60 protein-coding genes (1 of these 60 cut by a window edge) are annotated in these 56071 nt (G+C 71.9%); 59 read left to right on the top strand and 1 reads right to left on the bottom strand.

The window, feature by feature from the left end:
- The 46 genes from mnmA to FWJ67_RS04245 all read left to right on the top strand — a co-directional run.
- Nucleotides 1-177, top strand: the final stretch of a protein-coding gene (gene mnmA, locus FWJ67_RS04470) for a tRNA 2-thiouridine(34) synthase MnmA (RefSeq protein WP_304175146.1). 948 nt of this gene lie to the left of the window's left edge; the window shows 177 of its 1125 coding nt (coding positions 949-1125); the start codon falls outside the window, past its left edge; its stop codon occupies nt 175-177.
- 89 nt (nt 178-266) lie between these two features.
- Nucleotides 267-503, top strand: coding sequence for a hypothetical protein (locus tag FWJ67_RS04465; RefSeq protein ID WP_304175148.1), 237 nt, complete (start codon nt 267-269; stop codon nt 501-503).
- A gap of 6 nt (nt 504-509) precedes the next feature.
- Nucleotides 510-1535, top strand: coding sequence for an AI-2E family transporter (locus tag FWJ67_RS04460; RefSeq protein ID WP_304175150.1), 1026 nt, complete (start codon nt 510-512; stop codon nt 1533-1535).
- 134 nt (nt 1536-1669) lie between these two features.
- Nucleotides 1670-4360: an alanine--tRNA ligase gene (gene alaS / locus FWJ67_RS04455; protein ID WP_414482076.1), complete on the top strand. Its 2691-nt coding sequence runs from the start codon at nt 1670-1672 to the stop codon at nt 4358-4360.
- 18 nt (nt 4361-4378) lie between these two features.
- Complete coding sequence (locus tag FWJ67_RS04450) at nt 4379-4672, top strand: IreB family regulatory phosphoprotein (RefSeq protein WP_304175154.1); 294 nt, start codon at nt 4379-4381, stop codon at nt 4670-4672.
- A 2-nt stretch (nt 4673-4674) separates the two neighbouring features.
- Complete coding sequence (gene ruvX, locus FWJ67_RS04445) at nt 4675-5190, top strand: Holliday junction resolvase RuvX (protein WP_304175156.1); 516 nt, start codon at nt 4675-4677, stop codon at nt 5188-5190.
- A 41-nt stretch (nt 5191-5231) separates the two neighbouring features.
- On the top strand, nt 5232-6350 hold the full coding sequence (gene mltG, locus FWJ67_RS04440) for an endolytic transglycosylase MltG (protein ID WP_304175159.1): 1119 nt from the start codon (nt 5232-5234) through the stop codon (nt 6348-6350).
- Nucleotides 6351-6464: 114 nt separating this feature from the next.
- Nucleotides 6465-7163: an RNA polymerase sporulation sigma factor SigK gene (sigK, locus tag FWJ67_RS04435; RefSeq protein WP_304175161.1), complete on the top strand. Its 699-nt coding sequence runs from the start codon at nt 6465-6467 to the stop codon at nt 7161-7163.
- A 110-nt stretch (nt 7164-7273) separates the two neighbouring features.
- Complete coding sequence (locus tag FWJ67_RS04430; protein WP_414482075.1) at nt 7274-7807, top strand: YqeG family HAD IIIA-type phosphatase; 534 nt, start codon at nt 7274-7276, stop codon at nt 7805-7807.
- A 72-nt stretch (nt 7808-7879) separates the two neighbouring features.
- The gene (aroC, locus tag FWJ67_RS04425; RefSeq protein WP_304175165.1) at nt 7880-9103 is read left to right on the top strand and encodes a chorismate synthase; all 1224 of its coding nucleotides are present in this window, start codon (nt 7880-7882) and stop codon (nt 9101-9103) included.
- Complete coding sequence (aroB, locus tag FWJ67_RS04420; RefSeq protein WP_414482073.1) at nt 9103-10752, top strand: 3-dehydroquinate synthase; 1650 nt, start codon at nt 9103-9105, stop codon at nt 10750-10752. The genes aroC and aroB overlap by 1 nt, the downstream gene beginning before the upstream one ends.
- A gap of 87 nt (nt 10753-10839) precedes the next feature.
- Entirely contained in the window at nt 10840-11916 is a 1077-nt protein-coding gene (locus tag FWJ67_RS04415) for a M24 family metallopeptidase (RefSeq protein WP_304175171.1), read from the top strand.
- Nucleotides 11917-11943: 27 nt separating this feature from the next.
- The gene (gene efp / locus FWJ67_RS04410; RefSeq protein ID WP_414482072.1) at nt 11944-12501 is read left to right on the top strand and encodes an elongation factor P; all 558 of its coding nucleotides are present in this window, start codon (nt 11944-11946) and stop codon (nt 12499-12501) included.
- 67 nt (nt 12502-12568) lie between these two features.
- Nucleotides 12569-12982 carry a CD1247 N-terminal domain-containing protein gene (locus FWJ67_RS04405; RefSeq protein WP_414482071.1) on the top strand — a complete coding sequence of 138 codons (414 nt, stop codon included), beginning with the start codon at nt 12569-12571 and terminating at the stop codon, nt 12980-12982.
- Between the two features lie 203 nt (nt 12983-13185).
- Nucleotides 13186-14157 (top strand): AAA family ATPase, encoded by a 972-nt coding sequence (locus FWJ67_RS04400; RefSeq protein WP_304174405.1) that lies wholly within the window; start codon nt 13186-13188, stop codon nt 14155-14157.
- Nucleotides 14158-14198: 41 nt separating this feature from the next.
- Entirely contained in the window at nt 14199-14717 is a 519-nt protein-coding gene (locus FWJ67_RS04395; RefSeq protein ID WP_304174407.1) for a stage III sporulation protein AB, read from the top strand.
- 16 nt (nt 14718-14733) lie between these two features.
- On the top strand, nt 14734-14931 hold the full coding sequence (spoIIIAC, locus tag FWJ67_RS04390) for a stage III sporulation protein AC (protein ID WP_304174409.1): 198 nt from the start codon (nt 14734-14736) through the stop codon (nt 14929-14931).
- A 2-nt stretch (nt 14932-14933) separates the two neighbouring features.
- Nucleotides 14934-15326 carry a stage III sporulation protein AD gene (gene spoIIIAD, locus FWJ67_RS04385; RefSeq protein ID WP_304174411.1) on the top strand — a complete coding sequence of 131 codons (393 nt, stop codon included), beginning with the start codon at nt 14934-14936 and terminating at the stop codon, nt 15324-15326.
- A 97-nt stretch (nt 15327-15423) separates the two neighbouring features.
- A complete protein-coding gene (gene spoIIIAE, locus FWJ67_RS04380) occupies nt 15424-16479 on the top strand; it encodes a stage III sporulation protein AE (protein WP_304174413.1) in 1056 nt (351 codons plus the stop codon).
- 12 nt (nt 16480-16491) lie between these two features.
- Nucleotides 16492-17139 (top strand): stage III sporulation protein AF, encoded by a 648-nt coding sequence (locus FWJ67_RS04375; protein WP_304174415.1) that lies wholly within the window; start codon nt 16492-16494, stop codon nt 17137-17139.
- Between the two features lie 13 nt (nt 17140-17152).
- Nucleotides 17153-17767: a hypothetical protein gene (locus FWJ67_RS04370; protein ID WP_414482597.1), complete on the top strand. Its 615-nt coding sequence runs from the start codon at nt 17153-17155 to the stop codon at nt 17765-17767.
- Nucleotides 17768-17793: 26 nt separating this feature from the next.
- Nucleotides 17794-18543 carry a SpoIIIAH-like family protein gene (locus FWJ67_RS04365; protein ID WP_304174419.1) on the top strand — a complete coding sequence of 250 codons (750 nt, stop codon included), beginning with the start codon at nt 17794-17796 and terminating at the stop codon, nt 18541-18543.
- Nucleotides 18544-18711: 168 nt separating this feature from the next.
- A complete protein-coding gene (gene accB / locus FWJ67_RS04360) occupies nt 18712-19173 on the top strand; it encodes an acetyl-CoA carboxylase biotin carboxyl carrier protein (RefSeq protein ID WP_304174421.1) in 462 nt (153 codons plus the stop codon).
- 29 nt (nt 19174-19202) lie between these two features.
- Complete coding sequence (gene accC, locus FWJ67_RS04355; protein ID WP_414482248.1) at nt 19203-20582, top strand: acetyl-CoA carboxylase biotin carboxylase subunit; 1380 nt, start codon at nt 19203-19205, stop codon at nt 20580-20582.
- The gene (locus tag FWJ67_RS04350) at nt 20575-21027 is read left to right on the top strand and encodes an Asp23/Gls24 family envelope stress response protein (RefSeq protein WP_304172231.1); all 453 of its coding nucleotides are present in this window, start codon (nt 20575-20577) and stop codon (nt 21025-21027) included. Before accC ends, FWJ67_RS04350 begins: the two co-directional genes overlap by 8 nt.
- Nucleotides 21024-21569: an alkaline shock response membrane anchor protein AmaP gene (amaP, locus tag FWJ67_RS04345; RefSeq protein WP_414482247.1), complete on the top strand. Its 546-nt coding sequence runs from the start codon at nt 21024-21026 to the stop codon at nt 21567-21569. Before FWJ67_RS04350 ends, amaP begins: the two co-directional genes overlap by 4 nt.
- Before the next feature lie 12 nt (nt 21570-21581).
- On the top strand, nt 21582-21812 hold the full coding sequence (locus tag FWJ67_RS04340; protein WP_304172235.1) for a DUF2273 domain-containing protein: 231 nt from the start codon (nt 21582-21584) through the stop codon (nt 21810-21812).
- Between the two features lie 83 nt (nt 21813-21895).
- Nucleotides 21896-22327, top strand: coding sequence for a transcription antitermination factor NusB (gene nusB, locus FWJ67_RS04335; protein ID WP_304172237.1), 432 nt, complete (start codon nt 21896-21898; stop codon nt 22325-22327).
- A gap of 22 nt (nt 22328-22349) precedes the next feature.
- Complete coding sequence (gene xseA / locus FWJ67_RS04330; RefSeq protein ID WP_304172239.1) at nt 22350-23642, top strand: exodeoxyribonuclease VII large subunit; 1293 nt, start codon at nt 22350-22352, stop codon at nt 23640-23642.
- 12 nt (nt 23643-23654) lie between these two features.
- On the top strand, nt 23655-23957 hold the full coding sequence (gene xseB / locus FWJ67_RS04325; RefSeq protein ID WP_304172241.1) for an exodeoxyribonuclease VII small subunit: 303 nt from the start codon (nt 23655-23657) through the stop codon (nt 23955-23957).
- Nucleotides 23954-24850, top strand: coding sequence for a polyprenyl synthetase family protein (locus FWJ67_RS04320; protein WP_304172244.1), 897 nt, complete (start codon nt 23954-23956; stop codon nt 24848-24850). Before xseB ends, FWJ67_RS04320 begins: the two co-directional genes overlap by 4 nt.
- An 811-nt stretch (nt 24851-25661) precedes the next feature.
- Nucleotides 25662-26225, top strand: a complete 564-nt coding sequence (locus FWJ67_RS04315; protein WP_414482246.1) for a hypothetical protein — start codon at nt 25662-25664, stop codon at nt 26223-26225.
- A 9-nt stretch (nt 26226-26234) separates the two neighbouring features.
- Nucleotides 26235-28187, top strand: coding sequence for a 1-deoxy-D-xylulose-5-phosphate synthase (dxs, locus tag FWJ67_RS04310; RefSeq protein ID WP_304172248.1), 1953 nt, complete (start codon nt 26235-26237; stop codon nt 28185-28187).
- Nucleotides 28184-29014, top strand: a complete 831-nt coding sequence (locus tag FWJ67_RS04305; protein WP_304172251.1) for a TlyA family RNA methyltransferase — start codon at nt 28184-28186, stop codon at nt 29012-29014. Before dxs ends, FWJ67_RS04305 begins: the two co-directional genes overlap by 4 nt.
- Nucleotides 29015-29040: 26 nt before the next feature.
- Nucleotides 29041-29547, top strand: coding sequence for an arginine repressor (gene argR / locus FWJ67_RS04300; protein ID WP_304172254.1), 507 nt, complete (start codon nt 29041-29043; stop codon nt 29545-29547).
- A gap of 53 nt (nt 29548-29600) precedes the next feature.
- Entirely contained in the window at nt 29601-31343 is a 1743-nt protein-coding gene (recN, locus tag FWJ67_RS04295) for a DNA repair protein RecN (protein WP_304172256.1), read from the top strand.
- A gap of 75 nt (nt 31344-31418) precedes the next feature.
- Complete coding sequence (gene spoIVB / locus FWJ67_RS04290) at nt 31419-32744, top strand: SpoIVB peptidase (protein ID WP_304172258.1); 1326 nt, start codon at nt 31419-31421, stop codon at nt 32742-32744.
- Between the two features lie 69 nt (nt 32745-32813).
- Nucleotides 32814-33584: a sporulation transcription factor Spo0A gene (gene spo0A / locus FWJ67_RS04285; protein WP_414482596.1), complete on the top strand. Its 771-nt coding sequence runs from the start codon at nt 32814-32816 to the stop codon at nt 33582-33584.
- On the top strand, nt 33584-34729 hold the full coding sequence (steA, locus tag FWJ67_RS04280; RefSeq protein ID WP_414482244.1) for a putative cytokinetic ring protein SteA: 1146 nt from the start codon (nt 33584-33586) through the stop codon (nt 34727-34729). The genes spo0A and steA overlap by 1 nt, the downstream gene beginning before the upstream one ends.
- Before the next feature lie 18 nt (nt 34730-34747).
- A complete protein-coding gene (locus FWJ67_RS04275) occupies nt 34748-35404 on the top strand; it encodes a copper transporter (RefSeq protein WP_304172266.1) in 657 nt (218 codons plus the stop codon).
- A complete protein-coding gene (locus FWJ67_RS04270) occupies nt 35401-36096 on the top strand; it encodes a glycosyltransferase family 2 protein (protein ID WP_304172268.1) in 696 nt (231 codons plus the stop codon). Before FWJ67_RS04275 ends, FWJ67_RS04270 begins: the two co-directional genes overlap by 4 nt.
- A 59-nt stretch (nt 36097-36155) precedes the next feature.
- On the top strand, nt 36156-37022 hold the full coding sequence (locus tag FWJ67_RS04265) for a hypothetical protein (RefSeq protein WP_304172270.1): 867 nt from the start codon (nt 36156-36158) through the stop codon (nt 37020-37022).
- A 30-nt stretch (nt 37023-37052) separates the two neighbouring features.
- Nucleotides 37053-39185 carry an ATP-dependent DNA helicase gene (locus tag FWJ67_RS04260; RefSeq protein ID WP_304172272.1) on the top strand — a complete coding sequence of 711 codons (2133 nt, stop codon included), beginning with the start codon at nt 37053-37055 and terminating at the stop codon, nt 39183-39185.
- Between the two features lie 16 nt (nt 39186-39201).
- Nucleotides 39202-39690, top strand: a complete 489-nt coding sequence (locus FWJ67_RS04255; protein ID WP_304172275.1) for a cell wall hydrolase — start codon at nt 39202-39204, stop codon at nt 39688-39690.
- Nucleotides 39691-39759: 69 nt separating this feature from the next.
- Nucleotides 39760-40581, top strand: coding sequence for a polysaccharide deacetylase family protein (locus FWJ67_RS04250; RefSeq protein ID WP_304172276.1), 822 nt, complete (start codon nt 39760-39762; stop codon nt 40579-40581).
- A complete protein-coding gene (locus tag FWJ67_RS04245) occupies nt 40578-41360 on the top strand; it encodes a polysaccharide deacetylase family protein (RefSeq protein ID WP_304172279.1) in 783 nt (260 codons plus the stop codon). The genes FWJ67_RS04250 and FWJ67_RS04245 overlap by 4 nt, the downstream gene beginning before the upstream one ends.
- Nucleotides 41361-41454: 94 nt before the next feature.
- Here FWJ67_RS04245 and FWJ67_RS04240 read toward each other — a convergent pair whose 3' ends face one another.
- Entirely contained in the window at nt 41455-42765 is a 1311-nt protein-coding gene (locus FWJ67_RS04240; RefSeq protein WP_304172281.1) for a glycosyl hydrolase family 18 protein, read from the bottom strand.
- Between the two features lie 242 nt (nt 42766-43007).
- On the opposite strand from FWJ67_RS04240, the gene FWJ67_RS04235 reads away from it, so the two are divergent.
- The 13 genes from FWJ67_RS04235 to FWJ67_RS04175 all read left to right on the top strand — a co-directional run bounded on the left by FWJ67_RS04235 (nt 43008) and on the right by FWJ67_RS04175 (nt 55918).
- A complete protein-coding gene (locus tag FWJ67_RS04235) occupies nt 43008-44300 on the top strand; it encodes a M16 family metallopeptidase (RefSeq protein WP_304172283.1) in 1293 nt (430 codons plus the stop codon).
- A 36-nt stretch (nt 44301-44336) separates the two neighbouring features.
- The gene (locus tag FWJ67_RS04230; RefSeq protein ID WP_304172285.1) at nt 44337-44699 is read left to right on the top strand and encodes a dUTPase; all 363 of its coding nucleotides are present in this window, start codon (nt 44337-44339) and stop codon (nt 44697-44699) included.
- A 109-nt stretch (nt 44700-44808) separates the two neighbouring features.
- Nucleotides 44809-46248, top strand: a complete 1440-nt coding sequence (locus FWJ67_RS04225) for a hypothetical protein (RefSeq protein WP_414482361.1) — start codon at nt 44809-44811, stop codon at nt 46246-46248.
- Nucleotides 46249-46291: 43 nt separating this feature from the next.
- A complete protein-coding gene (locus FWJ67_RS04220; protein WP_304172290.1) occupies nt 46292-46558 on the top strand; it encodes a YlmC/YmxH family sporulation protein in 267 nt (88 codons plus the stop codon).
- 62 nt (nt 46559-46620) lie between these two features.
- Nucleotides 46621-47100 carry a general stress protein gene (locus FWJ67_RS04215; protein ID WP_304172292.1) on the top strand — a complete coding sequence of 160 codons (480 nt, stop codon included), beginning with the start codon at nt 46621-46623 and terminating at the stop codon, nt 47098-47100.
- A gap of 148 nt (nt 47101-47248) precedes the next feature.
- Entirely contained in the window at nt 47249-48088 is an 840-nt protein-coding gene (gene dapB, locus FWJ67_RS04210) for a 4-hydroxy-tetrahydrodipicolinate reductase (RefSeq protein WP_414482595.1), read from the top strand.
- Nucleotides 48089-48166: 78 nt separating this feature from the next.
- Complete coding sequence (gene dpsA / locus FWJ67_RS04205) at nt 48167-49093, top strand: dipicolinate synthase subunit DpsA (protein WP_304172296.1); 927 nt, start codon at nt 48167-48169, stop codon at nt 49091-49093.
- Nucleotides 49090-49692, top strand: a complete 603-nt coding sequence (locus FWJ67_RS04200; protein ID WP_414482359.1) for a dipicolinate synthase subunit B — start codon at nt 49090-49092, stop codon at nt 49690-49692. Before dpsA ends, FWJ67_RS04200 begins: the two co-directional genes overlap by 4 nt.
- A gap of 39 nt (nt 49693-49731) precedes the next feature.
- On the top strand, nt 49732-50772 hold the full coding sequence (locus FWJ67_RS04195) for an aspartate-semialdehyde dehydrogenase (protein WP_304172300.1): 1041 nt from the start codon (nt 49732-49734) through the stop codon (nt 50770-50772).
- A complete protein-coding gene (dapG, locus tag FWJ67_RS04190) occupies nt 50773-52041 on the top strand; it encodes an aspartate kinase (protein WP_304172302.1) in 1269 nt (422 codons plus the stop codon).
- Between the two features lie 23 nt (nt 52042-52064).
- On the top strand, nt 52065-52958 hold the full coding sequence (gene dapA / locus FWJ67_RS04185; protein WP_304172304.1) for a 4-hydroxy-tetrahydrodipicolinate synthase: 894 nt from the start codon (nt 52065-52067) through the stop codon (nt 52956-52958).
- 81 nt (nt 52959-53039) lie between these two features.
- The gene (locus FWJ67_RS04180) at nt 53040-54137 is read left to right on the top strand and encodes a GerAB/ArcD/ProY family transporter (protein ID WP_414482358.1); all 1098 of its coding nucleotides are present in this window, start codon (nt 53040-53042) and stop codon (nt 54135-54137) included.
- A 119-nt stretch (nt 54138-54256) separates the two neighbouring features.
- On the top strand, nt 54257-55918 hold the full coding sequence (locus FWJ67_RS04175) for a ribonuclease J (RefSeq protein ID WP_304172308.1): 1662 nt from the start codon (nt 54257-54259) through the stop codon (nt 55916-55918).
- The last annotated feature ends 153 nt before the right edge of the window (nt 55919-56071 follow it).

Here is a 56071-nt window from a genome sequence, read left to right as displayed (position 1 = left end):
GAGCCCCTGACGGCCGACCGGGCGAGGGTCCGCTTCCGGGAACCCCAGCGGGCCATCACCCCGGGCCAGGCCATCGTCTTCTACCAGGAGGATCGGGTCTTGGGCGGCGGGGTGATCGCCCGGCCCCTGCCCGCCAGCCACGAGACCCCTCCGGTGCCAGCAACCTCCGAGGTCTAGGCGGCCGGCGGGGGCGTGGCGGGTCCGTCCTTGCTCCATACTAGGGAGGCAGCCCCGGTGCCGACGGTGGCTGGCAAGGGGGGACCGACGTGTTCTCGCGTGCGATGCGGGGGATGATGGCGGGCATGCTCCTGGGCGTGGCCGCCACCCTCTACCTGACCCGGCCTCAAGAACCGCCCCGGTCCCGGCGGGCCGGGCGGCTCTGGGCCCGGGTCCGCCGGCGGTCGGGGGTGGGCCGGGCCACGGCGAGCGCGGCCTCGGGCTGGGCCAAAGCGGTGGACGCGGGGCGGGCGGGGCTCGCCCAGCTTCGGCAGCTGGTCGGCTGAAGCTCGGTGGGAGGGCGCCCGCGCTGGGGCCTGCTGGGCGGCATCCTCCTGGCAGGCCTGCTTTTTGTTTGGGCCTTCCGGGGGCTCTTCCTCGCCTTCGGCGTCGCGGTCCTCTTGGCCGCCTTGCTCCAGCCCCTCGTGGCGTACCTGGAGGGCCGGGCGGTCCCCCGGCAGGTGGCCATCCTCCTGGGCTTCGCCGCCGCGGGCGCGGTCGGCTTGGCCCTCTTCGCCACCGTCTTGCCCACGGTGATGGACGAGGTGGACCGGTTTCTGGGGCGGATCTCGCCTTTGGGCCAGGCGGCCACCGAGCAGATCGACTGGTTTCTCGCCCGGCTGGAGCGCTTCGGGCCGCCCTGGCCGGCGGTCGCGGCCAGCGTCGGTGAGGCTCTCCGGGCCTGGGTGGTCCGGATCGCCACCCGCTTGGACGAGTGGCTCCTGGGGCTGGTGAGCCACGCGCTCCAGCTGGCCCTGAGCCCCATCATTGCCTACTACCTGCTCCGAGACGGGCCCCGGTTCCGGGCGGCCGTCCTGGACCCCTTGCCGCCCGGGCCCCACCGGGAGGTGAGCCGCCTGTTGGACCGGCTGGGGCACCTCCTGGGCTCCTTCGTGCGGGGGCAGCTCTTGGTGGCGGTGGTGGTGGGGAGCCTCACCGGCCTCCTCCTCCGCCTCCTCCACGTGCCCTTCGCCCTCTTCGCCGGCCTGGTGGCCGGCATCTTCGAGGTGATCCCCTACTTCGGGCCCCTCCTCGGGGGGATCCCCGGGGTGCTCCTGGCCTTGGAGGAAGGGCCGGCCACGGCCGGGTGGGCCCTGGTGGGGATGCTGGCCATCCACCAGCTGGAGGCGAGCCTCATCTCCCCCTGGCTCCTGGGCCGGACCATGGGCCTCCACCCCCTGGCCGTCATGCTCTTGGTCTTGGGCGGGGGTCAGGTGGCCGGGGTGGCCGGGCTTTTCCTGGCGGTGCCGGTGGGGGCCGTCGTCTGGGAGATCGGCCGCTCTCTGAGCGGTCTCCGGCTGGCGGTTGACAGCCTTTGAAGTCAGAAGGTACCATAGGGATGATCTTTGACCCTCAGTCGACCGCCATCCGGCGCCTGCCCGGACGCCACGACGGGAGGAGGCCACGGCGGTTTCATTGTCTGTACCCGGAGCGGCTGCAAGGAGGTTGCCCCATGGTCCGGTGGACCGCGGACGAGCTACGGCAAGCGTTCATCGACTTCTTCGTGTCCAAAGGCCATGCCCACAAGCCGGGGAGCTCCCTGGTGCCCAAGAACGACCCCACCATCCTCCTCACGTCGGCGGGCATGGTCCAGTTCAAGCCCTACTTCATGGGGACGGAGACGCCCGACGTCCGCCGGGTGACCACCTACCAGCGGTGCCTCCGGACCGGCGACATCGAGAACGTGGGCTCCACCGACCGGCACGCCACCTTCTTTGAGATGCTGGGGAACTTCTCCTTCGGCGACTACTTTAAGGAGGAGGCCATCCGCTGGGCGTGGGAGTTCGTCACCGAGCGGATGGAGCTGCCCCGGGAGCGGCTGTGGGCCACCATCTACCTGGACGACGACGAGGCCTTCCAGATTTGGCATGAGCAGATCGGCCTGCCCCGGGAACGGATCGTCCGCCTGGGCAAGGAGGACAACTTTTGGGAGATTGGGGTGGGGCCCTGCGGGCCCTGCTCGGAGATCCACTACGACCGGGGGCCCCAGTTCGGCTGCGGGCGGGATGACTGCCGCCCGGGCTGCGACTGCGAGCGCTTCATGGAGATCTGGAACCTGGTCTTCATCCAGTTCTACCAGGATGAAGCGGGCCAGCTGACGCCTTTGGAGCAGAAGGGGATCGACACAGGCATGGGCCTGGAGCGGGCGGCCAGCATTCTCCAGGGTGTGGGCTCCATCTTTGAGGTGGATCTGGTCCGGCCCATCCTGGACGAGGTGGCCCGGCTGGCCGGCACCCGGTACGGTGCGGATCCGGAAAAGGATGTCTCCTTGCGGGTGATCACCGATCACCTGCGGGGGATTGTCTTCCTGGTCTACGACGGGGTCTTGCCCAGCAACGAGGGAAGGGGCTACGTTCTCCGGCGGCTCCTCCGGCGGGCCGCCCTCCACGGCCGGCTCTTGGGGCTGGAGGAGCCCTTCCTCGGCGCCTTGGTCGGCCGGGTGGTGGAGCAGATGAAGGCGGGCTACCCCGAGCTGCTTGCCCAGCAGGAGCACATCCGGCAGGTGATCGATTGGGAGGAGCGCCGCTTCGGGGAGACCCTGGACCAAGGGGTCCAGCTCCTGGAGGAGGCCCTCAACCGGGTGGAGGCGCAGGGGACCAAGGTTTTGGACGGCGAGCAGGTCTTCCGGCTCTATGACACCTACGGCTTCCCGGTGGAGCTGACCAAGGAGCTGGCCGCCGCCCGGGGGGTGGAGGTGGACGAGGCCGGCTTCCAGCAGCAGATGGAGCTCCAGCGGAGCCGGGCCCGGGCCGCCCGGGAGGCCACCGGCTACATGGGCAAGCCGGGGGTGGAGCGGTACGCGGAGCTGGCCCGGGAGGTGCCCCCCACCCGCTTCACCGGCTATGAACGCCTGGAGGAGGAGGCCCAGGTCCTCGCGCTCTTGGTCGACGGCCAGCCCGTGGTCGAGGCCCGGGCGGGCGATCAGGTGGAGATCGTCCTGGACCGGACGCCCTTCTATGCGGAAAGCGGCGGCCAGGTACCGGACCGGGGGACCCTTACGGGCCCTGGGGGCCAGGTGGAGGTGGAGGATGTCCAGCGGCCCGTCGCCGGCGTGGTGGTCCACCGGGGCCGGGTCCGCTCGGGGCGGATCCGGCGGGACGAGGTGGTTCTGGCCACCGTCGATGCCCACCACCGCTGGGACACGGCCCGGAACCACACGGCCACCCACCTGCTCCACCAAGCCCTGCGGGACGCCTTGGGCCAGCACGCGCACCAGGCGGGCTCCCTGGTCCACCCCGAGTACCTCCGCTTTGACTTCACCCACTTCCAGGGCCTGGATCGGGGCCAGCTGCGGGAGCTGGAGGAAGAGGTGAACCATCGGATCCTCCAGGCGCTGCCCGTCACCACGACGGAGATGGCCTACGAGGAGGCCATCGCCGCGGGGGCCATCGCCCTCTTCGATGAGAAGTACGGCGAGCGGGTGCGGGTGGTCGCCATCGGCGAGTACTCCAAGGAGCTCTGCGGCGGCACCCACGTCCACTCCTCGGCCCAGGTGGGCCCCTTCAAGATCATCCAGGAGGGGAGCGTGGCCGCGGGCGTCCGCCGAATCACGGCCCTCACCGGGCACGGGACCCTCAAGCTGGTGACCGAGTTGGACGAGGGGTGGGACCGCCTGGCCCGCCTCCTGGGGACCACCCGCGATCAGGTCCCCCAGCAGGTGGAGCGGCTGGCCGCGCAGGTGGAAGAGCTCCAAGGGAAACTCCAGAAGATGCTGGACCAGCAGGCCACCTCCCTGGCCGACCAGCTCCTGGAGCGGGCGGAGCGGGTCAACGGGGCGGCGGTGGTGGTCGCGTCCCTGCCCGGCCTGGGGAAGGAGCAGCTCCGGGCCATGGGCGACCGGGTGCGGGAACGGCTCCGCTCCGCGGCGGTCCTCCTGGGCACCGAGCGGGACGGCCGGGTGCAGCTGGTGGCCATGGCCACCCCCGACCTGGTGGCCAAGGGCTTCCACGCCGGGCGGGTGGTCCAGGCAGCCGCCAAGGAGGTGGGCGGCGGCGGGGGCGGCCGGCCTGACATGGCCGAGGCGGGTGGCCGGCAGCCCGAGCGCCTGGAGCAGGCCCTGGCCGTCGGCAAGGAGACACTGAAGGCTCAGCTGGGGGCCGCGGCCGGCCTGGCAGGGGATGGTCCGACCCCCGGGGAGCCGTAGGCGGCAGGGGGGGTGTCCATGGCCCGGCGGGAGCACGAGGAGATGAGCGGGGAGACCATGCGGTTCCGGGTGGACCTGGAGGGCCAGCCCCGGACCGAAGATGTCCTCCGCCTGGTCTACACCGCGCTCAAGGAGAAGGGCTACGACCCCACCGGACAGCTGGTGGGCTACCTGCTCTCGGGGGACCCGGCCTACATCACCACCTACCGGGAAGCGCGCAAGCAGATCCGCGCCCTGGAGCGGGATGAACTCCTGGAGGAGATCGTGGAGCAGTACCTGAAGCGCTTCGAGTCGTCGGATCAGGAGGCCTGAAGGTGACCGTTCCGGCCGAGGGCCCCCTCTTGGGGCTGGACGTGGGGCGCCGCTGGGTGGGCCTGGCCGTGAGTGACCCCCTGCAGGTGGTCGCCTCGGGCGCGGGGGTGATCGACCGGCAGGCGGGAGGGTGGCTGGCTCGGGTGGGGGAGGTGGCCCGCCGCCACCGGGTGGTGGGGGTGGTGGTCGGCCTGCCCCGCCGGACCGACGGGAGCCTGGGCCCCGAGGCCTCCCGGGTCCAGAAGCTGGCCGCCCGCCTGGAGGCGAGCCTCGGCCTGCCCTTGGTCTTCTGGGATGAGCGCTTGACCACCCGGCAAGCGGAACAGGCCCTCCTGGAGGGGGGCTTGCGCCGGGAGCGGCGCCGGGAGCTGGTGGACCAAGCGGCGGCCGTCTTGATCCTGCAGGGGTTTCTTGAGGCCCAGCGGGCCCGGCGCAGGGCCGGGGCGGCCCCTCCGGCGGGCATGGACGGGGGGCGTCAAGAGGATTTGGCGCCGGGAGACCCGAATAGCATCCTCTAATGTTCGGCGAGGGGCAACGCACCGACAGGGGGATCGTGCTCATGCCGATGCGGTGGGCTGGAACAGCGGTGGGGCGCCACGACCAAGGGGGGGCGTGGCCGCTGGCAGGCGTGCGGGGAACCGACCTGGGGAGCGTCGCTGCCCGCGTGGGCCGGGCGGTGGTCTTTCTCTTTTGGGGGGCCTGCCTCCTGGGCGCCCTGGCCCTCTTCATCGTGCACAGCCTCACCATGCCCATGGCCAGCCAGAGCTCGGCCGTCTTGGTCCAGATTCCGGAAGGGGCCTCCTCCCGGGAGATCAGCCGCCTCCTGGAAGAGCAGGGCATCATCCGGAGCAGCCGGCTCTTCGAGCTCTTGAGCCGGGTGGAGGGGATCGACGACTCCCTCAAGGCCGGCTACTACCTCCTCGATCCGGCCATGCCCCTCCCCGCGGTGCTGGATCAGCTGGCCGCCGGGCGGGTGGCCACCCGCCGGGCCTTCATTCCAGAAGGGTTCAACCTCCGGGAGATCGGGGCCCGGCTGGAGGTGGAGGGCATCGGCAGCGCCCAGCGCTTCATCGAGCTGGCCTCCGATGAGCGGCTGGTCTACGGCGCCAACTCGCCCTTGACTGCCTTGGTGGGCAGCCGGCCCACCCCGTCCCTGGAAGGGTACCTCTTCCCCGACACCTACCAGCTGGCCGTGGGCGACGAGGCCCTGGCCATCCGGACCATGGTGGACCGCTTCCTCCAGGTGGCCGAGGAGATGCAGCTGGCCCAGCGGGCCCAGGCCATGGGGATGACCGTCCACCAGGTGGTCACCTTGGCCTCCATCGTGGAGAAGGAGGCGGTTCTGGACGAGGAGCGCCCGCTCATCGCCGCGGTCTTCCTCAACCGCCTGGCCCGGAACATGCCCCTCCAGGCCGACCCCACCGTCAAGTACGTGATGGAGCAGCCCCGGGTCCGCCTCACCTACGCGGACCTCCGGATCGACTCCCCCTACAACACCTACCGGTACCGGGGGCTGCCGCCGGGGCCCATTGCCAGCCCGGGCCGGGCCTCCCTGGAGGCGGTCCTCCAGCCGGCCAACGTGGACTACCTCTACTTTGTGGCCGACGGGCGGGGGGGCCACGTCTTCAGCCGGACCTTCAACCAGCACGTCCGGGCCCGCCAGCGGCTGGGGTACTGACGGGCCCGGCGGCCAGGCACCCCCCTTTCCTCCACCTCATAGGGTAGAGTCAGACGCTCAGCGGTCCGGCCTGCCAGGGATGGGCCGGCGCGCCAAGGTGGAGGGAACCTGCGGATGGAACCGGTCAGCACCATCCTCTCCTTGTTCTTTGGCGGTCTGGGGACCCTGACAGGGTACGTGACGGGCCACCACACCTTCCCCTTGCCGCTGTCGCCCGAGGAGGAGCAGCGGCTGCTCCAGGAGATGCGTGCCGGCAGCGAGGAAGCCCGCAACCGGCTGATCGAGCACAACCTGCGGCTGGTGGCCCACCTGGTGAAGAAGTTTGAGAACACCGGGGAAGAGAGCGAGGACCTGATCTCCATCGGGACCATCGGGCTGATCAAGGCCGTCCAGACCTACGATCCCTCCAAGAACACCCGCCTGGCCACCTACGCCGCCCGGTGCATCGAGAACGAGATCCTCATGCACCTGCGGGCCACCCGGAAGCTCCGGGGCGAAGTGATGCTCTTCGACCCCATCGGCACCGACAAGGAAGGGAACGAGATCAGCCTCATGGACGTTTTGGGGAGCGACGGTTCGGAGGTGGCCGAACGGGTGGAGACCCAGGTGGAGAGCCAGCAGCTCCGCCAGAAGCTGGGGATCCTGTCCAGCCGGGAACGGCGGGTGCTGGAGCTCCGCTACGGGCTGAGGGACGGCCTGCGCCATACCCAACGGGAGATCTCCCGCCGTTTGGGCATCTCCCGCTCCTACGTCTCCCGCATCGAGAAGCGGGCCCTGGGCAAGCTCCAGCGCCAGCTGGCCCAAGGGACCTAACGCCCTGGGCCCGCGCCCCGCCGGTCGCCGCCAGGGCGGCGACCGCCCCCTCGGGGGATCCGCCCGCTGGACAGGCCATGCTATACTGGGGCACGGGAAGGAGGGCCTCCGTGCTCCATCTGCTCACACCCGACGAGATCTACCCCAGCCTGACGGCCGTCGACCTGGAGCGGCTCCGGCGCCGGGGCGTGCGCGGGCTGGTCTTGGACTTGGACAACACCCTGGTGGCCTACGGCCGCACCGACCCGGCCGAGGCGGTCCTGGACTGGCTCCGCCGGGCCCAAGAGGCGGGGATGAGGCTCTGCATCCTCTCCAACGGCCGGCCCCGCCGGGTCCGGCTGACGGCCCAACGCCTGGGCATTCCCTGGATCGAAAGCTACAGCAAGCCTCGCCGGCGGGGCTTCCGGGAGGCGGCCCGCCTCCTGGGCACCCAGCCCCACGAGACGGCCATCCTGGGCGACCAGCTCTTCACCGATGTCTTGGGTGGCCGCCGGTCAGGGTTCGTCACCGTCTTGGTCAACCCGGTGAGCCGCCGGGAGCTCCCCCACACCCGTTTGGTGCGGCTGTTGGAGCGGCTGGTGATGCGGCTCCTCCTCTGGCAGGGCCGGATCGACCGGGACGCGTGGCAGCTCCGCACCTCCTGAACCGCCCGTCCCGAAGGAAGGGGGCGGGCGGTCGTGGAATGGGGCTACCACCCTTTGGAAGGGGGCGAGGCTGTGCCGCTCCGTTACCTGACGGCCGGTGAGTCCCACGGGCCCAGCCTGGTGGTGGTGGTGGACGGGATGCCTGCCGGCCTCCGGGTGGACCGGGAGGCCATTGACCGCCAGCTCTTCCGCCGCCAGCAGGGCTACGGCCGGGGGCGCCGCCAGAAGATCGAGCAGGATCGGGTGCGGATCCTCTCGGGGATCCGCCACGGGGTCACCTTGGGGACCCCCATTGCGCTGGAGATCCCCAATCGCGACTTTGCCAACTGGGCCGAGGTGATGGGTCCCGATCCCCTGCCTGAAGGCCGGGAGGTGCCCCGCCGGGTCACCCGGCCCCGCCCCGGCCACGCGGACCTGGCCGGGGGGATGAAGTACGGCCACCGGGACCTGCGGAACGTGCTGGAGCGGGCCAGCGCCCGGGAGACGGCCGCGCGGGTGGCCGCCGGAGCCTTGGCCCGGCTGCTGGTGGAGGCCTTTGGCCTGCGCCTGGTGGGCCATGTGATCATGCTGGGGGGTGTGGAGGCCGACCGGAACCTGCTGGCCCAGCGGTCGGTGGCGGAGCTGGCGGAGGCGGCCGAGAGCTCCCCCGTCCGCTGCGCCGATCCCGAGGCGAGCCAGCGGATGGTGGCCCGGATCGACGAGCTGAAGGCGGCGGGGGAGACGGCCGGGGGGCTCTTTGAGGTGCGGGTGGAGGGGGTCCCCCCGGGTCTGGGAAGCTATGCCCAGTGGGACCGGCGCCTGGACAGCCGGCTGGCCGGGGCCCTGATGAGCATCCCCGCCATCAAGGGGGTGGAGGTGGGCGATGGTTGGGCGTCCGCGGCCCTGCCTGGCTCCCGGGTCCACGACCCCATCTACTACAGGGATGGGGCCGAAGGGCCCCAGCCTCCGCCCGTGCCGGGACACTTCCCCGCCGGGGGGTACTACCGGGCGACCAACCGGGCGGGGGGGATGGAAGGCGGCGTGACCAACGGCGCGCCCCTGGTGGTCCGGGCGGCCATGAAGCCGCTCCCCACCCTCTACCGGCCCCTTCCGTCGGTGGATGTGGAGGAGAAGGGACCGGTGGAGGCGGCCATCGAGCGGAGCGATACCTGCGCGCTCCCCGCGGCCGCGGTGGTGGGGGAGGCGGTGGTCGCCTGGGAGCTGGCCGTCGCCTGGGTGGAGAAGTTCGGCGGCGACACGGTCCAGGAGATGGAGGCGGCCTTCGCCGCCTACCGGTCCCGTTTGGAGGGGTACTGATGAGCGCCCTGGATCCGGCCCAGCTGGCCGCCCCGGGCCAGCTGGCCCTCCGGCCGGCCAACCTGCTTCTGGTGGGTTTCAGTGGGGCGGGGAAGAGCTCGGTGGGACGGGCGGTCGCCCGGGAGCTGGGCCTGCCCTTCGTCGACCTGGACGAGGCCATCGTCCAGCGGAGCGGGCGCTCCATCCCCGAGCTCTTCCGCCAGGAAGGGGAGGCCGCCTTCCGCCGCTGGGAGATGGAGACCCTGGCGGAGGTGCTGGCCCGGGGGGGCCAGGTGATCGCCCTGGGGGGCGGCGCCTGGACCCAGCCCCAGGCCCGCCAGCTTCTGGGACCGGCCGACGTGGCCGTCTGGCTCGACCTCCCCTTCGGGCAGGCCTGGCAGCGGATCGCCGGCCACCCGGGGCGGCCCCTGGTGGAGGGGTTGGGTGAGGCGGGGCTGGCCCGGCTCTACGAAGAGCGCCGGCCCGCCTACGCCCTGGCCGACCACCGGATTGCGGTGGACCAGCGCTCCGTGGAGGCCATCGCCCGGGAGCTGGCCGCCTGGTGGTCCCGCCGGCCCCAGGCGGTGGTCCGGCCCGACCCCCATGGGCCGGGATACGGCGTCCACCTCCGGCCCACCTTACTGGACGAGGCGGGGGAGTGCTTGGTGGAGGCGGGCTTGGAGGGCCCCGCCCTGGTGGTGAGCCAGGCCCCCCTCCGGGCCTACCAATCCCGGCTCGATCAGGCCCTGGCCGCCACAGGGTGGACCATTCGCTGGCACTGGATGGGTGACGGGGAGGCGGCCAAGGAGCCGGCGGCGGTGGCCGCCATCTGGGAGGCGGCCCTGGAGGCGGGGCTGGACCGCCGGGGGACGGTGATCGCCTTCGGCGGGGGCGTCGTGGGCGACACCGCCGGCTTCGGAGCGGCCACCTTCTTGCGGGGCGTCCGCTGGGTGGCCATGCCCACCACCCTGCTGGCCCAGGTGGATGCGGCGGTCGGGGGAAAGGTGGGGGTCAACCTGCCCCAGGGGAAGAACCTGGTGGGCGCCTTCCACCACCCGAGCCTGGTCCTGGCCGATCCGGCCCTCCTGCCGACCCTCCCCCGCCGGGAGCTGGCCGCCGGCATGGCCGAGGTGGTGAAGGCCCTCCTCCTGGCCGGCCCCGAGCCCGTGGGGGAGCTGGAGGAACAGGTGGAGGGGGGCTTGAGCGCCTGGGAGCCCTTCATCGCCACCGCCATCCGGCTGAAGGCGGCCACCGTCAGCCGGGATCCCCGGGAGGCGGGCCTCCGGGCCATCCTTAACCTGGGCCACACCGTGGGACACGCCCTGGAGCAGGTGACCGGGTACGGGCGGTACCTCCACGGGGAGGCGGTGGCCATCGGCTTGGTGACCGCGCTCCTCCTCTCGGAGCGGGTGATGGGCCTGGATCCCCAGTGGACCCGGCGGGTGGTCCGCCTCCTGCGGCGGTTGGACCTCCCCGTGGACGCCCCCGAGCTCCACGACCTCAGCCTCCGCCCGGCCCTCCTCCAGGCCCTGGGGCGGGACAAGAAGGCCCGGCGGGGTCAGGCCCGGTTCGTCCTCCTGGAGGCGCCCGGCGCGCCCCGGGTGGGGGTGGAGGTGGCACCGCCGCTGCTGGCCGAGGCCCTGGACCGCCAGGCCCAGTTGGGGGCGTGAGCCTGCCAGAAGGTGCCAGGCGGGCCGGCAGCGAACGGTTACGGGCGGCGAGGCCCGTGGGGCCTCGGATCGGAGGAGGCTAGGGTTATGACAGAAGGAAGGCTCCAACGGCTCCGGGCGATCCTGGCCCAGGAAGGGGTCCCCGCCTTGCTGGTCGGCTCGCCCTACAACCGCCGGTACCTAACCGGCTTCTGGGGCACGGCCGGGTACGTGCTCATCACCGCCGACCGGCAGCTCCTGCTGGTGGACTTCCGCTACGTGGAGCAGGCCAAGGAGCAGGCGCCCGCCTTCGAGGTGCGCCGCTTCGACCGGTTCGGCGAGACCTTGAAGCAGGTCTTGGCCGAGCTCAACCTGCGGGAGGTGGGCTTTGAGAAGGCCCACGTCACCTACCAGCAGCTGGAGGCCTTGCAGGCGGCCGCTGAAGGGGTGGCTTGGAAGCCCGTCGGGCCCGTGGTGGAGCGCCTGCGGGCGGTGAAGGAGCCCGAGGAGCTGGCCCGGATCCAGGAAGCGTGCCGGCTGGCCGATGCCGCCTTCGAGCGGATCCTCCAGGTGCTCCGGCCGGGCATCACCGAGCGGGAGGTGGCCCTGGAGCTGGAGTTCTTCATGCGCCGGCAGGGAGCGGACGGGGTGAGTTTCGACCCGATTGTGGCCGCCGGTCCCCGGGGGGCCCTTCCCCATGCCCGGCCCACCGATGCGGTCCTGCAGGCGGGCCAGCTGGTCGTCCTCGACTTCGGGTGCATCGTGGACGGGTACTGCTCGGACATCACCCGGACCGTCGTCATCGGCAAGGCCGACGGCCGGGCCCGGGAGATCTACGAGCTGGTCCTCCGGGCGCAAGAGGCGGCCCTGCAGGCGGTGAAGGCCGGGGCCGATCAGGTGGCCGTCGACCAGGCGGCCCGGGCGGTCATCGAGGCGGCCGGCTACGGCGACCAGTTCGGCCACGGGTTGGGGCACGGCGTGGGGCTGGAGGTCCATGAGGATCCGCCCCGCCTCAACCGGACCGCTCCCTCCCAGCCCCTGGAGGCGGGCATGGTCCATTCGGTGGAGCCGGGGGTCTACCTGCCGGGATGGGGCGGCGTCCGCATCGAGGACCTGGTCCAGGTGACTGAGGACGGGTGCCGCATCCTCACCCAGTCGTCGAAAGAGCTCCTGGAAATCGGGTAAGTTCAGGGGCGGGAAAGGAGAATCGGCTTGATCTCCGTCAACGATCTGCGCACAGGGCTGACCATTGAAGTGGACGGCGAGGTTTACAGCGTCGTCGAGTTCCTCCACGTCAAGCCGGGCAAGGGTGCCGCCTTCGTGCGGACCAAGCTGAAGAACGTGAAGACGGGCCAGGTCTTCGAGCGGACCTTCCGGGCTGGGGAGAAGGTGAACCGGGCCATCGTCGAGACCCGGGAGATGCAGTACCTCTACAGCACCGGGAACGAATACGTCTTCATGGATACCGAAAGCTACGACCAGATCACCCTTACCAGCGAGCAGTTGGGGACGGCGACGGGCTTCCTCAAGGAGAACATGAACATCCTCGTTCAGTTCTACCAGGGCCAGCCCATCGGGGTGGAGCTGCCCACGGTCGTGGAGCTGACGGTGACCCACACCGAGCCGGGCTTCAAGGGCGACACGGCCACGGGCGGGACCAAGCCGGCCACCACCGAGACGGGCTTGGAGCTGCAGGTGCCCCTCTTCGTCGAGATCGGCGACGTGATCCGGGTGGACACCCGGACGGGCGAGTACCTCTCCCGGGCGTGAGCTCCCTGGTATGACCCGGCCCCCTCCGGCAGAGATTAACCCCGACGCCACGGGGGGAGGGCGATCCATGTCGGAGGCCGGGCAGAGAATCGCGTACGCCAAAGGGATGCTCCAGGGCCGGCAGGTCGGGGACCAGGAGGGCCTGCAGGCGGTGCTCACCTCGGTGCTGGAGGCGCTGGAGGCGCTCCACACCGAGGTGGACGGGGTCCGCCGGGAGCTGGAGGAGCTCTCGGGCTACCTCCAGGCGGTGGACGACGACCTCTTTGAGGTGGAGGCGGACCTCTACGGGTACGATGAGGCGGAGATGGCTGAGCTCGAGTGCCCCCACTGCCAGACGCCCCTGGTGGTGGAAGCCGAGTTCCTGGACGATGACGCCGCCGAGGTCACCTGCCCCGAGTGCGGCTACGTGCTCCACCGGGGGCCCGCCTACGGCGAGCCGGTGACCCTCTCAACCGGCGGGGAGAACGGCCAGCCCTCTTAGGCGCCGGTGGGGCGGGCGGCCTCGCCTGGCGCCGGGAGCCCCGTCAGGCTCAGGTCGTCCCCGGGCCGCCAGACCGGGCAGGGGCTGTTCGCGTGCGGGCCGGCGCGCGAAGAGGCCCGGCCGGGGCATAGATTGGAGCGGGTTGTCCGCGGGCGCCCCTTCGAGGTGCGCCTTCTTCAGGCCTCACCGTAAGGAGGATGGCCGTGGCTCCGCTCCTGCCCCCGTCCCTCCGGGCCCTCCTGCCGCCCGATCTGGAACGGCGCCTGCCCCAGGATGAGATCCCTGAGCTGGGCCCCCTCCTCCAGATCCGTCTGGGGGCGGGCCGGCCCGTGGAACTCTGCTTTCCGGGGGTGAGCCGCTTCCTCGCCCCGTCAGGCCGGCTGGTCCCGGAGGCCAGCCAGGCCTGGGTTCCCGACGGGAACCTGGCCCACCAGCTCCTCCAGCGGGCGGCCCAGGGCTCCCTCTACGCTCTGGAACAGGAGCTGCAGCACGGTTTCCTCACCTTGCCCGGCGGCCACCGGCTGGGGCTGGCCGGCCAGGTGATCGCCCACGACGGCGGGTACCGCCTGGTCCACGTGGGCTCCGTCAACGTGCGCCTGGCCCGGGCCCAGCCCGGCGCCGGGCTTTTCCTCTTGGAGGCGCTGGCCGCCCGGCGCCTCCTCCCGCCCTTTCCCTCCCTCCTCCTCGCCGGGCCGCCCGGCTCCGGCAAGACCACCCTCTTGCGGGACCTGATTCGTCTGGCCAGCGAAGGGGTGGCCGCCCACGGCCTGGAAGGCCTGCGGGTGGGGGTGGTGGACGAGCGCTCGGAGCTGGCCGCCTGCCACCACGGGGTGCCCCGGCACTGGCTCGGCCCCCGCACCGACGTCCTGGACGGCGCGCCCAAGGTGGCAGGGCTGATGCAGCTCATCCGCACCATGGACCCCCAGGTGGTGGCCACCGATGAGATCGGCTCGTCCGAGGATGCCAGGGCCGTCCTGGAGGCCCGGAAGGCGGGCGTGATCGTCCTCGCCACCGCCCATGCCGGCAGCCTGGAGGAGCTGGCCGCCCGGCCCGGCTTGGGGCCCCTCCTGGCCCAGCAGGCCTTTGACGCGGTCTGTCTGCTGGCCCGCCGGCCCCGCCCGGGGCAAATCGCCGCCGTCCTCCCTTGTCCGCATAACCCCCGTCGGGGCGAATAGGTATAGTCCCGAAGGTGGACAGACAGGAGGCCAGATCAACGGTGTTGGCCGAGCTGGGCGCGGGTCTCGCCGTCCTCGCCGCCACCTGGGCCGGTCAAACCCTGGCCTGGGCCCTGGCCCGCCGGGTCCGGCTCCTGGAGAGCCTGGAGCACGGCCTGCTCCTCCTGGAGGGGGAGATCGGGTCGGGGCGGACGCCCCTGCCCGAGGCGTGCCGGCAGGTGGCCGCCCTGGTGGGCGCCCCCTGGGACCACTTCTGGCTCCGGGTGGCCCAGGAGGTGGAGCCTCCCGCCTGCCGCCCTCCCGACCAGGCGTGGCGGCTGGGGGTGGAGGAGCTGGGCCGCCGGATGGGCCTGACCCCCGAGGATCGGGCGGCCCTCACCCGCCTGGGCGACCGCTTGGGGAGCTGGGATGGGGCGGAGCAGGCCCGCCTCCTGGAGCGGACCCGCCACCAGCTGGGCGTGCATCGGGCCAAGGCCCAAGAGCGCTGGGAGAGGGAGGCCCGTCTCTGGCGGTTCGCGGGCTTCAGCGCCGGCGCGCTGGTGGTCCTCATCCTCTACTGAGCCGGGGGAGCGCCCTATGGATATCAGCATCATCTACCAGATCGCGGGGCTGGGCATCCTCATCACTATCCTCAATATCTTCCTCTCCCAGGCGGGCCGCCAGGAGCAGGCGCACATGCTCAGCCTGGCCGGGGTGGTCATTGTGCTGCTCTGGCTCATCCGGCTCATCGCCCAGCTCTTCCAGGATGTGGAGAGCGTCTTCCGCTGGTGGTAGCCATGGGGGAGATCGCACGCATCGTGGGCCTGGGCCTGGCCCTGACGGTGGTCATGCTCTTCCTCCGGCGGCAGTACCCCGAGATCGCCTTCGAGCTCTCCATGGCCTATGTGCTGGTGGTCTTTCTGCTCCTGCTGGGGCCTTTGGGGCAGCTGGTGGACCTCTTCCGCGAGCTGGGGCGGCGGGCGGAGCTTTCGGGGTACTACCTGGACGTGGTGCTGCGGGCGGTGGCGGTGGCCTACCTGGCCACCTTCGGCGCCCAGCTGAGCAAGGACGCGGGGGAAGGGTCCATTGCGGCCCTGATCGAGCTGGCGGGGAAGGTGTTGATCCTTGTTCTGGCCATTCCCCTCTTCACCGCGCTGCTGGAGACGCTCCTCCGGCTCTTGCCCCGTTAGGGCCGCCTGGCTGGGGCTGGCCCTCATCCTCCTGGCGGTGGCCGGGGCGCCCCACGCCTGGGGGCAGGGGGCGGCGGAGCTGGACGGGTTCTGGCCCATGGAGGAGCTGGATCTGGCCCAGCTGGAGCGGGCGGTTCAGGGGCTGGACGCGGACGTGCGGCGGCTCCTGCCCAGCCTCGACCTCCGGGAGGTGGTCGCGGCCGGGGGGCCCGCCCTGGATGGGGGCCGCCTGGTCCGGGAGCTGGCCGCCTACCTGATGCGGGAGGTGGTCTTTCACGCCCGCCTCTTGGGCCAGCTCCTCATCCTGGTGGTGGTCGGGTCGGTCCTGCAGCAGCTGGGCCCCGCCGGGGCGAGCCGGGTGGATGAGATGGCCTTCCTCATGGTCTTCCTGGCCCTGACCTACCTGGGCCTCCAGAGCTTCCGGGAGGTGATCGCCCTGGTCAACGCCAGCGTGGAGCAGATGACCGGCCTCATGTACGCCCTGCTGCCCCTCCTGGCCACCCTGGTGGCGGCCGCAGGGGGCGTCACCTCCGCGGGCCTCTTCCACCCCCTGCTGATGACCACCGTCGCCGGCGTGGCGGTCGCCGTGGAGCGTTGGATCGTGCCCCTCTTGATCATCTCGGCGGTGCTGGGGCTGGTCGCCCAGTTCTCCCAAGGCTTCCCGCTCTCCCGGTTGGCGGGTCTGGCCCGCCAGCTGGTGACCGTCGGGCTGGGGCTGGCCTTCACCGTCTTCATCGGGGTGGTGGCGGTCCGGGGGGCGATCGGGCCCGCGGTGGACGGGGTGGCCCTGCGGACGGCCAAGTTCTTCACGGGCAACTTTGTCCCGGTGGTGGGGCGGATGATGGCCGATGCGGTGGAGGTGGTGGTGAGCGGGTCGGTGCTGGTCAAGAGCGCGGTGGGCGCCTTCGGGTTGCTGGCCCTCTTGCTGGCGGTGGTGGTGCCGGTGCTGAAGATCGTCGCCATCCTGGCCATCTACAAGGTGGTGACGGCTCTGATGCAGCCCCTCTGCGACGACCGGCTGGTGGGGGCCCTGGAGGGGATCGGCGCCAGTGTGGCCCTGGCCATGGTCTCCCTGGCGACGGTGGGGATCATGTTCTTCCTCTCGGTGACGGCCCTGGTGGGCGCGGGCAACGTGGCGGTGATGCTCCGGTAGGGAGGGTGGCCCGTGGCCGCTCTGGTCAGCTGGCTCCACGTCTTCATCAGCCTGGTGCTCCTCCTCGTCCTGGGCGAGCTCCTCCTGCCGGAGGGGGCCATGCGGCCCTACGTCCGGGTGATCCTGGGGCTGGTCTTGGTGATCGCTGTCCTCCGCCCCCTGGTGGAGCTGGGAAGCGCCCAGTGGCGCCTTCCGGCCCTCACTCTGCCGGCGGCGGTGGAGGAAGGTCCTCTCGCCGCGGGGCGCCGGCTGGCGGGGGCGCTGGAGGCCCGGGCCCACCAGGTGGCGGAGGAGCAGGTGGCCCTTCAGGCCCGCCGCCTGGTGGAGCTCCGGGTGGGGGTCCGGCCCCGGCAGGTGGCGGTCCGTCTCTCGCCCGAGGGGTGGGTGGAGGCCATCGAGGTGGTCCTGGGGTCGGGGGTGGAGGGCGAAGGGGTGTCGGAGACCGGGTGGAGCGTCCCCCCGGCGGCTTCCCGGGGCGGGGCGGGCCGCCGGGAAGAGGGGCCGGTGGCCCCCGTCACCGTGCCCGCCGTCCAGGTGGGACCGGCCGACGCCCCCGAGCCCGGGCCGGAGGCGGCCTCGGCTCCCGCCGCCCCCGCGGTCCAGGCGGTGCTGGCCGCCTTCTACCAGATCCCCTTGGAGCGGATCCAGGTGAGGCCCTGAGGAGGCGACGACGATGACCCTCTGGGAGTCGTGGCGGCAGTGGATCGGACCCCTCACCGGCGGGGAGGGCGGCGGCGACCGGTTCGGCTTGGGGCCCGAAGGGCGCCGGCGCCTGCTGATCCTGGGCCTGGTGGCTGTGGCGGGGGCCGCCCTCCTGGCGGGGGGCCGGGGGGTGGTTCCCCCGGCCTCGGAGCCGCCCCGGGCGGCGGTGGCGGGTTCGGCCCTCGATCCCGACCTCCGCTTCGTCCGGGAGCTGACGGCGGAGCTGGAGGGGATCCTGGGCCAGATCCAGGGCGCCGGCCGGGTCCGGGTGATGCTCACCCTGGAACGGGGCTTCCGGGACCAGCTGGCCATGGACGTGACCCGGGATGAAAGCCAGACCGAGGAGCGAGATGCCCAGGGCGGCACCCGGCTCCGCCAGGAGCGGCGGGTGACCGAGTCGGTGCGGGATCGGGTGACGGCCGACGGGGCCCCCCGCACCATCGCCCGGGAGTGGCCCCGCATCGCGGGGGTGGTGGTGGCCGCCGAAGGGGGCGGCGATCCGTGGGTCCGGCGGGTCCTGGCGGAGGCGGCGGCCACCGTGCTCCACCTGCCCCAGTACCGGGTGCAGGTGGTGCCCGCTCGGTAGACCTTGGGAGCAGGAGGCGAGAGAGGATGGTGAGGTTCATCGTGGTGGGACGGCGGACCTGGCGGTTGACCTTGACCGTGGCCATCCTGTTGGGCTTGGGGAGCTGGGCGTTCCTGGGCGATCTCACCCGGCCTCCCTGGACGGGCGAGGAGATCCGGGCCGCCTGGGAGGGGGTGCGGGCCTGGGTGGCGGAGCGCTGGCCCGGCGGGCCGGAGCCCGCCCCCGCGTTGCCGGCGACGGTGCCGGCGGCGGCCCCGGTGACGGAGGCACGGCCCTCGGGGGCTGGGCCCGGGGAGGTGGGACCCGGGGAGGCGGGATCCGGGGGCGTCACCCGCTCGGTGGCCGAGGAGGCGGTGCCCGTGACCGCCCCGGGACCAGGCGGGCGGGTCGAGCCGGTTTCAGCCTCCCCCCTTCCCGCAGGGAACGGGTACGACCTCTTCCGGCTGGATCGGGCCCGGGTCCGCTCGGAGCGGATGGAGCTCCTCCGGCAGGTGCTGGACGACACGACGGCCAGCGAGGACCGGCGGGCCGAGGCCCAGCTGGTACTCCTCCAGGAGCTGAACCAGCTGGAGCAGGAGCTGGCCATCGAGAACCTCCTCCGGCTCCAGGGGTACGAGGGCGCGGTGGCCATCCTGGGCCCGGACCGGGTGGAGGTGGTCCTCTCCCAGGTCCTGACCGCCGAACAGGCCAGCCGGCTGGGAGGGCTGGTGGCCCAAGTGGCCGGGGTGGGCCTCCAGGCCGTGACCCTCATGGACGGCCTCAGCTCGGTCCAATAGAGCGGGGCCCTCCCTTCGGGGAGGGCCCCCTCGCGCGGTGCGGGAAAGGGGCCGCCGGGAGAGGAGATCGTCCATGGGGAGCGAACTCCTGTGAGCGGACAGGCCTGGGTGGAGAGCCGTTTCCTGGGGAAGCTACCAAGGGGACCCGGGCTGGGAAGGAGCACGCCGTTGGATCTGGAGACGATCAAGGCCCTGGTCGAAGTGTTGGGCCAGAGCGATGTGGAGGAGCTGGAACTGCAGACCGCCGGCACCCACCTGCGGATCCGGCGCGCGGTGGGGCCCCGGCCCGCTCCGGTTAACGGGCTGGTGGCCGAGCCGTCCGTCGAGACCGGCGGAACGCCCGCCGCGGGGGCCCAGCCGGCGGCGGAGGAAAGCCTCGCGCAGCCGGGCGAGATCGTGGTGACCGCGCCCATGGTGGGCACCTTCTACCGGGCCCCGGCGCCCGACGCCCCGCCCTACGTGGAGGTGGGCGATACGGTGGAGCCTGGCCAGCCTCTCTGCATCATCGAGGCCATGAAGCTGATGAACGAGATCGAGGCCGAGCAACGCGGGCGGGTCCGGAAGATCCTCGTGGCCAACGCGCAGCCCGTCGAGTACGGGCAGCCCCTCTTCGTTTTGGAGCCGCTCTGAGCCTTCCCTGAAGAGAAGGAGAGACGCCCTTGGAGTTCCGCAAGGTCTTGGTGGCCAACCGCGGCGAGATCGCGGTCCGGATCATCCGAGCCCTTCACCAGATGAACATCGAGGCGGTGGCCATCTACTCAGAGGCTGACCGGGACGCGCTTCACGTCCGCCTGGCCGACCAGGCGGTCTGCGTGGGGCCGGGCCCCTCCGCCCAGAGCTACCTCAACATCCCCAACATCATCAGCGCCGCGCTCTTGACGGGCGTGGACGCCATCCACCCGGGGTACGGCTACTTGTCGGAGCGGGCCGACTTCGCGGAGATCTGCGAGAGCCACGGCATCGTCTTCATTGGCCCGCCCCCGGCCGCCATCCAGCAGATGGGGGACAAGGCCCAGGCCCGGGAGTTCATGCGCCAGGCGGGTGTGCCCGTCTTGCCCGGCAGCGACGGGCCCGTCACCTCCGAGGCCCAGGCCCTGGCCGTCGCCAAGGAGATCGGCTACCCTGTGTTGATCAAGGCGTCGGCCGGCGGGGGCGGGCGGGGGATGCGGGCGGCCCGCACCCCCGACGAGCTGCAGCGCCTCTACCACCAGGCCCGCCGGGAGGCGGAGGCCGCCTTCGGCTCAGGGGAGGTCTACCTGGAGCGGCTCATCGAGCGGCCCCGGCACGTGGAGATCCAGGTGCTGGCCGACCAGCACGGGACGGCCATCCACCTGGGGGAGCGGGAGTGCTCCCTGCAGCGCCGCCACCAGAAGGTGGTGGAGGAGGCGCCCTCGCCCGCGGTCAGCCCGGAGCTGCGGGCCCGGATGGGGGAGGCGGCCCTGCGGGGGGTTCGGGCCTGCGGGTATGTGAACGCGGGCACCGTCGAGTTCCTCCTGGATGAAGAGGGTAACTTCTACTTCTTGGAGATGAACACCCGGATCCAGGTGGAGCACCCGGTGACGGAAGAGGTGACGGGCATCGACCTGGTCCGGGAGCAGATCCGCATTGCCCAGGGGGAACCCCTGGGGTATGATCAGGCTGACGTGGTCATCCGGGGCCACGCGATCGAGGTCCGCCTGAATGCGGAGGATCCCGCCCGCAACTTCATGCCCTCGCCGGGGGTGATCACCCGGTTCCATCTCCCCGGCGGTCCGGGGGTGCGGGTGGATACGGCTGTCCAGCAGGGCAGCGTCATCTCACCCTTCTACGATTCGATGTTCGCGAAGCTGATCGTGCGCGATGCCGACCGGGCAGGAGCGGTGGCCCGCATGCGCGCCGCGTTGGACGAGCTGGAGATCGAGGGTGTGGCCACCAACGTGGAGCTGCTCCGGCTCATCATGAGCGATCCTCACTTCGAGGCGGGGCGGCTCTCCACCCGGTTCATCGAAGAGCGCATCCTCGACCGCTTGGCGGGCGAAGGAGGTCGTGGCCATGGGTAAGAGTGAGGAGCGGCTGCCCCGCGGGGCTGAGGAGGGCTGGGAGGACCGGCCCGAGACCACCCGCCGGAAGAGCGAGCTGGGCGAGACCCGGATCGCCAACGAGGTGGTGAGCATCATCGCCGGGCTGGCGGCTACCGAGGTGAAGGGGGTGGCCGGCATGAGCGGCGGTGTGGTGGGGGGCATCGCCGAGATGCTCGGCCGCCGCAACCTCACCAAGGGCGTCAAGGTGGAGGTCGGGGAGGAGCAAGCGGCGGTCGACCTGTACGTGATCATGGAGTACGGGGTGCGGATCCCCGACGTGGCCTGGCAGATCCAGGAGAATGTGAAGCGGACCATCGAGACCATGACGGGCCTTGAGGTCCTCGAGGTGAATGTGCACGTTCAGGGCGTCCACTTCCAGGCCCCGGATGAGGAGCCGGAGGAGGAGCCGCCCCGGGTGAGGTGAGCGCGGTGTCGGCCGCGGTACGAGGGATCGTTCTTCTCTTCACGCTCCTCTGCTTGGCTTTGGCGGCTGCCCTCTTCGCCGTGGCGGGCGGCTGGGATCCGTCGGTCACCCTGGCCCGCTGGGTGGCCCTGGGCGCGGGGCATCCCTGGCTGGCGGGAGGGCTGGGCGGCTTGCTGGTCTTCCTGGGAGGCCTGGTCGCGTGGCTGGTCCTGCCCCGGCCGGGCGGGCCCCGGGCCACGGCGGTGACGGAGACCGAGTGGGGTGAGGTGGCCGTCTCCCTGGACGCGGTGCAGGACCTGGTGGTCCGGACCGCCCGGGGGGTGCCGGGGGTGAAGGACGTGGGCGCCCGGATCACGCCCAAGGAGTCGGGGGTGGAGGTCCGCCTGGCCCTGACGGTCCTGCCCGACCAGCCGATCCCCGAGCTGGGCGAGGCGGTGCAGCGCCAGGTGGAGAGCCAGGTGAAGGGCCTGCTCGGCGTCCATGTGACCGCGGTCCGGGTCGCCATCCAGCAGGTGGTCCGGGACGGGCCCCGGACCGAGTAGGGAGGGCGGCTCATGGAGGGACCGCTCATCCGGCTGCTCGAGCTTCTGCTCCCTTACCGGGGGCGGGTGGTGGGAACCCTGGCCGGCCTGGCTCTGGCCTGGCTCTTGGTAACCTATGGGTTCTGGAGGACCCTCGTCATCCTGGCCTTCGGCGTGTTAGGCTACCTGGTGGGCGCTGAGCGGGACCGCCGGGGCAGCGTGCGGCGGGTGATCCGCCGGTTCTGGTGGGGCGACCACCCCTAGGGACCTGAGCCGGAGAACGACGGGAGGAGCACCGCCCCGAGCGCGGGGCGGCCCGATGAGAGGGAGAAACGGGGGAGCAGGGGTTGGAGCGTCGGCGAGCACGGGAGGCGGCCCTGAAGGCCCTTTTCGGCATCGATTTGGGCCACACGCGGCCCGATCTGGCCGTCCAGCACGCCGTGGAGTTGGTGGGCTTGGAGGAGGCCGGGGCCCGCTTCGTGCGGGAGCTGGTTGGGGGCGTCTTGAAGCATCGCCAGGAGATCGATGAGCTCATCCAGAGCTTCTCGCCCGAGTGGCGGCTGGAGCGGATGGCCACCGTCGACCGGAACATCCTCAGGCTCTCGGTCTTTGAGCTCCTCCACCGGCCCGACATCCCCCGCAGCGTCTCCATCAACGAGGCGGTGGAGCTGGCGAAGAAGTACGGCGACAAGGACTCCTCCCGCTTCGTCAACGGCATTCTGGGCCAGATCGCCCGGCACCTGGAGGGCCAGGGCTCCTTCACCTCCCAGCCTTCATAAGCACGGGGAAGGAGGCGGTTCCGTGGAGGGCGCGGGCCCAGGCCGGCTCGCGGCCTGGACAGGCCAGTACTGGACGGTCACCCAGCTGACCCGGACGGTGAAGATCCTCCTGGAGAGTGAGCCGGCCTTGCGCCGGGTGACCGTGCGGGGCGAGCTCTCCAACGTGACGCTCCACACCTCGGGCCACCTCTACTTTACCCTGAAAGACAGCGAAGCCGCCCTCCGCGGCGTCATGTTCCGCAGCCAGGCCCGGCGGCTCACCTTCCAGCCCCGGGATGGGCAGGATGTGCTGGCCCTGGGGTCCATCGGCGTCTACGAGCGGGGGGGCCAGTACCAGCTCTACGCGGAGGCGCTGGTGCCCGCGGGAGAGGGCCAGCTCTACGCCGAGTACCAGCGGCTCAAAGAGCAGCTGGAGCGGGAGGGGCTCTTCGACCCGGCCCGGAAACGGCCGCTGCCCGCCCTGCCCCGCACGGTGGGCTTGGTCACCTCGCCGGTGGGGGCCGCCCTGCGGGATATGGTGACGGTCCTCCGGCGGCGCCTGCCGGGCGTCCGCATCCTCCTCAGCCCCGCCCTGGTCCAGGGGGAGCAGGCGCCCGAGAGCCTGGTGGCCGCCCTCGACCGGCTCATCGCCTTCGGTGGGGTGGATGTGGTGATCATCGGCCGGGGAGGCGGCTCCCTGGAGGACTTGTGGGCCTTCAACGATGAGCGGGTGGTCCGGGCCGTCGCCCGCTGCCCCGTGCCCATCGTCTCCGCGGTCGGCCACGAGACCGACGTCACCCTTTGTGATTTCGCCGCGGACGTGCGGGCCGCCACCCCTTCCGCGGCCGCGGAGCTGGTGGCGCCTGAGGCGGTGGAGCTCCTCCACCGGGTGGAGCTCCTCCGGGCGCGCTTGGTCCGGCGGGCGGTGGAGCAGCTCCGCAGCCGGCGGGAGCGGGTGGAACGGCTGGCCCGCTCCTGGGCCCTCAGCCAGCCCTTGCGGCCGCTGGCGGAGGCCAGCCAACGGGTGGATGAGGCGACGGAGCGGCTGGAGGCGGCCTTCCGGCGGGCCCTCCGGGAACGGGCCATGGCTCTGGCCCACCTGGCGGCCCGGCTGGAGAGCCTGTCGCCCTTGGCCATTCTGGCCCGGGGGTACGCCATCGCCACCCAGCCCGACGGCACGGTGATCCGCCAGGTGGCCCAGGCCCCCGTGGGGAGCCTGATCCAGGTCCGGGTGAGGGATGGGGATTTGGCCTGCCGGGTGGTGGGCCAGCAGGCACGGCCCGACGGGGCTGGAGACCGGGGGCGGGCAGCACAGAGCCCGCCTGCCCAGGGGTGAGGAGGCGAGAGGATGGCGGCTCAGGCGACAGGGGAGGAGCCCGATCGGCAGACCACCGAGGCCACTCCCGAGGAGGAGCTCTCCTTCGAGGAAGCCTACCGGCGCCTGGAGGCGGCGGTGGCCGCCCTGGAAGGCGGTGAGGCCACTTTGGAGGAATCCCTGCGGCTGTTGGAAGAAGGGATCCGGATGAGCCGAATCTGCCAAGCCCGGCTCGATCGAGCCCAGGCCCGGCTGGAGCAGTTGGTGGAGCAGGACGGGGTGGTGACGGCCGAGCCCTTCGATCTGGGGCCGGGCGGAACGGAGGCGGGCATGTGACGGCGGTGGAAGCGTTCGCGCAGTTTGAGGCGACCTGGCGGCCCCAGGTAGAGGCGACCCTGGAGGCGCTCCTGCCCCAGGGCCAGGGGCAGGTGGGCCAGGTGGAGGAGGGCATGCGCTACGCGGTCCTGGGCGGCGGCAAGCGGCTGCGGGCCCTGGCGGTCTTGGCCGCCGCGGCCGCGGTGGGGGGCGAGCCTGCCCAGGCCCTGCCGGCCGCGGCCGCGGTGGAGGTGCTCCACGCCTACTCCCTGGTCCACGACGACCTGCCGGCCATGGACAACGCCGACCAGCGGCGGGGGCAGCCCAGCGTCCACAAGGCTTTCGGTGAGGCGACGGCCATCCTGGTGGGGGATGCCCTCCTCACCTTCGCTTTTGAGCTCCTGGGCCGCCTCCCGGCCCTGGCGGGGGTCTCGGAGGCGGTGAGTCTGGCGTGCGTGCGGGACCTGGCCGTCGCCGCGGGCAGCCAGGGGTTGGTGGGCGGCCAGGAGGCGGACATCCGCGCCGAGGAGCTGGAGCCCAGCGAGAGCCTGCTCCAGGCCATCCACGACGGCAAGACGGGCGCCCTCTTCGGGGCGTGCTTCCGCTTGGGCGCCCGGATCGGGGGCGGCACCGAAGAGCAGGTGGAGGCCTTGGGCCGGTTCGGCCAGGAGCTGGGCCATGTCTTCCAGATCGTCGACGACCTGCTGGACGTGGTGGGGGACCCCGCGCTCCTGGGCAAGGCGGTCCAGGCCGATGCGGCCCAGCAGAAGCTGACCTATCCGCGCCTCTACGGGGTGGAGGCGGCCCGGCAGATGGCCCGGGACCGGCTGGACCAGGCCCTCACCCTTCTGGAAGGGCTGGACGCGGCGGTCTTGCGGGGGCTGGCCGAGCGGGTGATCCACCGGGTCCGCTGACGGGGGCTCGGGCTCCTGGCAGAACCGCCCTCGGGGGCGCCATTGACCCGCCCGTCGGCAAGATGCTAGAATACTCTAGGATTGAAATGTGCATCGACGGGTGGCGCAGTATCCTAGTCGGGCACGGAGCATCTGAAGACGGGCCTAAAAATCCGTCAAAGGGCACATCGATGAAGTCCCTGGTGGTGGCCTTGGACGCCCAGTCCGGGGTTGCGGCTGGGGGTTAAGGAGGCGGGGCAGCCTGCAAGGGCATGCAGGTCCTGACCCTGGCTCCGCGGAGACCCAAGATCGTGGGGAACCGGAAGCCTGTGCGGATGGGGAACTACGGCTTGGGAGATGAACCTGCATCGTCGGTACGAGGGGCCGGGAGGCACCGAGTGCTGGGTGCAGTGTAGCCTGCCTTGAGCGGGTGGAGAGGGAGAGCGGGTTCAGGCGGGTCTCCGAAGGCCAAGGAGGCCCGACCGGTGCCGCTTGAAACTCCACTTGCAAGAGAGGCTAGGATGTTCCGGAACCGTCGGGGAAAACCTCTAGGCTGTTCCGTTCGGAGGCACGCCGAGGATTGCGGTGTGGACTAAGTGGTAATCCAGCCCTGCTGGTGGCGACACGGCAGAGCGGTCGCAAAGGGGAAACCGCCGTGGCGGCGACGCTGCGGAGGACCGTTGGGAAAACCTGCTGGACCTAAGCCACAATGTTTACTCGGCGTGCTGCCACCCGTCGAGCTTTTTTTATGACGTCTGTTCGGGTCGGTGATCACTTGCCTCCTGCCTTACGCCGCTTCTTAACCGTTGGAGCGGGTGCCTTCTTCCTCTCTTTGGTTCTCAGCTCGGTCAGCGATGAGGTTCTGCAGCGGGTCGACCTGACCTTGGCTGTGGTCCTCCTCCTGGTGGTGATCGCCCTGGGCGTGCTCTTCGACATGCTCGGGGTGGCCGCGTCCGCCTCCCGGGAGGCGCCCCTGCACGCCATGGCCGCCGATCGGGTGCCCGGCGCGGCGGAGGCCATCAGCCTCGTCCGGAACGCCGCCAAGGTCTCTTCCTTCTCCCAGGACGTGGTGGGCGATGTGGCCGGGACCCTCTCGGGCGCCATCGCCACCACCATCGTCTACGGGGTGGCCCAGCGGTACCCAGAGCTCGCCCGGCTGCCCCTCACCCCGCTCCTGGTGGCCCTGGTGGCCGCCCTCACCATCGGTGGCAAGGCGGCGGAGAAAGAGTTCGCCCTCAGGCGCTGGGAGCGGATTCTCCTCCTGGCCGGGCGCCTGATCCGGTTCAGCCGCCGGCTGACGGGCTGGAGCCGGGGCTCCCAGCGTGTGGCCTCCTCATCGCGGAGGAACGGTAGGAAGAAGAGGGTGACGCGTCAAAGCCGGCAAGGCAGAAAGTGAGGGAGACGCGTGGGCCGCATCTTGGAGACCATCGACGGACCGGCGGACTTGAAGAAGCTGTCCTTGAGCCAGTTGTACCAGCTGGCGGCGGAGATTCGGGAGGAGCTGGTGGAGACCGTCTCCCAGACGGGAGGCCACCTGGGCCCCAACCTGGGCGTGGTGGAGCTCACCTTGGCCCTCCACACCGTCCTGGAGAGCCCCCGGGACCGGATCGTCTGGGATGTGGGCCACCAGGCCTACGTGCACAAGCTGGTGACGGGCCGCCGGGAGCGCTTCCGCACCCTCCGGCAGGAGGGGGGCCTGAGCGGCTTCACCCGGCGGAGTGAGAGCCCCCACGATCCCTTCGGGGCGGGGCACGCCAGCACCGCCGTCTCCGCCGCGCTGGGGATGGCCCTGGCCCGGGACGCCCTGGGGGAGACCTACGCGGTGGTGGCCGTGGTGGGGGATGGGGCCCTCACGGGCGGCATGGCGTACGAAGCCCTCAACAACGCCGGGACCCTGGGGACCGACCTGGTGGTGGTCCTGAACGACAACGAGATGTCCATCGCGCCCAACGTGGGGGCCATCGCCCGCTACCTCACCCGCTTGCGGCTGGCGCCCACCACCCGCCGGGCCAAGGAGGACGTGGAGCGGCTGCTGGCCCAGATCCCCGCCGTGGGCGAGACCATGCTCCGCATGGGTGGGCGCATGAAGGAGAGCCTGAAGCACCTCCTCTTGCCCGGGACCCTCTTCGAGGAGCTGGGCTTCAGCTACTACGGGCCCCTGGACGGCCACGACATCGCCACCCTCCAGACCACCCTGCGGGATGCCATCGCCCACGGGGGCCCCGTGCTCATCCACGTGGTCACCCAGAAGGGGAAGGGCTACCGCCCGGCGGAGGAGAACCCCGCGGCCTACCACGGCCTGGGGCCCTTCACCCCCTACTGGAAGGCGGAGAAGGTGGAGCCGGCGGCCACCGTCGAGCGGCCCAAACCCCCCTCCTTCTCCAAGGTCTTCGCTTCCAGCCTGGTTGCCCTCGCCCGGCGGGACCCCCGGGTGGTGGCCATCACCGCCGCCATGCCCGACGGCACGGGCTTGAGCGCGTTCCAGAAGGCCTTCCCCGACCGGTTCTTTGACGTGGGCATCGCGGAGCAGCACGCGGTCACCATGGCCGCCGGCATGAGCACCGCGGGCCTCCGGCCGGTGGTGGCCATCTACTCCACCTTCCTCCAGCGGGCGTACGATCAGGTGATCCACGACGTCTGCATCCAAAACCTGCCCGTCACCTTCGCCCTGGACCGGGCGGGCCTGGTGGGGGAGGACGGGCCGACCCACCACGGCGTCTTCGATGTGGCCTTCCTGCGCTGCATCCCCAACCTGACGGTGATGGCCCCCAAGGACGGCCCGGAGCTCCAGGCCATGCTGGCCACCGCCCTCCAGCTCGAGGGCCCCGCCGCTATCCGCTACCCCAAGGGGAGCTGCCCCCTGCCCCAGGGGAGGGTGCTCGATCTGGAACGGGTGGCCGAGCCGCTGCCCGTGGGCAAGGCGGAGCTGCTCCGGCCGGGGGCGGACGTGGCCATCCTCGCCCTGGGGCCTCTGGTTTGGCCGGCCCTGGAGGCGGCCGAGGCCCTGGCGGCCGAAGGGGTGCAGGCGGCCGTTCTCAACGTGCGGTTCGTCAAGCCCTTGGATGAGGAGCAGATCCTGGCCCTGGCCCGCCGGACGGGGCGGGTGGTCACCGTGGAGGATGGGGTCCGCATGGGCGGCCTGGGGAGCGCGGTGCTGGAGCTCCTGGCCGATCACCAGGTGCCCGCCCGGGTGGCCCGCCTGGGGGTGGCCGACCGCTTCGTGGAGCACGGCACCCAGGAGCGCCTCCGGGAGCAGCAGGGGCTGTCGGCGGAGGGGATCGCCGCGGCGGCCCGGCAACTGGTCAAGGTGGTCAGCCCTCCGGCCTGGCGGCGGGAGGCCGGGCAGACCCCCTCGTGAAGGGCGGGCAGCGGCTGGATCTCCGCCTGGTGGAGGCGGGCCTCTTTCCCTCCCGGGAGCAGGCTCGGAGGGCGATCCTGGCCGGGGAGATCCAGGTTGATGGGCGGACGGTGAGCGTGCCCGGCTACCGGGTTCCCGACGGGGCCCAGCTGGTCTGGGCGGGTCGGCCGCCCCGGTTTGTCAGCCGGGGCGGCGAAAAGCTGGACCATGCCCTGGAGGTCTTCGGCATCGGGGTGGACGGGCTGACCTGCCTCGACGTGGGGGCCTCCACCGGCGGGTTCACCGACTGCCTCCTCCAGCGGGGGGCCCGCCGGGTGTACGCGGTGGACGTGGGCTACGGCCAGCTGGCCTGGAAGCTCCGGCAGGATTCCCGGGTGGTGGTGCTGGAGCGGACCAACATCCGCCACCTGGAGCGGGAGGCCATCCCCGAGGCCGTCGACCTGGTGACGGTGGATGTCTCCTTCATCTCCGTCACCCTCTTCCTCGACCGGCTCCTCACCTTCCTGAGCCCTGAGGGCCACCTGGTCATCCTGGTCAAACCCCAGTTTGAGGCGGGGCGGGAGGCGGTGGGGAAGGGGGGCGTGGTCCGCTCCCCCCAGGTCCACCGCCAGGTGATCGAGAAGGTGTGGGAGGCGGCCCGGACGGTGGGTCTGGCCGTCCACGGGCTCACCCCGTCGCCCCTTCTGGGACCGGCGGGGAATCGGGAGTTCTTCCTCTGGCTGCGGCCGGCGGCCGGCTCAGCCTGCCCCCCGCCCGATGAGGCCCTGATCCGGGCGGCGGTCCAGCCTCCGGCTGAAGGAGGGGGCCGCCTCCGCCCCGAACTGTAATTCGTACCTGGCGGAGGTGGGACGGTGTGAAACGGAGGCGCCAGGCAGCGATCCTCCAGATTGTCCGCGAACGGGACGTCCGCACCCAGGAGGAGCTGGCTGAGCTCCTCCGGCAGCAGGGCATCGAGGTCACCCAGGCGACCATCTCCCGGGACATCAAGGAGCTGGGCCTGGTGAAGGAGCCGGTGCCGGGCGGCGGCTACCGGTACGTCCTGGCCCGCCAGGAGCCGTCCGCCGATCGGGTGGAGCGGGCCCGGCTGGCCTTCCGCGAGTTTGTCCTCTCCACCCATGTGAGCGGCAACCTGGTGCTGGTCAAAACCACCGCCGGCGCGGCCCAGAGCGTGGCGGCCGCCCTCGACGCCCTGGAGTGGCCCGAGCTTCTGGGGAGCATCGCCGGCGACGACACCGTCCTCCTGGTGGCCGCCGAACGTCCAACCTCATCGGAACCCGCCTCCTCCCCGGACGGGCGGCCGGCTCCCTGGTCTCAGGCGGCGGCCCTGCTGGAGAAGCTGGAAGCCCTCCGGACCGGCTAGCCCCTGGCCCTGGCTCCCCGTTATGGTCCACTGAGCAAAGGAGGGGCGGTGGCGTGCTCCTGGAACTCCACCTGCGGAACGTCGCCCTCATCGAGCGGCTTGACCTGACCTTCGAGCGGGGCTTGAGCGCCCTGACCGGTGAGACGGGGGCGGGCAAGTCCATCCTCATCGACAGCATCACCCTCCTTCTGGGCGAGCGGGCCCAGGCCGACCTGATCCGGGAGGGGGCTGACGAGGCGGTCCTGGAGGCGGCCTTCGACCTCTCGGACCTGCCCCACGTGCGGGCCCTCCTGGCCGAGGAAGGGCTCTTGGAGGATGAGGACCTGCTGGTCATCCGGCGGGACCTGAGCCGCCGCTCCAGCAACCGCTGCCGGATCAACGGCCACCTGGTCCCCCTGGCCTCCCTCCAACGGGTGGCCCCCCTCCTGGTGGAGCTCCAAACCCAGAACAGCCAGCACTCCCTGGCCAGCCCCGCCCGCCAGCTGGAGCTTCTGGACCAGTTCGGCGGCCCGCAGCTCCTGGCCGCCCGGCGAGCGTATGAGGCGGCCTACCAGGCCTGGCTGGAGACCACGGAGCGCTTGGAGCGCCTCCGCCAGTCGGAGCGGGACCGGGTGCGGGAGATGGAGATGCTCGCCTTCCAGCTCGAGGAGATTGAGGCGGCCGGGCTGCAGGCGGGGGAGGAAGAGGAGCTGGAGGAGGAACGGCGTCGCCTGGCCCATGCGGAGCAGCTCCGGGAGGCGGTGGCCACCGCTTACAGCCTCCTCTACGCGGGGGGCGAGCAGGCCGCCGCTTCGGACCAGCTGGCCCTCGCAGCCCGGGAGCTGACCCAGGCCAGCCAGACGGACGCCACCCTGAAGGAGCCCCTGGCTCTGGTGGAGTCGGCGGCGGCCCAGGCGAGCGAGGCGGCCCACGCCCTCCGGGCCTACCTGGAGACCCTGCGGGCCGACCCTGAGCGGCTCAACCAGGTGGAGAGCCGCCTCCACCTCATCCGCACCCTGAGCCGCAAGTACGGCGACGGCACTCGGGAGATCCTGGCCTACGCCGCCCAGGCGCGAGAGCGCCTGGAGCAGCTGCAGAACTTCGAGAGCAGCCTGGTGGAGCTGGCGGCGGAGGTGGAGGAGCGGGCCCAGGAGGTGGCCCGGCGGGGCCAGGAGCTGGGCGAGCGGCGCCGGGAGGCGGCCCGGCGGTTGGAGGAGCAGATCATGGCCGAGCTGAGCCAGCTGGCCATGGAGCGGTGCCGCTTCCACGTGGAGCTCACCCGGGAGGAGGCGGCGGACGGGGTGGAGGTGGAAGGCCAGCGGGTCCGGGCCTTCCCCCACGGCTTGGAGCGGGCCCTCTTCCTCATCGAGCCCAACCCCGGCGAGGGGATGCGGCCCCTGCACCGGATTGCCTCGGGCGGCGAGCTGTCGCGGATCCTCCTGGGGCTGAAGACCGCCCTGGCCGAAGCCGACCAGACCCCCACCCTCATCTTCGACGAGGCCGACGCGGGCATCGGCGGCCGGACCGCCCTCGCCGTGGGCCAGCGGCTCCAAGAGCTGGCCGAGAGCCGGCAGGTCCTTTGCGTCACCCACCTGCCCCAGATCGCCGCCCGGGCCCAAATCCATTACCGGGTCGCCAAAGCCGTGGAAGGCGAGCGGACCCGGGTCCGGGTGGAGCGGCTGGAGGGCGACGCCCGGGTGGACGAGCTGGTCCGGATGCTGGGCAGCGCGCCCGGAGAGGCGGCCCGGGCCCACGCCCGCCAGATGCTGGCAGAGGCCCAGGCAACCAAGAGCGCCAGCGAATCGCCAGCAGGTTGAGCCCACCGCGGGGAGAGGCTAGCGGGTGTTCCCGCACCTGCGCAAGCTGGGAGGCCGCCCGCGAGGGGGATCCCCGTGGCGTTCCGTCGGCTGGGGCGGAGCCTGTCTGTGGCCCTGGTGGTGCTCCTGCTCCTCACCCTTCCTGGTCTCCTCCGTCTGGCCATGGCGCCGCCGCACCTGCGGCTCTTTCCTGGTCAAGCCTACCTGCTCCGGGAGGGCTTCTTCTACCGTTGGGTCGATCCTGAGGCCCGGGGCTGGCTGGCCTCCACGGCCAGCGGCCTTCGGCTCCAGAGTGACGCGTTGGGTCATGGCCGGCTGGAGCTCCGTCTCCTGGGCTGGCTTCCCCTGGGGACCATGGAGGTCTCGGTGGTTCCGCGGGTGCAGGTGGTCCCCGGAGGCCAGTCCATCGGCGTTCTGGCCGCCATGGACGGGCTCGTCATCGAGCGGACGGTGGACCTGCCCGCCCGGCCGGGGGAGGGGTCCGTCCGGAGCCCCGCCGCCGAGGCGGGGGTGCGGGCGGGCGACCGGCTCCTGAGCATCGACGGCCACCCCGTCCAGCGCCCGGCGGACGTGGAGCGGTGGACCCAGCTGGCGGGGCGCCAGGGCCGGCCCGTGCGGCTGGAGGTGGAGCGGGGCTCCGAGCGGCTCTCGGTGCGGGTCCGGCCCCTGCGGGTGGAGGAGGGGGGCCAGGAACGGTTCCTCCTCGGCATCCTCCTGCGTGAGACGACCGCGGGGGTGGGCACCCTCACCTTCTACCACCCGGGCGAGCAGGTCTTCGCCGCCCTGGGCCACCAGGTGACCGACTCCCGCAACCGGCCCGTCACCCTCCACCAGGGGCGGATCGTCCTGGCGCCCGTGGAGGGGCTTCGCCGGAGCCTGAGCGGCGACCCGGGCGAGAAGGTGGGGGTGCTGGACGGCAGCGGTCCCCTGGGGATCATCGAGAAGAACACCCCCTTCGGCATTTACGGCCGGCTCCTCCGGGAGCCGCCCCACGGGCTCTTTGACCACCCCATCCCCGTCGCGTTGGCCCACGAGGTGCGGCCGGGTCCCGCGCAGATGCTGACCGTCTTGGAGGGCCAGTCGGTCCAGGCCTTCGAGGTGGAGATCCTGGAGGTGAGAAGCCAGCGGGCGCCCAGCGATCGGGGCCTGGTATTGGAGATCACCGACCCCCGGCTCCTGGCCCGGACCGACGGGATCATCCAGGGCATGTCGGGGAGCCCCATCATCCAGAACGATCGCCTGGTGGGGGCGGTCACCCACGTCTTTGTCAACCAGCCCCGGCGGGGCTTCGGGATTCTGGCCGAGTGGATGGTCTATGAGACGGGCCTGGATCAGGCCCTCCCCTGGGCCGAGGGGGAGCCCCAGGCCCGGGAAGCCCAGGAGAGGAAGAGGGTGGCGTGAGGGCGAACTTGGCCGGGGATCGTCCGAACATGGCGACCTGAGAGGTCCCAGGGGAAGGGAGGCCCTGCGGTGGCGATCCGGGTGATGGTGGCCGACGACAACCCTCAGTTCATCCGCCTGCTCCACCAGGCCGTGGACCGGGAGCCGGGCATGGAGTGGGTGGGGGCCGTCGGCGACGGGCGGACCGCCCTGACGCGGATCCCAGAGTGGCTCCCCGACGTCTTGATCCTCGACCTGGTGATGCCCCATCTGGACGGTTTCGGTGTTCTGGAGGCCCTCCGGAAGAATCCGCCGGCCCACCGGGTGCGGGTGTTGGTGGTGAGCGCTTTCGGCCAGGAGGAGCTGATCGTGCGGGCCATGACCCTGGGCGCTCGCTACTACTGCATGAAACCTTTGGAGATGGCCGTCCTCCTCCAGCGGGTGCGGGAGGTGGTCCACGCCCCCACCGACCCGCCCAGGTCCCTGCGGGATCCCCGCCTGGAAGAGGAGGTGGCCCGCATGATGAACGAGCTGGGCGTGCCCGCCCACTACAAGGGCTACGCCTACCTGCGGGAGGCGATCCTCCTGGTGAACGAGCGGCCTGAGCTCCTCTCCCGGATCACCAAGGGGCTCTACCCGGCCGTCGCGCGGCGCTTCGGCAGCACGCCGGGCAAGGTGGAGCGGGCCATCCGCCATGCCATCGAAGCCACCTGGACCCGGGGCAACCTGCCCCGGCTGAACGCCCTCTTCACCTATGGCGTCGACAGCCGGACGGGGAAGCCAACCAACTCCACCTTCATCGCCCGCATGGCCGACGAGCTGGCTTTGGCCAGCCGGCGCCGCCGGGGGCTGGGCGCCTGATGCCATCCCGGGGAGGCGGCCCGCTGCGGACCGGGGTGGAGGGGGTGGCCCGGGCCGACCCGGTGACCAAGCGGCTGGTGGAGCGGCTCCAGCCGGGGGAGATCGCCGCGGTGGACCACCCCGACATGGACCGCCTGGCCGCGGAGAGCCTGGTGGAGCGCCGGCCCGCGGCGGTGCTGAACGCCAGCCCCTTCCTCACCGGGCGCTTCCCCGCGCAAGGCCCCTGGCTCCTCTGGGAGGCGGGGATCCCCATGGTGGAGCAGATCCCGGGGCTCCTGGCCCACCTCCGGGAGGGGGATGCCATCCGGGTGGAGGGGGCCACCGTCTTGGGGCCCGGCTGGCAGCTCCAAGGGGTCCCCGTCACCCGGGAGGCTTTGGAGGCCCGGTGGCATGAGGGGCAGGCCCGCTTGGACGAAGAGTTGCACAAATTTATTGAAAATACCTTACAGTATGCCCTCCGGGAGCGGGATCAGGTCCTCCGGCCGCTGGCCCACCCGCCCTTGCGGACCCGCCTGAAAGGGCGCCACGTGCTGGTGGTGGTCCGGGGAAGCGGCTTCCGGGAGGACCTCCGGGCCATCCGCCCCTACCTGGGGGAGGTCCGCCCGGTGACGGTGGCCGTCGACGGCGGGGCCGACGCGCTCCTGGAGGAGGGGATCACGCCCGATCTCATCGTGGGCGACTTCGACTCCATCTCCGATCGGGCCCTCCGCTGCGGCGCGGAGCTGGTGGTCCACGCCTATGCCGACGGCCGGGCCCCCGGGCTGGAGCGGGTGCTGGCCGCGGGCCGGACGGCCCACGTGGTCCCCATGGTGGGCACCAGCGAAGATCTGGCCATGCTGCTGGCGTATCAGGAAGGGGCGGAGCTGATCGTCGTCGTGGGCTCCCACTCCAACCTGATCGACTTCCTGGAGAAGGGCCGGAGCGGTATGGCCAGCACCCTGCTGGTCCGGACCAAGGTGGGGCCCATCCTGGTGGACGCCCGGGGGGTGAGCCGGCTTTACCGGTCCCGGCCCCGGGCATCTTACTGGGTGGGGCTTCTGGCCGCGAGCCTCCTCCCCCTGGGGGTGGTGGCCCTCCTCGCGCCCCCGGTGCGGGAGGCGGCCCGGCTGGTCTGGCTCCAGCTCCGCCTGTGGGCGGGATGGTGAGGATGGGGGACGGTCGCCGTGGTGGAGTGGCGAACCCACCTGGCCTCGCTGGGGGCCATCTTCCTGGCGCTGGCCTTGGGGATGGTGATCGGGTTGGGCTTGGGGGCCGATGAGGGCTGGACCCAGCGCCAGCAGGCGGCCCTGGATCGGATCGAGCAGGAGTTGACCGCCAGCCGGCGGGCGGAACAGGCCCTCTTGGCCCGCCAGCGGGAGTTGGTGCGGGAGATGGAGCACTGGCGGGCCCTGGTGGAGCGGGGTCTGCCCCTCCTGGCCGAAGGCCGGTTGGCCCACCAGCGGGTGGCTCTCTTCGCCCCGGGCGGCCGGCCGCCCCAGGAGCTGGCCGATCTCCTCCGCTGGGCCGGGGCCGAGGTGATGGCCGTGGGGGAGGGGGGCCGGGTGGAGGAGCCCGTCCAGGCGGTGGTGGTCCTGGCCCGGCCGGGCCTCGCCGCGGAAGCCCTGGCCGGTGAGCTTCTGCCCCCCCGGGTCCCCGAGGCCGCCTACCGGCTCCTTCTCCTTCCCGACCGGTTCCCCGACCGGGAGCTCACCTTGCCCGACGGGTGGGCGGCCGTCGGGCCCACCGAGCATCCCGCGGGCCTGGCCCTCGTCCTCGTGGGCTTGATTGCCCAGCTTCCGGGCCGCTTCGGCTGGTCCCCGGAGGGGCCCCAACTCCGGTGAGGGCGGCATCCGGCCCGGCCCCCAGCCGCCCCCGGGTGGCCGCGGTCATCCCCGCCCGGAACGAGAGTGCCCGGATCAGCGCCACCCTGGCCGCGCTGGCCCGCCTGCCCTTGGATGAGATGGTGGTGGTGGACGACGCGTCCCACGATGGGACGGGCCATGTGGCCCGAGCCGCCCGGGCCCGGGTCATCGTCTTCGCCGAGCACCGGGGGAAGGGGGCGGCCATGGAAGCGGGATGGCAGGCGACGGACGCGGAGGTGATCCTCTTCGCCGACGCGGACCTGGGGTCCACCGCGGAGCGGCTCTGGCCTCTGGTGGAGACGGTCCTGGCGGGGGAGGCGGACCTGGCCATCGCCGCCTTCCGGGCGGGGGGCGGGGGCTTGGGGCTGGCCACCCGGACGGCCCGCTGGGGCATCCAGAAGCTGACCGGCTTTCGCGCTCAGGCGCCCCTCTCGGGCCAGCGGGCCATCCGGCGGGCGGTGCTCGAGGCCATCGGCCCCCTGGAGGAGGGGTTCGGGGCGGAGGTGGGCATGACCATCGACTGCCTGCGGGCGGGGGGCCGGGTGGTGGAGCTTCCCATCCCCCTCCACCACCGGGTGACGGGCCGGGACCTGGCTGGCTTCCTCCACCGGGGCCGCCAGTGGATGGCCATCACCCGGGCCCTGGCCCGCCGCTGGAGGGGAGGGCGCTGAGCCTGGGAGCGGGCGGGCTCGGGTGGGGACTCTGGATCGTTCTGGCCGGGGGCGCGTGGGTGTTGGCCCGGGTCCTGGCCCGCCCCCTCCTCCTCTGGTGCCGGCGGCGCCACATCGGGGTGACCAACTACCGGGGCGCCTGGGTGCCGTGGGGGTTGGGTCTGGCCTGGATTCTGGCCGCCGGCGGCGGGGTGGCCGCGGGGGCCGCCCTAGCGGCGGCCGCCGCCAGGGCAGCCCGCGGGGTGGGGGAGGCGGGGCTGGGTGAGCCGGGGAGGCTGGCCGTCCTCGCCGCATGGCTTTTCTGGGCGGGTCTGGTGGGCTGGGTGGATGATCTCCTGGGCGACGGGAGCCGCCGGGGCCTGCGGGGCCATGGCGGCGCGCTCCTCCAGGGAGAGCTGACCACCGGGGCCCTGAAGCTTCTCCTCCTGGGGAGCGGCGCTCTGCTGGTGGGGCTCGCGGCCCCGCCCAAGGGGCTGCCCCAGGGGTGGGGGTGGCTCGCGGGCGCCACCCTCGTCGCCCTCACGGTGAACACCGTCAACCTCCTGGACCTGCGGCCCGGCCGGGCCTTCAAGGGGAGCCTGGTCCTGTTGGGCGTCGCCTTCCTGGCCGATGGAGGGGCGAGCCTGCCGGCCCTCCCCGGCCTGGCCGCAGCTCTGGCCCTGATGGGGTGGGATCTGAGGGAGGAGGGGGTTCTGGGGGATGCGGGGGCCAACGCCCTGGGGGCCCTGGCCGGCTGGAGTCTGGTGGCCGCCCTGCCGCCCGCCGGGATCCTCGGCGCCCTGGTCGGGCTGGCCTGGCTCCACCTGGAGGCGGAGCACCGGTCCCTCTCCCGCCGGATCGCTGGGAGCTCCTTCCTCAACTGGTTGGATCATCTGGGCCGGCTGGAGCCCGAGCCAAGAGGGGAGGGAGGCAGTACGGCGAATTGAACGGGGGAGGAGAACCGAGGAGGGCGGCCGGTGGGGTGGGTACGGGAGGTTGAAGGGTTTTTCCGGGCCAATGGCCCCCTGGCCCGCGCCCTCCCCCACTACGAGTGGCGCCCCGAGCAGGCCCGCATGGCCGCCCAAGTGGCCGCCGTGCTCGACGGGGCGGCGGAGCCCCCGGCCGCCGTCGCCCTCATCGAGGCGGGGACGGGGACAGGCAAGTCCTTCGCCTACCTGGTGCCCGCCCTCTTCTACGCCCACGCCACCGGGGAGCGGGTGGTCGTCTCCACCCAGACCATCCCCCTCCAGGAGCAGCTGGTCCGGCAGGACCTGCCCTTTCTCGCCCAGGTGCTCCCCTTTCCCTTCCGCTACGCCCTGGTGAAGGGCTGGGCCAACTACCTTTGCCTCTTGCGTTTGGAGCGCCTCCGCCACCTGCCCGGCGAAGGGGATGAGAGCATCCGGGAGGCGCTGGAGGCTCTGGCCCGCTGGGCCGATGAGACGGCTGAGGGGAGCCGGTCAGACCTGCCCTTTGAGCCCTCCGCGGAGGTGTGGGAGGAGGTGGCGGCCGACCCCGACGGGTGCCTCCGGGCCGATTGCCCCTTCTTCCAGCGCTGCTTCTTTTTCCAGGCCCGGCGGCAGATGGAGGGGGCCCAGCTTCTGGTGGTCAACCACCACCTGCTCCTGGCCGACGCGGTGGTCCGGCAGGCGGTGGGCTGGGGGTCGGACCGGGCGGTCCTCCTCCCCTACCGGGTGGTCATCCTGGATGAAGCCCACCACCTGGAGGAGACGGCGACGGACCACCTGGGCCGCCAGCTGACCCGCCGGGGGGTGGAGCGGCTCCTCCGCCGGCTCTACCGGCGCCGGGGGAAGGAGGGCGGGCTCCTGGTGGCCGCCCGGGCCCTCGCCGGCGAGGCCGACGAGCAGGCCCCGGCCCTCCTGGAGCTGGTGGACTGGCACGTCCTGCCGGCGGTGCGCCAGGCCGGGGAGCGGGCGGCGGCCTTCTTCGACGGGCTGGGCCGGTGGGCGCCCCCGGAGGGGCCCCGGATCCTGGCGCCAGGCACCCTCCCCGAGGCCATTGAACAGCTGGCCGGAGAGGCGGCCCTGGCCTGGACCCGTCTGGCGGACTTGCTCGACCGGCTGCGGGCGGAGCTGAAGGGGACGGCCGTGGGTCGGGAGGAGCGGGGCCGGGCGGTGCTGGCCGAGCTGGAGGGGGTCGACCTGGCCCTGCGCCGGCGGGCGGAGGAGCTGGAGGCCATCGTCAGCGCCGAGGGGCCCCAGGAGGTCTTCTGGGTGGAAGGCTCTCGAGGCGGTGTGCAGCTTCGCTCCGCGCCCGTGCAGGTGGGGCCCATCCTCCAGCAGGTCCTCTTCGACCAGGTGAGCGGGGTGGTGGCCACCTCCGCCACCCTCACCGTGGGCGGCGCCTTCCAGTATCTGGTGGAGCGGTTGGGCTTGGAAGAGTGCCGTCAGGACGGGCGGCTCCTGGAGAGCATCCTGGATTCGCCCTTCGACTACGGGCGCCAAGCCCTCCTGGCGGTGGTGGAGGACCTGCCCGAGCCGGACGGGCCCGCCTTCCCCGAAGCGGCCGCGGAGAGCCTGGAGTTGGTGGTGCCGGCGGTGACGGGGGGCACCCTGGTCCTCTTCACCAGCTACCAGATGCTGGAGGCGGTGGCGCAGGCGTTGGAGGGACGGCTCCCCGCCGACCGGCCGGTGATGCGGCAGGGGGAGCTTCCCCGGACCCAGCTGCTGGAGCGGCTCCGCTCCGAGCCGGGGGCGGTCGCCTTGGCTACCGCCAGCTTCTGGGAGGGGGTGGACCTGCCCGGACAAGCCCTGGAGCTGGTGGTGATCGCCCGCCTCCCCTTCGCGGTGCCCACCGAGCCGGTGGTGGCCGCCCGCCTGGAGCGGCTCCGCCAGGAGGGCCGGGACCCTTTCCTGGCCTTCCAGCTGCCCGAGATGGTCCTCCGCCTGAAGCAGGGATTCGGCCGCCTCATCCGCCACCGGAACGACCGGGGGGCCGTCGTCCTCCTGGACGGGCGGGTGACCCGGCGCCGGTACGGGCGCCTCGTGCTGGACTCCCTCCCTCCCGCGGCCTTCTTCCGGGGGGACCGGTGGCAGGTGGCCCAGGCCGTCCGGCGGCACCTGGCCACCGAGCAGGGATCGGGTGAGGGCTGAATGGAGGCGTGTTCCGATGAAGTTGGACCAGCTGTGGTGGGTGGTGCTCGCCCTCATCCTCTTCCAGGCCGTCACCGGCGGTGGCGGTGAGGCCTCGGTCCGCATCGAAGTGGGACGGCCCTCCCAGGGCGCCTACCGGGCGACCCCGGCCGAGCGGCACCTCTTGGGCTGGATCACCTACTGGGAAGCCCGGGGCGAGCCCTTTGAGGGCCAGGTGGCAGTGGCCGCGGTGGTCCTCAACCGGGTGCGCCACCCCGACTTCCCCAACACCATCCGGGAGGTCATCTTCCAGCGGGGGCAGTTCCAGCCCGTCGCCGAGCGGGCCTACGATCCCACCATGCCCATTCCGGAGAACATCCAGCGGGCGGTGGACCTGGCCCTGGCGGGCCACGACCCCAGCATGGGCGCGCTCTTTTTCTACAACCCCCGCCTCACCCGGAACCCCTCCTTCTGGGCCAGCCGGCCCGTGGTGCGCCAGATCGGCAACCACGTCTTCACCCGGTAGAGGCACCCGCTTCTAGGGCCGCCAGCCCCCGAATAGGTTCCACGCGAGAGCCGGACGGGGGGGAGGCCCATGGTGGTCATCGTGCGGGGGCGGTGGCTTCTCTTGGGGCTGGTGGTCCTGGTGGTGGCCGTCTCCACCCTGGTCCACTGGACGGCGGAGCCGGTCTGGACCGCCACCAGCCGGCTCCTGCTGGCCCGCCGGGTGCCCATCTACAAGGTGGAGCGGCAGGAGCCCTGGATCGCCTTCTCTTTCGACGCCACCTGGGGCACGGAGAACACCGACCGCCTGCTGGAGATCCTGGCCCGCTACGGGGTGAAGACCACCTTCTTCCTGGCCGGCAACTGGGTGGAGGAGTACCCCGAATACGTGCGCAAGATCGCGGAGGCCGGCCACGAGATCGGCAACCACAGCTACGCCCACGGCCACATGGCCTCCATGAGCGAGTACCAGATCCGCCAGGACCTGGAGCGGAACGGCCAGCTGATCCAGCGGCTGATCGGCACCAAGCCCACCCTCTTCCGGCCGCCCTTCGGGGAGTACAACGATCGCCTGATCCAGGTGGCTGAGGAGATGGGGCTCTACACCGTCCAGTGGTCCATCGACTCGCTGGACTGGAAGGACCTCTCCGCGGACGCGATGGTGGAGCGGGTCTTGAAAGGCCTGGGGCCGGGGGAAATCGTCCTCTTCCACAATGCCGGCAAGCACACCCCCGAAGCGGTGGAGCGGCTGATCCCCGAGATCCAGGGGCGGGGCTACCGGATCGTGCCCGTGGGCGAGCTGATCCACCGGCAGAACTACACCATCGACAGCCACTCGGGGGTCCAACGGCCGCTTCCAGCGGGATCTGACCCAGCCCGTCCCAAAGATGCGGGGGAGGCGGGGACCCCATGAGGGGGCGGTGGGTTCCCATCTGGGTGATCCGCCTGGATCGGCTGGTGGACGGGGTCCTCCTCGCGGCGGCCCTCCTGGTGGTGGCGGCCGCCTGGTACGGGGCGGCGCAGGCGCCCGGCAGCCTCCGGGTGCTGGCCCCGGCCGACGCCTTACGCCGGGAGGCGCCCGTCTACCGGGTCCCCACCCAGAAGCCTTGGGTCGCCTTCGCGGTCAACGTGGACTGGGGCGATGAGGTCTTGCCGGCCATGCTGGCCCTCTTCGAGCGGGAGGGCATCCAGGTCACCTTCTTCCCCACGGGCCGGTGGGCCAACCGGGCGCCGGAGCTGGTCCGGGCCATGGCGGCCCAGGGCCACGAGGTGGGCAACCACGGCTTCACCCACGATCACCCTAAGGCCCTCTCGGACCAGGCCTTGCGCCAGATGATCCAGCGGAACGAGGAACTCCTCTTCGCCCTGGTGGGTGAGCAGCCTCGGCTCTTCGCCCCCCCCTACGGGGAGGTGGACGGGCGCATCGCCCGGGTGGCGAGCGAGTTGGGCTACTGGACCGTCATGTGGACCATCGACACCATCGACTGGCAACGGCCCAGCCCCAGCCGGATCGTGGAGCGGGTGGTGCCCCGGCTGGCGCCGGGCGCCATCATCCTCATGCACCCCACCCAACCCACCCTGGAGGCCCTCCCCCCGATTCTGGAGGCGATCCGGGCCAAAGGGATGGATGTGGTCCCTGTGGGCCGGCTGATCGAGGCGGGCCTGGCCGGCCAGGAGCTCCCGGAAGCCTGAGCCCCTGCATGGTCCAGGCCCGGAAAGGGTGAAGCCCGGGCCCGCACAGGGCCTGTACGGCACTGGGCTTCCGCGGCAACCGGGCGTCTGGGGGCTACCCGTCAGCCAGCAGGGTCCAGCTGTCCGGGTCCTCCTGGCCCAGCCGCCAGAGGGCGACGCCCGCCAGGCCGTACCGGCTCGCGATCTGGAGCTTGGCCCCGTGGCTCTCCCGGTTCTCGAACCAGACCTGGTTGCCCGAGCCATAGTGGAAGTAGGGGCTCTTGGCCGTCCCGTCCCAGCGGAGGGTGAGCCCAGGGGTGAGGCGCCGCTGCTCCTCAAAGAGGGCCATCACCTGGGGGTGGGTGAGGGAGCGGGCCGTCCCCTCCCGGGGCCAGTCGTACCCGTACCCGGCCAGACCCAGGAGGACCCGCTCGGGGCTGAAGCCTGACGCCAACGCGTACTGGACCACCGCCTCCACCCAGGGCGCGGCCGCGATGGGGCCGGGGGAGCCCGTGCGGGAGTGCTGGTCGTAGGTCATGAGCACCACCCAGTCCAGGTGGGGCGCCAGGGCCGGGTAGTCGAAGGCGCCGGACCAGGCGTGGCTCGGCCGGTCCGCGGTCTTGCCCGGCAGGGCCATGGAGAGCTCCAGGCCCTCCTGGTGAAGGCGGGCGGCCAGCTCCTGGACGAAGGTGGTGAGGGCCCCCCGGTCTTCCGGCGGGACGTTTTCCAAGTCGAGGTGGATGCCGGCCGCGCCCCAGTTCCGGGCCTGCTGGACCAGCCCGTCGGCCGCCCGGCGGCGGGCTTGGGGGTCGTTGAGGAGCCGATGCACCGCCGTGCGATCGAAGGCACCGTCCCGGAAGTTCTGAACCAGCAGGTGGGTCTTGAGGCCCGCAGCGCCCGCGTGCTGGAGGACCTGGGCCAGCTGGGCCCCGCTCAGCTGGTCGGCCAGGCGGATGTTCCCGCTGCCGTCCAGGGAGAAGGCCCAGGGCACCACCCCGGTCAGCCGGTCGGCGTTGGCCGCGAAGGAGGACCAGGATGAGAGGGCCCAGTCCTCCACGTAGTACCCCCACACCTGGCTGCCGGTGGTGAGCCTCTGGGAGGGGGCGCCCACCACCAGGCTGGAGACCCACCCCTCCCGGCCATCGCCCAGGCGGACCTGGACCCAGGGGCCGGCCTGGCCGATCTGGGTTACCCGGCTCCCCTGGGAGAGGGTGGCCACCCGGCCGGTGCCGCCTGGGGCCTCCCGGACCCAGGCCTCCTCGGTGCGGATCTCCAGGAGGGTCTCGCCCGCTGCGGGCCCCTCCCCCTGGGGGGCGGGGGCCGTCACCCCGGGGGTGGGCCCGTCCGGCGAGGGGGTGGGGCCGCCCAGCAGGCCGCCCAAGGCGAGGATTCCGATGATGGCCATGGAGAGGGTGTTGGTCGACATGGCAGCCTCCTGGGTCGCTGGGATGGGCGGATCGATCGCCGAGGTCTGCCCACCCCTTCGCTGCCTGCTGGTCCGGGCCTCCCGGAAAGGCCCGGCTGGCCTGGGTTCCCCTGCCAACGGCACCAAGCTGGGCCAGCCTCCCCCAGGCCACCGGCAGCGGATCCTGTCAGGAGCCGGTTCAGGTTGATGGGTGGCAGGGGAGGCCGTATAATGAAGGCACTTGCCGGCGAAAGGGGCTTGGCATGAGCGTTCAGCGGACGGTCCTCCCTTCAGGGCTGCGGGTGGTGAGCCAGACCCTGCCTGGTGCCCGCTCGGCAGCCATCGGCGTGTGGGTGGGCACCGGGTCCCGCCACGAGCGGCCCAGTGAAGCCGGGATCAGCCACCTGCTGGAGCACCTCCTCTTCAAGGGGACGGAGCGCTTCAGCGCGCAAGCCATCGCGGAACGGATCGAAGCCACCGGTGGTGAGATCAACGCCTTCACCACCCGGGAGGAGACCTGCTACCACGCGCTGGTCCCCGCCGACCGGCTGGAGGTGGCCCTGGAGATCCTGGCCCAGATGATCACCGCGCCCCTTCTCGATCCCGAGCACATCGAGATGGAGAAGCAGGTGATCCTGGACGAGATCAGCATGTACGAGGACGACGCGGAGGAGCTGGTCCAGGATCTGATCCTGGAGGCCACCCTGGGGGCCAACAGCCTGACCCGGAGCGTCTTGGGTCGGCCCGCAAGCCTCCGGCAGATCACCCGGGAGGCGCTGGCCCGGTACCTCGCGGAACGCTACACCAAGGACAACCTGGTGGTCGCCGCGGCGGGCCAGGTGGATCATGGGTGGCTCTGCCGCCAGGTGGAGGCCCGCTTTGCCAGCCTGCCGCCCACCTGCCGGACCTTGCCTGAGCCGGTCCAGGTGGCGCCCGAGCCGACCACCGTCATCCGGCGCCGGGAGACGGAGCAGGTCCACCTCTGCCTGGGGGTGCCCGGCCTCCCCCGGGAGCATGACGACCAGTACGCCTTAGCCATCCTGGAGACCCTGGTGGGCGGCGGGACCAGCTCCCGCCTCTTCCAGGAGCTGCGGGAACGGCGGGGCTTGGTCTACGCCACCTACGCCTACCACGCCAGCTTCCGGGAGACGGGGGTCTTCGTCCTCTACGCCGGCTGCCGCCCGCCCAACTTGGAGGCGGTCCAAGGCCTTCTGGAGGCGGAAGTGCTCCGCCTCGCCCGGGGCGAGGTGGACCGGGCGGAGGTGGAGCGGGCCCGGGAGCAGCTCCGGGGCGCGTACCTCTTGGGCTCCGAGGGCAGCGTCAACCGCATGTTCCAGCTGGGCCAGGGAGAGCTCCTCCTGGGCCGGGTGATCGATCAGGAGGAGTACCTGGAGGAGCTCCAGCGGGTCACCCTGGACCAGGTCCGGCGCCTGGCCCGGGAGCTGTTCCGGCCCGAGCGGGTGGGCGTGGCCGTGGCGGGGGCGCCGCCCCGGGGCTGGGCCCTGCGGGTGGCGGGCAGCGGTCAGGGCCGGCAGCGGCGCCGCCGGCGCCGCTGAGCCGATCCTGGCGCGCCCCATGGGAGGAGGAATCCTTTGGATCGGTTGGACGAGCTTTTCCGCATGCAGGCCGCCTTCGACGAGGAGGTGGCCCGGCGGCGGCAGCTCACCTACGACCCGGCCACCTGGGTTCAGAAGGAAGTGCTGGCCATGGTGAGCGAGCTGGCCGAGATTCTCGATGAGGTCAACTTCAAGTGGTGGAAGGATCCCAAGCCCGTGGACAAGGGCCGGCTCACCGAGGAGCTGGTCGACCTGCTCCACTTCTTCCTCTCCACCTGCCTGAAGGTGGGCATCGGGCCGGACGAGCTCTTTGAGGCGTACCGGGCCAAGAACCTGGAGAACTTCCGGCGCATCCGGGGGGAGTCGGACCGGCCCGGGTACTACGCGCCCCCCTCTTGACGGGGAGGCTGCCCTTCCGTATCTTGAAGCTAAGCCCCTGGCCTCCGGGCCAGGGGCCTTCCAGTCGCCTCCCCCGGGCGCCAGCCCGGATGGCCGGAGGCGACGTTCTGTGTTCCAGCGGCCTCTGATCCTTCCGCGCCGCCTCACCTTCGTTCCGTGGAGCGTGACCGTTCCGTTCCTGTTCCTCCTCGGGTGCCTCGCGGGGTCTCCCTGGCCCGGGGCGGCCGCGTCCTGGGAGGGCCAGGCCGCCTGGGAGGGGGAGTGGGATGGGCCTGGGCCGCCCCTCCACCGCCTCCTCTGGGAGGCCGCGGGTCCGCTGGCGCCGCCCGGCTGGGGGGCGGCCGCCCGCCTGGTGGTGGAGCGGCCGGGCCCGGCGGAGGAAGACCGCCTCGCGGAAGGCCGGCTCGCCCTCACCGCCCCGGCCCTCCAGCTCCAACTCCTCTACGACCAAGCCCATCTGGCCAGCGGGGATCCCCTGGCCTTGATCTCAGGAGGCCGGCGGAACCCCCAGCAACCCGCGCTCACCCTGGAGGTGGCCAGCCGGCACTGGGACCTCACCCTGCAAGGGGTCCGCCAGATCGACAACCCCGGCCCCGACGGCGATTTGGCCGCTGCCCGCCTCCAGGGGTGGTGGTCCGGGGGCCGCACCGCCCTCACCCTCTTCCGCCTGGAGACGGGGCTCTTGGGCGGGGTCCAGCCTCCGAACCCGGCCAACCGGGGCCTCCTGCAGGAGCTGGCCTCCGTTGAAGGGTACGTGGAGGCGGGGCCCGTCGAGGTGGGGCTCCAGCTGGTCCACACCCGGACCGCGGGCTGGGAGCAACGGCCCTTGGGCCCCGTCCAGGCCCGGGGGGCGCGACTGGTCCGCCTCCGCAGCCTGCCCTGGCGCCCCTCCGAGCGGCTCCGGCTGGAAGGGGGCCTCTTCCAGACCGACGGGGGCTTCCGCTCCCTTGCGGCCCGGGAGCAGCGGTTGCCCCCGGACGCCGCCGGCTTCTGGACCGACCTCCGCCTCCGCAGCGGCCCCTGGCGCTGGGAGAACCGGTTCCTCCACGCCCGCTTGGGCGGCGGGGGGCATCACTGGGAAGGGGAGCTGCGCAGCCGGCTCACCTGGGGCGGGCTCACCTGGTCCGCCGGCCTGGAGGGGAAGCGGGTCGCCAGTGGGGCCGGTTTGGAGGCGACCCAGCAGCTGGAGCTGGGGGTGGGCCGGTCCGGCCGCTGGGAGGTGACCTGGCGGGGTGGGCCTGAGACGGCCCGGCTGGTGGTCTGGAGCCGCCTGGGCCGGACGGGGGTGGAGGGACGGATCGGGTGGGACCGGGTCTATGGCGGGACCCTCCGCCTGGAGCTCCGCCGGCGGGAGACCCCCTGGTGGCGGGTTGTCTGGAAGGCGCGGGTCGAGCGGGAGCCGGACCGCGCCCTCTTCGTGGAGGCGGGCGCCGATCTGGCCCAGGGGTGGTTCGCCTCCCTCGCGGTGGGCCGGTGGGACCGGGGCCGGTACGACGCCCTCTGGGGCTGGCCCGAACGGCTCACCCTCACCATCGGCCGCCGGTTCTAGAGGGAGAGTGGGCCGCATACCCATCACCGGCGGGGGTGGTCCGATGCGGTACAGCGAGCTGGCCGGGAAGGAGATCATCGACATCGACCAGGGGATCCGCCTGGGGGTGGTGAGTGAGTCGGATGTGATCATCGACACGGAGACGGGCCGGGTGGAGTCCATCCTCGTCCCCTACCGCCAGGGCCTCTTCCAGCGGAAGGAGCTCCGCATCCCCTGGCGGGGCATCCGCAAGATCGGGGTGGATCTGATGGTGGTGGACCTGGCCACCGCGGAGGAGCCGGCCACGCCCGTGCGGTGGGTCCTGCGGTAGCCGCATACGCCTCCCCCTCCGGGAGAGACTACGGGGCGAAGATCGATGGAGGGGGAGAGACGGTGGCCAGAACGGTGATCGGCGTGTTCGACGAGAAGGAGCAGGCGGAGCAGGCGGTCCGCCAGCTCAAGGCGGAGGGGTACACCGAGCAGGAGATCTCCATCGTCGCCAAGGGCGACCAGGAGCAGGGCGGGGACGGCATGGGCTTGAACATGGACGTCTCCGAAGGGATGACCTGGGGCGGCACCTTAGGTGGGATCGCGGGCCTCCTGGCCGGGGTGGGCGCCTTGGCCATCCCGGGTATCGGGCCCCTGGTGGCGGCTGGGCCTTTGGCCGCGACCCTATCGGGGGTGGCCGCCGGCGGTGTGGCAGGGGGCCTCTTGGATATGGGGATCCCTGAAGAGCGGGGGAATGTGTACGAGAACGAGGTCCGCCAGGGTGGGATCCTGTGCACCGTCGAAGTGGAAGACGGTGAGGAGCAGCAGGTGGAGGAGCTCCTGCGCGGCCAGGGCGCGCGCGAGGTGGAGAGCCACCCCCGCTGAGACTCCGGCAGGACGCCCCCGGCGGGTGTCGAAGTACGGCCCCGCGGGCACCCTGGCGGGGATCCGGCGGGTTCCGGCGGCTGGCCCTCGGGCGCCAGCCGCTTCCGTTTGGCGAGGGCCGGGGGCGCCGCACGCTGGAGGTGAGCGGGTGACCATCCGAGTGGTGGTGGCCGGGGTCACCGGCCGGATGGGACAGGCGTTGGTCCGGGCGGCCAGCGAGACCCAGGATGTGGCGGTGGTGGGCGGGGTGGGCCGGCGCCGGGTGGGGGAGGATGTGGGGCTGGTGGCCGGGTGCGGGCCCCTGGGGGTGCCGGTGATGGGGAGCCTGGAAGAGGCCCTGGATCAGACCAACCCCCACGTCTTGGTGGAGCTCTCCACCGCCGAGGCGGCGCCGGAGCACGTGGAGGCCGCCCTCCGGCGGGGCCTGCCTGCGGTGGTGGGAACGACGGGGATCGAGCCCCGGCGCCTGGAAGAACTGGCCGGCTTGGCCCGGGAGCGGGGCCTGGGGCTGGTGGTGGCGCCCAATTTTGCCATCGGGGCCGTCCTCCTCATGCGCTTTGCCGAAGAAGCCGCCCGCTACTTCCCGGCCGTGGAGATCATTGAGCTCCACCACGGCCAGAAGCGGGACGCCCCCTCGGGGACTGCCCTGGAGACGGCCCGGCGGGTGGCGGCCGCCCGGGGGCCGGGCGGGGCGGAGGCGGCGGCCAGCGGCGAGCAGGCCCTGGCCCGGGGCCTTTCGGTCCAGGGGGTGCCCGTCCACAGCGTCCGGCTGCCCGGCCTGGTGGCCCACCAGGAAGTGATCTTCGGCCTGGACGGCCAGACCCTCACCCTGCGCCACGATGCCACCACCCGGGATGCCTTCATGCCGGGCCTCCTTCTGGCCATCCGGCGGGTCCAGAGCCTCCAGGGACCCGTCTTCGGCTTGGATCCCCTCCTTTTCCCGACCGAGCCGTCCTCCTCGGGGCAAGGGCCCGTCCCGGGCCAGTGACCGGCCTCTCCCAGGCGACATATACTGCACCGACCTGGCTGAGACAACCATTCGCATCCTCGCAAGGAGGCCGGCACGATGCCCGAGCTGGACGGTGTGCGGGTCACCCTGCTGGGTGGGGATCGGCGGGAGGTGGAGCTGGCCCGGATCCTCTACCGCTTGGGGGCCTCCCTCACCCTCTTCGGCCTGCCCCGCCCCGGCGAGCTGACCCGAGCCCGGGCGGTGGCCGACGGCCCCAGCGCCCTGGTGGGCGCCCAGGTGGTGATCGCCCCCATGCGGGGGCTGGACCGGGAAGGGCGGATCCCCACCATCCTGGTCCCCGACCTGCCTCCCGTCGCCTTTGACCAGCGCCTCGTCGATGAGCTGAAGCCCAACACCCTCTTTCTGGTCGGGCAGCTCCGCCCGCCCCTGCGGGAGCGTCTGGAAAAGCGGGGGCTGAAGGTGGTGGAGCTGGCCCACCTGGACGAGGTGGCCATCCTCAACTCGGTGCCCACGGCGGAGGGCGCCATCCAGCTGGCCATGGAGGAGCTGCCCATCACCCTCCACGGAGCCCAGGCGGTGGTGCTGGGGGCAGGCCGCTGCGGCCTCACCCTGGCCCAGAAGCTGGCCGCCCTCTCCGCGTCGGTGACGGTGGTGGAGCCCCGGCCCGAGCGGCAGGCCCGGGCCGCGGCCCTGGGCTGCCGGGCCGTGCCGCCCGAGCAGATGGTGGAGGTGTGCGCCGCCGCGCCGGTGATCTTCAACACCGTCCCGGCCCCGGTGCTGGACCGGGCCCTCTTGGAACGGCTCCAGCCGGAGACACTCATCATCGACATCGCCTCCGAGCCGGGCGGCACCGACTTCGAGGCGGCCCGCCGCCTGGGGTTGAAGGCGATCCTGGCGGTGGGCTTGCCGGGCAAGGTGGCCCCCACCAGCGCCGGACGGATCCTCGGCCAGGTGATTCCCCGGCTCATCCGCGACCACCTGGCGGGCCAGGTGGCGCAGCCGGCTGAGGAGGTCCACCCATGAGGCTGGCAGGGAGGTCCATCGGCTTTGGCATCTCCGCCTCCCACTGCAGTTTCGAGGAGGTCTTGCCCCACATCCAGCGCCTGCAGGAGGAAGGGGCGACGGTGACGGCGGTCCGCTCCTTCAACGCGGCCACCACCGACACCCGGTTCGGCACGGCGGAGGAGTGGCGGGCCCGCTTGCGGGAGCTGACGGGCCGGGATCCGGTGGAGACCATCGTGGAGGCGGAGCCCCTGGGGCAGCAGAAGGCCTTCGACGCCTTCGTCATCGCGCCGTGTACGGGGAACACCCTGGCCAAGCTGGCCGGCGCCCTTACCGACACGCCGGTGCTGATGGCCGCGAAAGGGACCTTGCGCAACCTCCGGCCCGTGGTCCTGGCCATCTCCACCAACGACGCCCTGGGGAACAACGCCCGGAACATAGGGATCCTCCTCAACACGAAGAACATCTACTTCGTGCCCTTCGGGCAGGACAACCCCGAGGCGAAGCCAACCTCGTGCGTGGCCGACTTCGACCGGATCGTGGACACGGTGGTGGCGGCGCTGGAGGGCCGGCAGCTGCAGCCCGTTCTCATCGAGCGGCGCCGGCGGGCGGTGCGGTAGCCCAGGGGCCAATCGAGAGCAGGAAGCGGGGGACGTGCCATGGCAGGCGTGCGGGTAGCCATCGTGGGGGCGACGGGGGCCGTCGGGCAGGAGCTGATCCGGATTCTGGAGGAGCGGTCCTTTCCGGTGGCCTCCCTGAAGCTCTTGGCCTCGCCCCGGAGTGCGGGGAGCACCCTAACCTTCCAGGGAGAGGCCCTGCCCGTGGAGGCGCTGACGGCCCAGGCCTTCCAGGGGACGGACTTGGTCTTCTTCAGCGCGGGGGCTTCGGTGAGCCAGGAGTACGCGCCCGCGGCCCTGGCCGCGGGGGCGACGGTCATCGACAACTCCAGCGCCTTCCGGATGGATGAGGAGGTCCCGCTGGTGGTTCCCGAGGTGAACGGCCACCTCCTGGACGAGGGGCCCCAGCTGGTGGCCAACCCCAACTGCTCCACCACCATCCTGGTCATGGCCCTCGCGCCCCTGCGGCGGGCCGCCGGGCTCCGTCGGGTGATCGTCTCCACCTACCAGGCCGTCTCCGGCGCAGGGGCTCGGGCAGTGGAGGAGCTGAAGGCTCAGGTGCGGGCCTGGCTGGAGGGCCGGCCCCTGGAGGCCTCCATCCTCCCCTACCGGGACGGGAAGCGGCACCGGCCCATCGCCTTCAACCTGCTGCCCCAGTGCGACCGCTTCGATGAGCTGGGGTACACCAAGGAAGAGTGGAAGCTGGTCCACGAGACCCGGAAGATTCTCGGGGACCCCGACCTTCCCGTGACGGCCACCACGGTGCGGGTCCCGGTGCTGCGGAGCCACTCCGAGTCGGTCTACCTGGAGACCGAGCGCCCGCTGGCGGTGGAGGAGGCCCGCAGGCTTCTGGGGGAGACGCCGGGAGTGCAGGTGCTGGACGATCCCGAGGAGCAACTCTACCCGACGCCCTTGGAGACCAGCGGGCAGGATCCGGTCTTCGTCGGGCGGATTCGGAAGGATCCTTTTGAGGAGCGAGCGCTTACCCTGTGGGTGGTGGGAGACCAGATCCGGAAGGGCGCGGCCCTCAATGCGGTCCAGATCGCGGAACGGCTGGCCGCGCCGCGAGGGTGGCGAGGGTGAATGGGCATCGTCGTCCAGAAGTTCGGCGGCACCTCCGTCGCCACGCCCCAGCTCCGGGAGCGGGTGGTGGAGCACGTGGCCCGAACCCTGCGGGAGGAGCACCAGGTGGTGGTGGTGGTCTCGGCCATGGGACGGGCCGGGGACCCCTATGCCACCGACACCCTCCTGGGGCTGGCCCGTCAGGTGGGGGCCTGGCCGGCCGGGGGCGCCTCCCGGGAGCTCGACCTGCTTCTCTCCTGCGGTGAGGTGATCGCCAGCGGCATCATGGCCCTCACCCTGCAGGCCCGAGGCTTGCCCGCCCAGGCCCTCACCGGCGGCCAGGCGGGCATCATCACCGACGGGACCTTCGGCAGCGCCCGGATTGAGGAGGTCCGGCCCGACCGGCTGCTGGCCTTGCTGGCCGAGGGCATCATCCCGGTGGTGGCCGGATTCCAAGGGGTGACGGCCGACGGGGAGGTGACCACCCTGGGCCGGGGCGGCAGCGACACCACCGCGGCCGCGCTGGGCGTGGCCCTGCAGGCGGAGCGGGTGGAGATCTACACCGACGTGGACGGTATGAAGGCGGCCGATCCCCGGCTCCTGCCTGAGGCGCCCACCCTCCAGCGGGTGACCTACCGGGAGGCGATGGAGATGGCCTATCTGGGGGCCCGGGTGGTCCACCCCCGGGCGGTGGAGATCGCCATGGAGGGGCGGGTGCCCTTGCAGATCCGGTCCACGGTGGGCAGCGCGCCGGGCACCCTGGTGACGGACGGGCTGAACGGTCCCGGCGAGGCGCTGCCCCGGGAGGCGCCGGCCCGGGCCGACCGGCCGGTGCGGGCCATCGCCCACGTGGGGCCCCGGAGCCGGGTCTGGGCCGTCCCGGCCCGGGGCGAGTTCGACGGCGAGGAGATCCACCAGCTCTTCCAGAGTGTGGCCGAGGCGGGGGTGAGCGTGGATATGATCTACGTTGCTCCCGACCGGCTGAGCTTCGTCGTCGACGAGGAGCTGGGCGACCAGGTGCGGGAGGTCCTCACCCGCCGGGGGGCCCGGTTCGAGGTGACCAGCGGGTTTGCCAAGGTCTCCTGCGTGGGGGCCGGCATGCACGGCCTCCCCGGGGTGATGGCCCGCATCGCCCGGGCCCTGGCCGAGGCAGGGGTGCGGATCTACCATACGGTCGACTCCCATGCCAACATCTCCTGCTTGGTCCGCCAGGAAGAGGTGGGCACCGCCGTGCGGGCCCTCTCCCGGGAGTTCGGTCTCTTGGAGAGCGGGTCCGGCGGTCTTCGGTAAGCTCGCGAGGGAGGTTGGGGAGCATGGCCAAGACGTGGGATCTGGGGCGGGTGCTGACCGCCATGGTGACGCCCATGACCCCCGAAGGGGTCATCGACCTGGACGGGGCGGTCCGCTTGGCGGTCCGCCTCAGTGAGAGCGGTTCGGACGGGCTGGTGATCCTGGGAACCACCGGGGAGGCGCCCACCCTCTCCCATGCGGAGAAGGTGGAGGTGATCCGGGCCGTGGTGGGGGCCGTCGGCGGCGCGGTGACGGTGATCGCCGGCACCGGCTCCTACGACACCGCGGCCAGCGTGGAGCTGACCCGGGAAGCGGAGAAGCTGGGGGTGGACGGCATCATGGCCGTCGTCCCCTACTACAACCGGCCACCCCAGGAGGGCCTGTACCGCCACTTTGAAGCGATCCTCCAGGCGACCTCCCTGCCCGTCATGCTCTACAACATCCCTGGCCGGACCGGGGCCAACCTGGCCCCCGAGACCGTCGCCCGGCTGGCCGAGGCGCCCAACCTGGCCGCCGTCAAGGAGGCGTCGGGGGATCTGGATCAGGTCTCCCGCCTCGTCCAGGCGGTTCCTGAGCACGTGCGGATCTATGCGGGCGACGACAGCCTGACCCTGCCCATCCTGGCCGTCGGCGGTTACGGGGTGGTGAGTGTGGCCTCCCACCTGGTGGGCCCCCAGATCCAGGAGATGATCGGGGCCTTCGTCGCCGGGCGGGTGGAGGAGGCGATCCGGATCCACCACCACCTCTACCCCCTCTTCCGGGGCCTCTTCGTCACCACCAACCCCATCCCGGTGAAGGCGGCCCTGGAGATGGCCGGCTTCCCGGCGGGGCCGCCCCGGCTCCCCCTGCCCCCCGCGACGGAAGCGGAGCGGGAGGCCATCCAGCAGGCGATGAAGCAGGTGGGCTTGCTCGACTGAGACGCCTGCGGTCTGGCAGGGCTTTTCTGGCCCCCTTCGGCGCACCTTAGGGGAAGAGCCGGCAGGGCCAGGAGGGGTTGGGTGGACCAGGGGCTGAGGCCACACCAGATCGGAGGCCTGGTCTTCAACGCCGTGCTGGGGGTGGGGGTGCTCACCATCGCCCGGGGTACCACCGCGGCCGCTGGGACCGCAGCGTGGCTCTCCGTCCTCCTCGCGGGCGGGCTGGCCATGGCCGCGGCGTGGCTGGCGGGCCGGACGGCCGCCCTCTGGCCCGGGTTCAACCCGGTGGTGGGGGCGGCCACCCTCTGGGGCCCCTGGGCCGGCCGGCTCCTGGGGATGGCCTATAGCCTCTACTTCCTGGTCCTGACGAGCATCGCCCTCCGGCTCTTCGGTGAGTTCGCCGCCGTCTTCCTCCTCCCCCGGACCCCCATGGCCGTCACCGTTGCCGCCCTGGCGGCGGTGGTCGCCTGGGCGGGGCGGCTGCGGGTGGCCGCCTTGGCCGGCCTGAGCGATGTCATAGCCTTCATCGTTCTCTTTACCACCCTGCTCTTTCTCCTCATCGCCGCCTACGGGGCCACCACCGAGAACCTGACGCTCCATCTGAGCCGCGGCTGGTCCGGCCTGGTGGCCGGTGTGGGCCCGGGGCTCTTCTCCCTCTTGGGCTTTGAGGTGGTCCTCTTCTTGGGGGCCCACGCGGCCTACCCCCCCAGTCTGGGCCGGTGGACCGCGGCGGGCGTGGCCGGGGCCGTCCTCTTCTACGCGGCCTCGGTGCTGGCCTGCCTGGGCCATTTCAGCCCCACCTTCATCGCCCAGCAGACCTGGCCGCTCCTCAATGTGGCCCGGGCCCAGCGCCTCCCCCTGCGGGTGGTGGAGCAACCCGAGGTGCTCCTGGCCGCGCTGTGGCTTTGGGCGGTCTTCTCCACCGCGGCCATCGCCTACGGGGCCGGATTGCTGGCCCTCGCCCAGGCCACCCGATGGGAGCGGCGGCCCCTGCTCGCGCTCCTTCTCATCGTGCCCGTCTGGGGGCTGAGCCTGCTCCCGCCCAACCTCCAGGCCGTCGAGGGATGGAGCCATGCCCTTGCCGGGCCGGGGGTGCTCCTGGCGGTGGGGGTGCCGGTCCTTTTTCTGGCCAGCCACCGGCTCCGGCAGCGCCGGAAGGACGGGGGAGCGGTCCGTTGATCGCCTCAGGAAGGCTGGGTTATAATGGAGCACAGTGCCGGCCCGGCCAGCGGTTTTCCGGCCCCCAAGGCGACCTGTGGACGGTTGGTGAGCTGGGAAGAGAACGAGGAGGGACGTTCTTGGGCGTACCCAAAGTTTCCGTCATCCCGCTGGGCGGGCTGGGCGAGATCGGCAAGAACATGACCGCCATCGAAAGCCAGGGGGAGATCCTGGTGATCGACGCGGGGGTCATGTTCCCCGAGGACGAGATGCCCGGGGTGGATCTGGTCATCCCCGACATCACCTACCTGGTGGAGCGTAAAGACCGGGTTCGGGGCATCGTCCTCACCCACGGGCACGAGGATCACATCGGGGCCCTGCCGTACGTGCTGCCCCAACTGCCAGTGCCCGTCTACGGGACCCGGCTGACCCTGGGCCTGGTGGAGGCCAAGCTGGAAGAGCACGGCCTCCTGAGCGAGGCCCGGCTCCGGGAAGTCCGGGCCGGCGAGTCCCGGACCATCGGCCGGTTCGAGGTGGAGTTCATCCACGTCAACCACTCCATCGCCGATGACGTCGCCCTGGCCATCCACACGCCCGCGGGCACCATCCTCTACATGACCGACTTCAAGTTCGACCAGACGCCCATCGACGGCAAGGTGACCGACCTGCAGAAGCTGGCGGAGTTGGGGAGGAAAGGGGTCCTCCTCCTGATGGCCGACAGCACCAACGCGGAACGCCCCGGCTACACCTTGTCGGAGCGGGTGGTGGGCGAGACGTTGATGGACGTCTTCAGCCGGACCCGGGGCCGGATCCTGGTGGCCACCTTCGCTTCCAACATCCACCGGATCCAGCAGGTGGTCGACGCGGCCCACCACCACCGCCGGAAGCTGGCGGTGGTCGGCCGGAGCATGGTGAACGTGGTGGGCATCGCGACCCGCCTGGGCTACCTCAACATCCCCGACGGGATGCTGGTCCCCGTGGAGGAGATCGGCCGCTACAAGCCCCACCAGATGACCATCCTCACCACCGGCTCCCAGGGCGAGCCCATGTCGGCCCTGAGCCGGATGGCGGCCCAGGAGCACCGGAATGTGTCCATCCTCCCGGGCGATACGGTCATCATCTCCGCCAACCCCATCCCCGGCAACGAGCGGGTGGTGGGCCGGGTGATCGACCGGCTCCTCAAGCTGGGGGCCGAGGTGATCCACTCGCCCTTCTCCGGCATCCACGCCTCGGGCCACGCCTCCCAGGAGGAGTTGAAGTTCCTTCTCAACCTGGTCCGGCCCAAGTTCTTCGTCCCCATCCACGGGGAGTACCGGATGCTGGTCACCCACAAGCGCTTGGCCATGGCCGTGGGGATCCCCGAGGAGAACATCCAGCTGGCCGAGAACGGCGACCGCCTCGAGTTGACCCCGGACAGCCTCCGGGTGGCCGAGCGGGTCCCCTCGGGCCAGGTGCTGGTCGACGGGCTGGGCGTGGGCGACGTGGGCCAGGTGGTCCTCCGGGACCGGCGGGTCCTCTCCCAGGACGGGATCATGGTGGTGGTGGTCACCGTCGACAAGCGGACGGGCCAGCTGGTGGCCGGCCCCGAGGTGGTCTCCCGGGGCTTCGTCTACGTCCGGGAGGCGGAGGACCTGATGGAGGAGGCCCGCCTCCAGGTGCGGCGGGCTCTGGAACGCCGGGTGCCCGACGGCCTCACCGATTGGCAGTCCATCAAGTCCGAAGTGCGGGAGACCCTCTCCCGGTTCCTCTTCGAGCGGACCCACCGCCGTCCCATGATCCTGCCCATCGTCGTCGAGGTGTGAGCCTCCCGTTCCCAGGAACCTCTTCCCGGGGCGGCCCATACCATGGGTGGGCCGAACCCTTCCGGCGCCTCGGGCGCACGCCTGGGGAAGAGGGATCGAACCATGGCTGATGGCGGGCATGGGATGATGGGGCCGGCGACCCAGGTGGCCGTC

Source organism: Limnochorda sp. (genome assembly GCF_047459355.1).
Classification (GTDB): domain Bacteria; phylum Bacillota; class Limnochordia; order Limnochordales; family Limnochordaceae; genus Limnochorda.
Note: the sequence above shows the minus strand (reverse complement) of the source record. Positions and strands in the feature narration are given on the sequence as shown.

Excerpts from the sequence above, each read along its gene's own strand:
- mltG (WP_304175159.1), top strand. The coding sequence starts at position 5,232 with ATGCCGATGCGGTGGGCTGGAACAGCGGTGGGGCGCCACGACCAAGGG.
- FWJ67_RS04250 (WP_304172276.1), top strand. The coding sequence starts at position 39,760 with ATGGTGGTCATCGTGCGGGGGCGGTGGCTTCTCTTGGGGCTGGTGGTC.
- FWJ67_RS04195 (WP_304172300.1), top strand. The coding sequence starts at position 49,732 with ATGGCAGGCGTGCGGGTAGCCATCGTGGGGGCGACGGGGGCCGTCGGG.
- FWJ67_RS04245 (WP_304172279.1), top strand. The coding sequence starts at position 40,578 with ATGAGGGGGCGGTGGGTTCCCATCTGGGTGATCCGCCTGGATCGGCTG.
- spoIIIAC (WP_304174409.1), top strand. The coding sequence starts at position 14,734 with ATGGATATCAGCATCATCTACCAGATCGCGGGGCTGGGCATCCTCATC.
- sigK (WP_304175161.1), top strand. The coding sequence starts at position 6,465 with ATGGAACCGGTCAGCACCATCCTCTCCTTGTTCTTTGGCGGTCTGGGG.
- dpsA (WP_304172296.1), top strand. The coding sequence starts at position 48,167 with ATGCCCGAGCTGGACGGTGTGCGGGTCACCCTGCTGGGTGGGGATCGG.
- FWJ67_RS04340 (WP_304172235.1), top strand. The coding sequence starts at position 21,582 with ATGGAGGGACCGCTCATCCGGCTGCTCGAGCTTCTGCTCCCTTACCGG.
- spoIIIAE (WP_304174413.1), top strand. The coding sequence starts at position 15,424 with ATGGAGGAGCTGGATCTGGCCCAGCTGGAGCGGGCGGTTCAGGGGCTG.
- xseB (WP_304172241.1), top strand. The coding sequence starts at position 23,655 with ATGGCGGCTCAGGCGACAGGGGAGGAGCCCGATCGGCAGACCACCGAG.
- FWJ67_RS04365 (WP_304174419.1), top strand. The coding sequence starts at position 17,794 with ATGGTGAGGTTCATCGTGGTGGGACGGCGGACCTGGCGGTTGACCTTG.
- FWJ67_RS04415 (WP_304175171.1), top strand. The coding sequence starts at position 10,840 with ATGACAGAAGGAAGGCTCCAACGGCTCCGGGCGATCCTGGCCCAGGAA.
- FWJ67_RS04405 (WP_414482071.1), top strand. The coding sequence starts at position 12,569 with ATGTCGGAGGCCGGGCAGAGAATCGCGTACGCCAAAGGGATGCTCCAG.
- FWJ67_RS04220 (WP_304172290.1), top strand. The coding sequence starts at position 46,292 with ATGCGGTACAGCGAGCTGGCCGGGAAGGAGATCATCGACATCGACCAG.
- FWJ67_RS04240 (WP_304172281.1), bottom strand. The coding sequence starts at position 42,765 with ATGTCGACCAACACCCTCTCCATGGCCATCATCGGAATCCTCGCCTTG.
- aroB (WP_414482073.1), top strand. The coding sequence starts at position 9,103 with ATGAGCGCCCTGGATCCGGCCCAGCTGGCCGCCCCGGGCCAGCTGGCC.
- FWJ67_RS04370 (WP_414482597.1), top strand. The coding sequence starts at position 17,153 with ATGACCCTCTGGGAGTCGTGGCGGCAGTGGATCGGACCCCTCACCGGC.
- FWJ67_RS04200 (WP_414482359.1), top strand. The coding sequence starts at position 49,090 with ATGAGGCTGGCAGGGAGGTCCATCGGCTTTGGCATCTCCGCCTCCCAC.
- dapA (WP_304172304.1), top strand. The coding sequence starts at position 52,065 with ATGGCCAAGACGTGGGATCTGGGGCGGGTGCTGACCGCCATGGTGACG.
- dapG (WP_304172302.1), top strand. The coding sequence starts at position 50,773 with ATGGGCATCGTCGTCCAGAAGTTCGGCGGCACCTCCGTCGCCACGCCC.
- steA (WP_414482244.1), top strand. The coding sequence starts at position 33,584 with ATGCCATCCCGGGGAGGCGGCCCGCTGCGGACCGGGGTGGAGGGGGTG.
- FWJ67_RS04255 (WP_304172275.1), top strand. The coding sequence starts at position 39,202 with ATGAAGTTGGACCAGCTGTGGTGGGTGGTGCTCGCCCTCATCCTCTTC.
- FWJ67_RS04350 (WP_304172231.1), top strand. The coding sequence starts at position 20,575 with ATGGGTAAGAGTGAGGAGCGGCTGCCCCGCGGGGCTGAGGAGGGCTGG.
- FWJ67_RS04450 (WP_304175154.1), top strand. The coding sequence starts at position 4,379 with ATGGCCCGGCGGGAGCACGAGGAGATGAGCGGGGAGACCATGCGGTTC.
- alaS (WP_414482076.1), top strand. The coding sequence starts at position 1,670 with ATGGTCCGGTGGACCGCGGACGAGCTACGGCAAGCGTTCATCGACTTC.
- spoIIIAD (WP_304174411.1), top strand. The coding sequence starts at position 14,934 with ATGGGGGAGATCGCACGCATCGTGGGCCTGGGCCTGGCCCTGACGGTG.
- FWJ67_RS04235 (WP_304172283.1), top strand. The coding sequence starts at position 43,008 with ATGAGCGTTCAGCGGACGGTCCTCCCTTCAGGGCTGCGGGTGGTGAGC.